Genomic DNA, 57,252 nt, shown 5'->3' on the forward strand with positions numbered 1-57,252 from the left:
GCAGGCGACGGCCACCACGGCGGTGAGCAGGTAGGCCGGGGTCAGATTGTGGTCCCCGGTGAGCTGAGCGCCGACCACGGAGATCAGGATCGCGACCGAGTAACCGACCCAGAGCTCGGCGAATGCGCCGATTCGGGTGAGCGCGAACCAGACTCCACCGAGCACGAACAAGCCGACCCCGATCCACGGCTCGTCGACGTCGAACGTCACGTCGAGCACGGTGGGGACCATGACAGCACTGAAAACGGCGCAGGTGAGCAAGCCGGTCAAAGAGGGCAACGCGAGGTAGCCGAGGACCGCCGCCACTGTGCCCGCGACGGTCGCATAAGCCCACGCGGCATGGCTGCCGCCGTTGTCTACCGCGATGCCCAATGTCACGGTCATGGCCGCCGCGGCAAGGGCGAACAGCACTGTCGCGAGCCGAAGGCGAGCAGTGTGCCCGTCGACCGCGCGATGGAACAGCGCGGAAAATCCACCGGCCAAAGCGATCCCACCGCCCGCGAGCCCGATCGTCACCACCGCGAAGGTGACGACCCGCGCGACCTGCGCCATGTTCTCCCACGATCCGGCGAGCACGAGTCCGCTGCCGCCGAAGAGCAACCCCGCACCGACATACGCGGCGATCTCGGCGAGCAGCTTGCCCGGCGGCGGCCGATTCTTGGATTCCTCGGCAGCCAGCGCCGCCGCGACCGCTTCGAACTGGGCCGCAGTCAACACCCCCTCGGCGACCAGCCGCTCCAAGACCACGGACGTCACCGTTTCGCTTTGCACCTGGTCATTATCAACCTGTGCCGCGCACGATCTGCGCGATATCACGCCACGCCACACAATCCCCGCAATCCCACCCCGGCGCACCGGGCAATCCCGCAATATCACTCCGCGCCGCAGGCATCCCCACAGCACGACCCCGCCGTGCGCAATCCGGCAATATTGCCCGCACCGCATGTACTCCGCGCAATCGCTCAGTGCGGCTGATTCCCGCCCGGGCCCTGAGGCAACATGTGACAATCGCCGGAGCGGACGGTCGACGTTGACGGGACGGCACCATGGACCTCACGGACATTCGCATCATCGATGCGCACATCCACCAGTGGGATCCGCTGGCGACGCCGCGCGACTTCAGCGCGCTGGCTCGCCTGTTCAAGTACCTGCCGCTGCCGATCGAGATCGCAATCCGGCTCGCGCCGCGGCGCGACCGCGAATTCGTTGGCGATCCATCATTTTTCGCACATCCATACCTTCCATCGGACTACCGCACAGATGCGGCGGCGACGCCGATCGAGGCGATCGTGCACATCGAGGTCGGCTGGTCCGGCGAGGGGCCGCTGGCCGCGGCCGACGAAACCCGTTGGGTCGCCGGACTACCGTTCGGCGGCGAGAATCCCGCACTCGGCGCGATCCTCGGCCACGCGAATCCCGCGGCACCGGATTTCGCCGATCTGCTCGACGCCCACCGCGCCGCCTCGCCCCGGCTGCGCGGTATTCGCGCCATGGTCGCCCACCACCCCGACCGGGATATCCGGTCGTTCACCAAGACCGAAAGCGCGCTCACCACCAAGGCATTCCTGGACGGCTTCGCAGCACTGGCAGAGCGCGAACTCTCATTCGAAGCGTGGGTGTACTCGCACGCACTGCCGGATGTCGCCGCGCTTGCCGCGCGCTATCCGGAGGTGCCGATCGTCTTGAACCATCTCGGCACTCCCGCAGGAATTTTCGGCCCGGTCGGCAAGCACACCGGCACAAATCCGAGCCTGCGCCGACAACTGTTCATCCGCTGGCGCGACGACCTCACCGCACTGGCCGCGAACCCGAATGTCGTCGCCAAGGTCAGCGGGTTGACGATGCCCGTCCTCGGCCATCCGGTCCCCCGGCGCGGCTATCCGACACCAGTCCCCGTACTGCTGGACCGAATCGGCCCACTCGTCGAACACGCCCTCGATGTCTTCGGCGCGGACCGACTGCTGTGGGGCTCCAACTTCCCTGTGGACAAACCTATTACGAGTATCGGCAACAGTGTGGAGGTCATCACCGCCGCCATCACCGGACACGGCGGCGGCAGGCCCGAACTCGAAAAGATCTTCCGGAACACAGCGCTGCGGGTATATCGAATCCATTCGGCGTCCTGAGTTCCCGATGGCAGACCGGCCGCCTATTCCGCCTTCGGCCGCTGCGTAGCGAGCTGCCCCACTCGCTGACGAGTCACCCCGATGATTTCGGCAACGTCTTGCTCGGGAACGTCTTCGCGCCGAAGGTGCATCGTGCGCGTCTCCGAAGTCGTCTACGACCAATTCGGACTCGACTGTGGACAACGGAACGTCGAGCTTCGCGGCAATGATGGTGCGGCACTCACAGATACTCGGCGACGACCTCGTAGAGGGCAGGGTTTGCGCTCGCGACCTTCCTGGCCGCGTCCACGGACGAGACGACGGCCGGGTTGGCTCCAGCAGCCTCGCAGGCTTCGGCGCTGTCCCAGTGCGCCACGTTGACGAGTTGAAAGCGCGTGTCGGGCAGGATGGCCCGGTGCAGACGTACGTCTCGGAAACCAGGCGCTGCCCGCATGAGCCTCGCACGCTCATGCCAATTATCGACAAATTCTTCGATCTGGTCGGCGGGTATTTCGAAGACATTGATGAAAGTGATTCCGTTGTCGGTCATCTGCGTACCTGTCCGTTCGTGGTTTCAGCTATGACTCCGTCACGAGTTGTCCGGACGCCACCGACCCCAGTGTCTGCACGTGCACGTGAGTTATCAAGGACTTGCTACCCACAGATCCGGACGCATCCCCGAACAGCCGGACCGACAGAACCGGCCGTCACGGTGGACTTCGTGACGGCCGGTGGGTGGGGCGATTCAGGCGGGATGCGGTGTCCCCCAGCTGAAGTGCGCGGCGAACGCGGGCAGCTGTCGCAGTGCCAGCACCGACACCCAGCCCCAGCCGATGATCGAGGCCACCGCAAGCAACAGGCCACCCTGGTCCGCATTGACGAACGGCAGCACCAGGTACACGACCGCGACCACGATGCTGGCGATCGCCCAGCCACGCTGGCCGGCCGCGAAGAAGCGCCGGGCGAAAACTCCGAGCGCCGCCGTCATGGACAGTCCGGCGACAACTGCCGCGACACCGTGCAGGATGCCGTGCCACGTGGTGTGTTCGACCGCGCCGACCGGGTAGCCCTTGACCGGATCCACCACGAAGACACCGGCGGCGATCAGCCCCGCACCGAACACCGCGACCAGACGCGGGATCCAGACACGTCCGGGGCCTTCGGTGAATGCCTGCCGCAGCCCGATCGCGGCCAGGATGAACAGGATTCCAGTGACCACGAAGTTGGCGATCTGAATCCAGCCGTGGTCACCGGACGCCAACTGGCTGATCATGTGCGGGCCGAGATCGAAGCCCGCGCGGGTGGTCGTCTGCGCGAAGGCGACGACGAAAAACAGTGGAGTAGCGAGTACGCCGCAGGCCAGCAGCAACCCGGTTCGGTTGTCGGTCATCTCGTCCGGTCCTAACAGTTCAGTGTGGGTTTCGGTCAACGCCCTGCGGCGCTCTGGAACTAGACGGTACAGTACTACAAACGGAACTGGATCGTCTAGTACTATTGAGGAAACAGAAGGAGACCAGGGCGAATGCAGGAGATTTCACCGGCGCCGAACGAGGGAACAAGATCCGCGCAGCGGCGTGCGGCCATCGTCGATGCCGCGACAACCGTGTTCCTCCGGCAGGGCTACCCCGCCGCGAGCATGGACGAGGTCGCCAAGCTGGCCGCGGTCTCCAAGCAGACCGTCTACAAACACTTCCGTGACAAGGAGACGCTGTTCGTCCACATCATCCAGGGGATGATGACCAGCGCGGACGAGGCGATCCAGAGCGCGTCGGGCGCGCTCGGCGAGTCCGAAGATCTGCCGCGCGATCTGCGCACGCTGGCCCGTGTGCTGCTGGATTCGCTGCGCAAGCCGCGCGTGCTGCAATTGCGGCGGGTGGTGATCGGTGAAGCCGAGCGCTTCCCCGAACTCGGCCGCAGTTATTGGGATTTGGCCTTCAAACGCGGAATCGATTCCGTGGCCGAGGGTTTCACGCGGCTGACCGAGCGTGGACTGCTCGCCGCCCCAGAGCCGGAGATCGCGGCGCACCATTTCGCCGGACTCCTGCTGTGGATGCCGATCAACCAGGCGATGTTCTGCGGCACCGACGACCTGCCGGATCCCACCGAGGTCGACCACCTCGTAGAGGCGGGAGTTACCGCGTTCCTCACCGCCTACGGTCGGTGAGACGGCGGCTACCCGATCCCGCCCTCGCCCTGGGACATGATGTCCGGCACGAGATATCGGGTTCGCCGCGCGGGAGCTGGGGCTCGAAGGCATGACCGAGGCTGGACATACCGGGTGCTGACGGCCGAGGGGACGCTCGCTGGCCGATCTCGTCCTTACTCGGTGGAGGTGATGTTCGGCGCGAGGTATTGGGCGCCGAGCAACGTGGTGAGCGCGCCGACCTGGTCGGCGATTCGGGTGCCATCGATATCCATTGCACCGGTTCGCCAGGCCGTGAGTAGTTCGATGAAACCGCCGATGCCGAATAGCGCGCTCATGCGGAATTCGGTTTCATCGATGTCCGCGCGCAGGTAGGGCCGCGATGTGGCGACGAGTAGGTCGGTGGCGTCTATGAGCGCGACCTTGCGGCGTTCCTCCAGTACGGCGCTGCCCGCGTGATCGGCGAACAGAATGCGCGCGCGCCCGGTCGACTGCTGCTGGACCACCAGCGCGATTGCGGCGCGCACGATCTCCAATGGCGGATCCGCGATGCGCTCCGCGACGAGCGCGCCCAGATCGGCAAGAACTTCGGTGTTGACGTCGTCCCAGGCCGCGACAAGTAGTTCGTCGCGGTCGGCGAAGTGCTCGTAGAAGTAGCGATCGTTGAGCGCGGCGCGGGTGCATACCCCGCGCATGGTGACCGCCGCCCAACCGCTGTCGAGCCAGATCTCCAGCGCCGCGTCGATCAGCCGGGCCCGGCGTTCGGCCCTCCGCTCCTCGGTGGTGCGGCCGCCCCATGTCCGGGCCGGTGCGCGCAGGTTCATGGTTGACAAAATACCGCACCAGAGGCCTAATTGGTGGCAGGCGCGGACAATGGTGGCAGATGACACCAAACTGATCCCGTCCGACCGGAATGGGGAATTCCCTGCGGTTCACGCAGTGCGGTGTTCCCGGGAAGGGGCAACGCACCATGACGTTCACCTACCCCGACATGCGCTATGCGCCGCTGCTGTCTCGGATGGCCGCCAATATCGTCGCGCTCGGCCTCGACGAGGAGCGACTGTGGAACTCGGTGCGGCGCTTCGAAGCCGCCGGTGATCGCACTCCCAATATCCGGCGTGTCCCGCTGTATCACGTGATCAAGCACCACGGTCGGGCCACGATCAAACGTCGGCAGCCCTTTCAACTGCTCGCCGACACCCTGAACAAGGGGATCGACCGGTTCCCACTTCGCGTCCTGGGCCGGCCGCCGTCCTGGGCAGCGGATCTCACCTACGAGCCGGTGGCGAAATGATCGAGTTGCGCAATGCGGAGTCCTATACCGGCGAGCAGATCCACTGCGCGCGTTGGGATCGCTGCCGGGACCTGTCCGGGCAGCGCGTCGCCGTAATCGGCGAGGGGGCCGCGGTCGCGCGCGTGCTGCCCGGCGTGATCACCCGGGCAGAGCACGTCACGGTGTTCCTCGATGATCCGATCTGGGTGCTGCCGCGGCCGCCGATGCCTTACCCGAGGTGGGTGGACGGGCTGGCGCGGCGGGTGCCCGACTACGGGGTGCGCCTCGCAGCCAGAATGAACCTCCGGTTCCAGGTCCGTGATCCGTGGGTGCGCCGCCAGCTCACCCCCGAATCCTCCGCAGAGGTGCACCTGCACAACCACTTCTACGGCTCGTTGCAGCGGGATAATTGCAAGCTGATCACCTGGCCGATCGCCAGGTTGGCGCCCCTCGGTGTCCGTACCGTGGATGGCATCGAGCACCGCGTCGACTGCATCGTCTTCGCCGAGGATTCGGCCCGCGTGAGGCGAGGCGTGGCGTGAGCCCGCGCAGACCAAAGGAGGTCGCATGAAAGAGCGAAGCGAACGAATCATGTGCCAGTGCGCGGAGCGCATGCCGGAACCGAGCGTCAGCGAGGTGGAGGCGTGAGCAGCAACAGGATCGATCATGAGGTGATCATCGTCGGGGCCGGGTTCTCCGGGATCGGCGCGGCGATCAAGCTCCGGGAAGCGGGGTTCGACGACTTCCTGATCGTCGACGAGGCCGATGGGGTCGGCGGGACATGGCATTGGAACACCTATCCCGGTGTCGCCGTCGATATTCCGTCGTTCAGCTATCAGTTCTCGTTCGACCAGCGGGCGAGCTGGTCGCGGGTATACGCGCCGGGGCGGGAGTTGAAGGCGTACGCCGAATCGTGCGTGGACAAATACGATCTGCGGTCGCGAATCCGGTTCGGTACCACCATCGCCGATGCCGAGTTCGACGAGGAACGGCACTGCTGGCGGCTGCACACCGGGGACGACACCGAGCTCACCGCGCGCTTCCTCATCAGCGCGACCGGCGTGCTGACCAGGCCGAAGCTGCCGGAAATCCCCGGCGTCGGTGACTTCGAGGGCATCACCATGCACACCTCGCGCTGGGATCACCGGCAGGACCTGCGCGGCAAGCGCGTCGCGATCATCGGGACCGGCGCGTCCGCGGTCCAGGTGATTCCCGAGGTCGCACCGGAGGTCGAGCTGCTGACCGTCTTTCAGCGCACCCCGATCTGGTGCTTGCCCCGACCGGACCTGCCGCTACCCAAGCCGATCCGGTTGGCGCTGCGCGTACCGGGTGGACGGACGCTGACCCGGCTGGTCAGCCAGACCTACGTCGAGTTCACCTTCCCGATCTCGGCGCACTATTACGGCACACTGCCGATGGCCAAACTCGCCGAGCGGGCCGGGCTCGCGCACCTGCGTCGCCAGGTCACCGATCCGGTGATCCGTGAAAAGCTCACGCCACGTTACGGACTCGGCTGTAAGCGGCCCGGCTTCTCCAACGACTACCTGACCACCTTCAACCGCGACAACGTCGTGCTGGAAACCGACCCGATCCAGGAGATCACCAGGACCGGCGTCCGCACTGTGAGCGGAGTCGAGCACCCCGCGGACGTGCTCATTCTGGCGACCGGGTTCAAGGTGATGGAATCGGGCAATATGCCGACCTACGATCTGCGGGGCGTCGGCGGACTCGATCTCGAAAAGTGGTGGGACGAGAACAGATTGCAGGCCTACGAGGGCGTCAGCGTGCCCGGCTTCCCGAATTTCTTCTCGATCATCGGCCCCTACGGATACAACGGCTCGTCGTATTTCGCACTGATCGAGAATCAGGTTCGGCACATCCTGCGCTGCCTACGCCATGCCCGCGCGGGCAACGCCACCCTGGTCGAGGTCACCAAAGAGGCCAACGACCGTTTCTTCCAGGAAATGCTCGCCCGCCGCGACGGCCAGGTCTTCTGGCAAGACAGCTGCGCGCTCGCCAACAGCTACTACTTCGACGCACACGGCGACGTCCCACTGCGCCCATCGACGACCGTTGAAGCCGCCTGGCGCAGTGGCCATTTCGACCTCGCCGACTACCGATTCGCCACCCCCGCCTAACCCGACATCGCCCACCCCACCCGTCCACATCCTCACCCGAACACCCGTTCCCGCAACTTCACACCCCGTATACCGGGTGTAAGGATTTAACGCGGGGTGTTGGGTCTGTGGTCGTCGTCGACCCAACCCCGCAGCCCCGATCAGAGCGCCGAGCACGGGAATGGCGGTCTCGAGGAAGTAGCTCTCGAGAACGCCACCACAGCCAGATGACCACGCCGGAACTCGACACTGCGCACCTGACCGCGGGAGGTAAGTCGGGTACGGCACCCGACGTGCCCAGCACTGCCCGGTAATTCAGGAGTAGGCGGACCCCTGTGGAGCAGCATTGTGTCGGTACCGGTCATTACGATCTGCCGCATGAAAGCAACCGGCACCTTTTCCGTCCCCTCTTTCGTCCCGACCGATGTCGTGCCCGACCCAGCCATCACCACCGCGCTCCCGGTCGGCATCGCGCACATCGAGAAGAAATTCGACGGTGAGGTCACGGGACGGTCGGCGACCCTGTTCACCTCGGCCTTCGACCAGGCCACCGGGGTGGGCACCTATGTTGCGATGGAGTCCTTCGAAGGCGCACTCAACGGCGTCCAGGGTGCTTTCAACTTCGCTCACTCGGCGACCACGCTCGGCACCGATCGCGGGGCCGAGTTCTTCACCATCGTTCCCACCAGCGGCACGGGCGATCTTGCGGGAATCAAAGGCACCGGCGGCCTGACCGTGGACGAGGATGGCACTCACCGCATCTGGTTCGACTACGAGCTCGGCTGAACTCCTCGAGTGAGCGCGACAGGTTCGATGCCAGCTCCTGTCGACCGACTTAGTTCGCGCGGCGGATCTGATCGGTGAGAACAGGGCGCACTGTAGCCAGCGAGGGGCCATACCAGGTCAGGGCGCGGCCTTCGACCAAGGCGACGGGGATGCCGGGGAAGGCTTCGGGGCCATCGGTTTCGGTGAAGACGTACGGCTCGTCGGGCAGGACTGCCAGCTCGACACCCTCGGTCAGTTCGTCCTCGGTGAGCCTCGGATAGCGGTCGGGGCGGTCGGCGTGCACCAGGTTCAGGCCGAGGCGGCGGGCGAGGTCGCCGGTGAAGGTGTTGCGGCCGACCACCATCCACGGGTGGCGCCAGATGGGGATCACGGCATTCCTGGTGTGCGCGGGTGGCGGTGGCGCCCAGGCTGATTCGGCCTCGGTGAGCCAGCGCGGCACCGCTGTGCCAAGGGCCGAAGTGAACAGCCGGGTCAGCGAGGCGATGGCTTCGGGCACCGTCTCGATCCTGGTGACCCACACCGGAATTCCGGCGCTGCGCAGACGTTCGACGTCGATTCGGCGGTTCTCCTCCTGGTTGCACAGCACCAGGTCGGGGGCCAGTTCGACAATGCGGCGGACATTCGGGTTCTTGGTTCCGCGGACGCGCTCGACGTCCAGATCGGCCGGGTGGGTGCACCAATCGGTGGCCGCGACAAGGGTTTCCGGGCAGGTGGCGGCGACAGCCTCGGTCAGCGAGGGCACCAGGGACACCACTCGCCGCACCGGACTGACGAGCATCACATCGACGCCGAGATCGTCCGCTGTCGCGGTTCCCGAATTGCGGTCCACCGTCCCCGAACCGCGATCCACCCTCGCCGAATCCCGGCTGCCATCGCAGGATTCGGTGCCCGACGGCCGCTTATCGCTCATGCCAGAACCCGGCGGCAAAGGGCGCGCAGCTGCTCCGGCGGGATCGCGGGGAGCATATTGCCCGCACCGAGTACCAGCAGGTAGAGGATCTGCGCGATGTCGTGCGCATCGGCTTCCGTGTATCCGGACTCCGTCAGCAGGATCCACAGGAATCCGAGCCGGGCGTTGTCCACGCGCTCCTTGGCCGCGGCGGCGATCGGGTCGTTGAGCGCCCAGGCACGCACCGCGACTTCGATGCTGGCCGGCTCATCGTCTTCCAACACCAGATCAATCAGCAGCTCGAGCCGACTGCGCGGATCGAGCCGATCGGTGGCCGCTGCCACCTCGCGGATGTAGCGGGTGGTGTGCAGCTCCTCGAAGTGGGCGAGCAGCGCGGTCTTGTAGCCGGACATGCCCGAAAAGTGGTGATAGAAGGAGCCGGTGCTCAGCCCGGTCGCCGCGACCAACTTGTCGATCGTGAGACCTGTCGGCCCCGCAGTGCCGAGGATCACCATCCCCGATTCCAGCCATGAACTCTTGCCTGCCACATTCACCAGCCTATAACATAAGTTTTGTTCTGTTCCTGGGACAACTCGAATCCCCGCGTTTACGGAGGTCGCGATGACCGCGATAACGTCCACGTCCGCACCGAGCACCACCACTTCCGCCCGCTGGGCCGCGCCCGTTCATATCACCGGCGCCGCACTGCTCGGCACGATCGGACTCGCGCACCTGCTGGTCGTACATGCTTTCGGCGGCGCGGATACGCCCGACGAGGAGGTGATCAACGAGCTGTCCGCGAGCACGACCACGTCGTTGTTCGAAGGCGGGCGACAGATCAGCGTGTTCGATCTGAACACCGGCTACAGCGTCGGAATGGGTCTGCTCGGAATGCTTTTCGGGCTACTGGTGATCAGCGCGGCCCGAGCCGCCCCGCGGCTGATTGCCCGCTGGTCACTGTTCAACGGGATCTGCCTCGCGGCGGCGGCAGGCGTCTTCTGGATCGCCCTGCTGTACTTCCCCGAACCGGTCGCTGTGCTATCCGGCCTGGCCACATTGTGTTTCGCCACGGTGTTCGTCGCCGGGAGCCGGGGCAGCCAATTGCCGTGACGCAGGCAGCCGCCACCGGACCCGCACGACGGACTGCGCGTGTATCGCGGCCAGGCGGGTTGGGCATGGGACGGGTCAGCGACCGAGCTGTTCGTAGAGCGTCCGCAGGTCGCGTTGCCCGGCGGCGGCGGTCTGTTCGTCCTCGGCGATCATGCGCAATGCTCGCCGCAGTAGCACCGGATCCAAATCATCCATGGCCGAGTGGAATTCGACCTTCGGGAGCTTCGGCAGCTCTGTTCGGTCACCGAAAGGATCATCGGACGCCGACGGGTTCGGGTCACGTTCGATACCCGCGATGAGCGTGTCCAGATCGAGCCCACGCAGCGTCAGTATCTCGCGCGGGCGCTCGTCGAGCCGCTCGGCCAGCAGGTAGCAGGTCGCGGCGACGTGTTTGCACGGCCAGCCGGGATCCGGGCAGGTGCAGGCGAAATCCAGATCCGCGGCCGTGGTCGGCAACAGATGCGGGCCGAGACCCGTCGGCAAGGCGCCGGACGCGATCTCGGCGAGCATCCCCGGCGCGGTGCGGATGGTCTCGATGAGCAACGCCAGTTCCTCGTCCCGCAGCGGACGGACAGTGAAAACCGCGGTGAACGGACGAGGCTGGCTACCCTGCACTTCCGCGGTCACCGCGCCGGGCTCGATCCGATAGCTCACCACCTGCCCGGACCTGGCGTAGGTGCGGCCACGGGCCAGCCGACCCGGCTCCGACATCGCCTCCACCGCCTCGATCAGCGCCTTTCCCCACCAGGTGTGCCCGAATGCGCCGCGGCGGCTGCGCGCTTCGACCCCGCCCGACACCGGGCGGCGCTTACCGTACTTGCTGTAATCGGTGTAGGGACTCAATCGCCGACCGCCTCCGCGCCGAGGGTGAACAGCTCCCGCAGTTCGTCGGTGCTCAGCTCGGTGATCCAGTTCTCCCCCGCCTCGAGCGCGAGATCGGCGAGTTGCCGCTTGCCGCTGATCATTTCGTCGATCCGCTCCTCGATGGTGTCGACGCAGACGAGCTTGCGCACCTGCACATTGCGCTGCTGGCCGATGCGGAACGCACGGTCGGTGGCCTGGTTCTCCACCGCCGGATTCCACCAGCGGTCCAGGTGCACTACGTGATTGGCCGCGGTGAGATTCAGTCCGGTGCCACCCGCCTTGAGCGACAACAACATCAACGGCGGGCCGTCGGGCTCCTGAAACCGGGTGACCATGGTGTCGCGCCGCTTCTTCGGCACACCGCCGTGCAGGAACGGGATCTCGGTACCGAAACGCTCGATCAGATAGGGCGCGATGAGGTCACCGAATTCGCGAAACTGGGTGAACAGCAACGCCTTCTCACCATCGGCGAGCACGGCGTCGAGCACGTCCTCCACCAGTGCGAGCTTGCCGGAGCGATGACTGCCTCGATGCAGCACACCGGAACCGTCGCCGAGGAAATGCGCCGGATGGTTGCACACCTGCTTGAGCCGGGTCAGCGCCCCGAGCACAGCGCCCTTGCGCGCCATGCCCTTCGCGTCCTCGAGCTTGTTGATCATGTCGTCGACGACCGCTTGGTACAGCGCCGCCTGCTCCACGGTCAGGTTGGCCCGCACCGTCATTTCCAGCTTCTCCGGCAGATCGCTGATCACGGTGGGATCGGTCTTCACCCGGCGCAGCACGAACGGCTGCGTGATCATGCGCAGCCGGGTTACCGCGTTCTCGTCGCGCTCACGCTCGATGGGCACGGCGAAACGCGCGCGGAAGGACTGCGGGGAACCGAGCAGTTTCGGATTCGCGTAGTCCATGATCGACCGCAGCTCTTCCAGCCGGTTCTCCACCGGGGTTCCGGTGAGCGCCAGCCGATGTCGTGCCCGCAACGACCGTGCCGCCCGCGCCTGCCTGGTCGCCGCGTTCTTGATGTGCTGCGCTTCGTCGAGCACGATCCGATCCCACTGCTGCCGACCCAACTCCACGGCATCCCGAGCCAGCAGCGCATAGGTCGTGATCACCAGATCCGCGTCCACCACCGCCGCGTCCAACTCGTCCCCTGCCAGCCGCCCGACCCCGTGATGCACCCACACCCGCAGATCCGGCGCGAACCGTTCGGTCTCTCGCTGCCAGTTGCCCACCACCGACATCGGGCACACCAGCAGTGTCGGGCCGGGCAAGCCGTCACCCAACGGTCCACCGTCCCGGCCGTGCCCTACGTCCCCGCCGCGCGCTGCGCCCCCGCCTGCATTCTCAGCGGCTCGCCCTGTGTTCTCCGTACTCGCAGAGCTCGTTGGGTTCCCCACACCGACCGGTCCGCGAAGGTCCCGTCGAGACCCCGCCTCTTCACGCTCGTGCACCAGCAAGGCAAGGACCTGCACGGTCTTGCCGAGGCCCATATCGTCGGCAAGGATCGCGCCACAACCCAATCGGCTCATGGTGGCAAGCCACGACAGGCCGCGCTCCTGATACGGACGTAGCTGTGCCTTCAGCCCGATCGGCGGGGGCACCGGTTCGGGTTCGCGCGCCTGGTCGAGTAGTTCGGCGGCCCAGCCGGTCGCGGTGACCTCGGTGATCGGCACCTGCTGGACACGGCCGGCGCCGAGCTCACCGATCAGATCCGCGAGGGTGAGCTCGGTGTCGTCGGTGTGGGCGGCGACGTAGCGGGCGGCGGCGGCCAGCACCTTGTGGTCTGCCTGCACCCATTCGCCACGCAGCTGCACCAGGTCCGATTTGGACGTGATCAGCCGTTGCATCTCGGCCTTGGTCAGCACGGTGTCGCCGAGCGCAAGTTCCCAACGGTAGGAGACGAGTCCGCGCATGCCGACGGTGCTCTCGGCGGCGGGCACGGCGCTGTCCACTCGCATTCGCATGGTCGGGGCGGAGATGTTCCAGGCCCGCGGCAGCAGCAGTCGAATGCCCTCCGCCTGCAGCGCGTGCACACCATGGGCAACCAGGTCCGCCACCACCTCGGTCGGCAGCAGCAGGTCCAACGCGCGTGGATCGCTCGGCAGATCACGCAACCGCGGGTACGCGCGCTGCGCCAGTCCGAGCTTTTCCACCGCGGTCCGAACCAGACTCGGATCACCATGGAGCGGAACGGGATTCGGCGCCTCGCCCTCGGTCTGCAGGCACACCTCCAAGCGCCACAGTGCCATCGACTCGTCCTCGGTGCCGAGTTCGCCGTCCGGCTCGAGTAGCCGCAATACCAACCCCGGCTCGTCGCCGGTCAGGCTCGCTCGCCAACGCTCGAGCACTTCGGCCAGCTGGTGACTACCGCCGTCCAGTGCCACGTCCCAGATGAGCGCGGCCACCAGCGGATGCGTCGACTCCCCGAGGTCGAGTAGCTCCCTCGCGATGGGGTCGGTGAGTTCGGCGACCATGTCGTCGAGCAGCGCGCCTGCCCGACCCGCGACACGCAGCGCGGCGGGCATGGCTACGGCCAGTTCGGCAAGCCAGGCGCGCTGCCGCTCGCCGCCGACCAGCCGCCAACGCACCCACCACTGGCCATCGTCTCTGCGCAGCTCCGGCACGATCCGACCGGCCCGCGCCCAGCGTTCGATGCCGTGCGCTACATGGGCGAGGAAGCGCAGATCCCCCGAGACCGCCTCGACAGGCAACCGCTGCCGCAGCGCGCTGGCCGCGGCCGCGGGCGCCATCGCGTGCGCACGCACCTGCTGGGTCGCCATCGCATCCAACTCGGTCGCATCCGACCCGATGGCCAGTACCTCGGCCCGATGCCGGAATCGCGAGGCCCGCAGCACACTGCCCAACGGATCGGGTAGCACGACGACCGGTGGGTCCTGCCAGAGCAGCAACCCGGATCCCGGCGACCACAGACCGTGCAGCATCAATCCATCCAAGCAGGTGGGTCCGACACACCTCCGACGGCTGCCGCTCCGGTTTTCTGGATTTCTCGGCGAACTCGGAACATACTGGGATATCCCCTGGTCATAGTGGCTGAATCGCAGCTTGGTGGCAACGGGAAGCTTAGGTATCTACAGAAGAGTTTTAGGTATCTATGAAAGGCGGAGGGCAGCAGCATGACGATTCTGCTCCAGGTACTCGAGCAGAGCTTTACGCCGACAACGCCGTGGGAACGACGCAAATTCACCTTCATCAATACCGACAAGATCGTCGATATGCGACTGGACGGCCAGTGCGGCGTGTGGCTGGATCTGTCCCGTCCCGGTGAATCACAGCGCCTGGCTCGCACGCTGGATCCGCGTGACGCGATCACCTTCCTGCTCACCACCTTCGCCAAGATCGCCGAGTGCGAGGACCGCGGCGGAGCGTGGCTGATCGGGCACGACGGCGCACGCGTCGAATCCATCGCGGCAACCAGGTTCCCGCCGCGCACGAGCGAGGTAGCCGACGACGAGCTACTGGCTCGCGCCTGGTTGTGAGGTCGGCCCGCCGCTATTTCTGACGGGCGCACGATCTCTGAGTTCAACGAATGTCGGTCCATACGGGTACATCTGGCACCATGCGTGCCGACATTCGACGATGGATGCCGCTCTTCGCCGTGTTACTCGCGATGGTCGTCGCGTCTGCGTGCACGGAGTTCGGTGCCGCACCCGTCGCGCCTGCCCCGGGCAGTCCGACCAGAGCCCAGCTCGAGCAACTGCTGGCCACTGTGCGCGTCATCGCCGAGCGCCCACATCCTGGCGGCTATGACCGCGGTTGCAAGGTAGGTGCGGGCTGCGTCTTCGGGCAGCCGTGGACCGACGACTACGACGGCCCTGGCGGGCACGACGGCTGCGACACCCGCAACAATGTCCTCGCCGAGCAGCTCACCGGGGTGACCTTCCGTCCGGGCACCCGTCACTGCGTGGTCACCGGGGGCAGCTTGAACGACCCGTACACCGGAAAACCGATCCCCTTCCGCAAGGCCGACGCGGGCGACATCCAGATCGACCACGTGTATTCGCTGGCCGCCGCCTGGGACATGGGCGCAGTGCACTGGCCGCTCGAGCGGCGGGTGCGGTTCGCCAACGATATCGAGGTCAACCTGCTCGCCACCGAGGGGAGCACCAACCAGTCCAAGGGCGACAGCACCCCGAGCGAATGGCTCCCGCCCGCCCGCACCGGCCACTGCTACTACGCCGGCAAATACCTCACCGTCGCAGTCCGATATGACTTACCGGTGACCGCCGCCGACAACGCCGCACTGAACGACGTCGCGCGCGCCTGCCCGTGATCGGTGGAAAGCCTCAGCTACCGGTTGCGACCGGCCGCTTGGGATCGTTCGACCATTGCGACCACGAACCCGGGTAGAGGGCGGCCTGCACACCGGCGACCGCCAGCGCGGCAATCTGATGGGCCGCGGTGACGCCGGACCCGCAGTACACCGCGACCGGACCGGAGCCGAATTCGGCAAAGCGGCTGCGCAATTCGTCCGCGCCGCGGAACCGGCCAGCGGCGTCCAGGTTCTCCGCGGTCGGCGCGCTACGCGCACCGGGAATATGCCCGGCCTGCGGATCGATCGGCTCCAGCTCGCCGCGAAAGCGCTCGCCCGCGCGCGCGTCGAGCAGCACACCGTCCCACTTGGCCGCCGCGTCGGCGTCGATGGTCGGGAGGTGTCCCGGGCTGAGTTCCACATCGCCGGGTTCGGGATCCGGCTCGGTGCCGGAGACGATTTCGCCGCCCGCACTCTTCCATGCGGGCAGTCCGCCGTCCAGGATCCGCACATCCGCGATGCCCGCCCAGCGCAGCAGCCACCAGGCCCGCGCCGCCGCCATGCTGCCGGTCGCGTCATAGACGACGACAGGATCACCGGACCGCACACCCCAACTACGCGCGCACTTCTCCAGCTGCGCGACGTCGGGTAGTGGATGACGTCCGCGCGCCGGAGACGGCGGCGACGCCAGCTCGGTCTCCAAGTCGACGAAGACCGCACTGGGAATGTGACCGTCGAGATAGTGTTGCGGGCCGTCCGGGTCGCCCAATGCCCAGCGCACATCGAGCAGGCGAACCCTCTTGTCCGCCACAGCTTCCCGCAACTCCCCTGCCGAGATAAGTACCGCGCTCACCACAGCTCCTCGTTCAGAATCCGTACCCTCGAGCACCGACTTTCCCACCCTACGCATCTGAGGGCGGCGGTGTCCGCGCGGATCGAAAGTACTCGCCGGTAGTGCCGATCCACCGCGTGCCAGCGGTCTTGTCCACGTCTCAGTCGGAATTCAGACCAGTTCCGGACCACTGGCTGGTGACATGCGGTGCCGGTGACGGCAGTATCGCGGAAATGTCCCAGGTTTCCCCGGCGTCCGAAGCGACCGATGCACTGCCCGAGTCGATGGGGCACGAACCGACGGCTCTTCCCTGGTCGACCATGACGCCTGAGCCGACCGAGTCACACGAGCCGACAGTGCCGACCGAGTCCATGGTGCCGCACGAGTCGACCGAGTCGCACAAGCCGACGCTGCCGACCGTGCCGCACCGGCAGACGGTGCCGACCGAGTCGACCATGTCACCCGAGCCGAACGGGTTGCCCGAGGGGAAGTCGGCCGAAACCGTGCTCGCGCAGCCGCTCGGGGCCGGAGTTGTCACCGCTTTGGTGGGGTTCACCAGCTCGTTCGCGGTCGTGCTCAGTGGTTTGACCGCGGTCGGGGCGACCTCGGCGCAGGCCGCGTCGGGGCTGCTCGCGATCTGCGTCACCCAGGCCGTCGGCATGATGTTGCTGAGCTATCGGTATCGGATGCCGATCACGCTGGCGTGGTCGACGCCGGGGGCCGCGCTGCTCGCGAGCACCGGCGTGGTCGCAGGCGGTTGGGCCGCGGCGGTCGGCGCGTTCGCCCTCGCCGGTGTATTGATCGTGATCACGGGGTTGTGGCAGCGGCTCGGGAAACTGGTTGCCGCGATTCCGGTGGAGATCGCACAGGCCATGCTCGCGGGCGTGCTGTTGCCACTGTGCCTGGCACCGGTGAAGGCGGTGCAGACCAGTCCGGCGGTGGTAGTGCCGGTGATCGTCGTCTGGCTGGTGCTGCAACGAGTGGCCAAGCGCTGGGCGGTGATCGCGGCGTTCGCCACCGCGGCGATCGGCGCGGGCATCAGCATCACGGTGCAGCACAAGCAGCTCGATCTCGCCGCGATGGCACCCTCGATCGAACTGACGCTGCCGCACTGGAATTGGCAGGCGATGATCGGCGTCGCGATCCCGCTCTACATCGTCACCATGGCCTCACAGAACATTCCTGGCACCGCGGTGATGAGCTCCTTCGGGTACAAAGTGCCGTGGCGCGCGGCGATGAGCGTCACCGGCATCGGCACCATCCTCGGCGCGCCCGCGGGTGGACACGCGATCAACCTGGCCGCGATCAGTGCCGCCCTCTCGGCCGCACCCGCCGCACACCCGGACCCGAAGCGACGCTGGATCGCCGCCTTCACCGCGGGCGCCACCTACCTGATACTCGCGCTCGGCTCGGCAGCGCTGGTCACCCTGATCGCCACCGCACCGAAGGGCACCCTGGAAACCGTTGCGGGCCTTGCCCTCCTTGCCACGCTGGCCGCGGCATTGGCGGGCGCCCTGAAATCGGAGCAGCATCGTGAAGCAGGCGTCGTCACCTTCTTGATCGCCGCATCCGGCGTCGGCTTCCTCGGTATCGGGGCCGCCTTCTGGGCCCTGATCGCCGGATTGGTGGTCCGGCAGGTGCTCACGCACCACAAGGGCTGACGCGGGCCCGAACACTCACGACACCGGCTCGGCACCCACCAACGTGAGCGCCGAAGCGACTGCGTCCGACAAGGTTTCGACCACCGGCACCCCGTAGCGTCGCGCGGTCGACACCAGATAGCGATTGCGCTCCGGGTTCGGGCAATCCGGTGGACACCCGAGGACGACACGACCTGAACGGGCATACAGGCCGAACTCCACGTTGGTCGTGAATCCCGGCAGGCGCCGCACATCCCGAGGGATCCAGAACAGGATCGCGCTCGCGCTGTCGAGTCCGGCGACCTCCCACTCGATCTGATCGTCGTAGTCCGATTCCCGCAGTCCGCCTGCTGTTTCCGGCGCGAGGACCAGCAGCGGACCCGGACCTTGCCAGCACGCTTCGATGGCGGCTATGGCGGCAGGACGCCAGGACGGCGTGACGGCATCCCGTGGCGTCGGCCCCGCGAGGAACACGCTCGGCCCGGCGGGAATGGGCTCACGAGCCCAGATCACGGTGACTTGGTCGTTCATGCCCGGTCCGCCTCTACACCTTGCCGTCAGTGGTCGGTCCCATGAGATCACAGACCATATGTCGAGCAGGTAAGCCGTTGCGGCTCAGGCCATCCGCTGACTCCCGCGCGGCACTTCATCGGCGAATCCGTCCGCGGGAATCGGCGAATCCGCGACTACACGCGGCCGAGGAGAGTCAGCGGGTCCTCGAGCAGACCTGCGACGGTGGCGAGGAAACGGGACGCGAGTTCGCCGTCGATCATGCGGTGATCGAAGCTGATGCCGAGGGTGGTGACCCAGCGGACGGCCAGCTCGTCACGGAACACCCAGGGCCGCTTGCGAATCGAGCCGAGGCACAGGATCGCCGCCTCGCCAGGATTGACGAGCGGAACACCGATGTCGACACCGAACACCCCGACGTTGGTGATGGTGAAGGTGCCGCCCCGCAGATCGGTCGGCGTAGCGCTGCCGGACCGGGCGGTCTCGGCCAGCCACACGATCTCCTGGCACAGTTCGCGCAGACTCAGTGTCTGGGCTTCCTTCAGATTGGGCACCATCAGGCCGCGGTCGGTGGCGACCGCGATGCCGAGGTTCACGTAGTGCTTGGTGACGATCTCCTGCTTCGCCTCGTCCCAGAACGCGTTGATGTCCGGGAATTCCCCCAGGGCGGCGAGCACGGCCTTGGCGATCAGCGCGAGCGGGGTCAGCGTCAGACCATGGAACGACTTCGTGGTGCGCAGATGATCGAGCAGTTCCATCGACGCGGTGAAATCGAGGGTGACGAAGGTGCTTGCCTGCGGAATCGTGCGTGCGCTCACGACCATGGCCGCCGCGGTGCGCTTGCGGATGCCGCTGATCGGGGTGCGTTCCTCGCGGGAGGCGGGCCGGATGAGGCCACCGCGCTGATCGGTGCCCAAGCCTGGGTCCGCCGGAGCCGGGGCACGAGTCGCCATCGTGCGCGGCTGCGATACCGGAACGGCAGCGCGCACGTCCTCGACCGTCACCGCGCCGTCGGGTCCGGAGCCCGCAATATACCAGAGGTCGATCCCCAGTTCGCGAGCAAGCTTGCGGGCCGCCGGTGTCGCAGCGGCCCTGTTGGTTTGCGGCCCCGAATACCCCGTACCCACCCGCGGGGCGGCGGGCTCCACCGCAGCGGGAGCCGGCCTGCGGCGACGGGAAGCCGCTTCCCCTTCGGGGCCGTAGCCGACCAGTACAGCGGTCCGCCCGGTGCCGGTCGCGGGAGCGTCCGGCCCTGCGGTTGCGGTCGGGGCGGACATATCCAGATCGTTGCGCACCCGGATCAGCGGCGCCCCCACCGGCACCGTGTCCCCGGGTTGGGCGAGCAGTTCGACGACCGTCCCGGAGAACGGTGACGGCAGTGCCACCACCGCCTTGGCCGTCTCGACCTCCGCGATCGTCTGATTCAACTCCACCGTGTCGCCGATGCCCACCGACCACGACATCAGCTGGGCGTCGGTGAGCCCTTCCCCGAGGTCGGGGAGCCGGAATTCCAGGACATGACCCTGAGCTTCCTCGGGAGCACGATCTTCCACGGGGCACCTCTCACTGAGCGGGCGAACGTCAGGCGGCGAGCGAGCGATCGACCGCCGCCAGGATGCGGTCAGGGTCGGGCAGGTGGTGCTTTTCGAGCTTAGCCGGGGGGTAGGGGATGTCGAACCCGCCGACGCGCAACACCGGCGCCTCCAGGTGATAGAAGCAGCGCTCGGTGATGCGCGCGGCGATTTCCGCGCCGAGCCCCGCGAAAACCGGCGCCTCGTGCACCACGACCAGCCTGCCGGTCTTGGCGACCGACTCCTCGATGGTGTCGAAGTCGATCGGCGAGAGGCTGCGCAAATCGATCACCTCGAGCGAATGCCCTTCCTCTGCGGCGATTTTCGCCGAGGTCAGCGCGGTAGCCACGGTGCCTCCGTAGGCGACGACGGTCGCGTCGGTGCCGGGTACGCAGACGCGGGCCTTGATCAGCGGCAGCTCGTCGAGCGCCGCGAAGTCGACGTCTTCCTTGTCCCAGTAGCGCCGCTTGGGTTCGAAGAAGATCACCGGATCGTCCAGCGCAATCGCCTGGCGGATCATGAGATACGCGTCGGCCGGGTTACTCGGCGTGACAACCCGCAGCCCGGCGGTGTGCGCGAAATAGGCCTCCGGCGACTCCGAATGGTGTTCCACCGAACCGATCCCGCCACCGAACGGAATGCGAATCGTGATGGGCGCGATCACCTTTCCCTGTGTCCGATAGTGGATCTTGGCGACGTGCGAGACGATCTGGTCGAACGCCGGATACACGAAGCCGTCGAACTGGATCTCGCACACCGGCCGATAGCCACGCAGCGCCATGCCGAAAGCCGTTCCGATGATGCCGGATTCGGCGAGCGGGGTGTCGACGACGCGATTGTCGCCGAAGTCCTTCTGCAAGGTGTCGGTCACCCGGAACACGCCGCCGAGGTGGCCGATGTCCTCGCCCATCAGCACGACCTTCGGGTCGTCCTCCATTGCCCGTCGCAGCCCGGCGTTCAGTGCTGCGGCGAAGGTGGTGATCATGAGGGGACTCCTTCCTGGTGCACGGCAGCCGCGCCGGGATCTCCGGCCAGATACCGCGCGTACTCGCTCCGCTCCTGGGTGATCAGCGGATGCGGGGTGGCGTAAACGTGATCGAAAAGCGCCATCGGTGCCGGATCGGGCATGTCGATGGTTGCCGAACGCACCTGATGCGCGACCTCGTCGGCGTGTGCGCCGACACGTCGCTCGAATGCCTCGTCCCACAGTGCCTCTCGTTCCAGCAGCTTGCGCATCCGGTCGATCGGGTCGCGGCGCTTCCACTCTTCGGTCTCGGCCGCGGACCGGTAGCGGGTGGGATCGTCGGCGGTGGTGTGCGGGCCGATCCGGTAGGTGATGGCCTCGATGAACGACGGGCCACCGCCGGACCTGGCCCTCGCGATCGCCTGCCTGGTCACCGCGAGCACCGCGAGCACGTCGTTGCCGTCGACCTGGAGGCCGGGAATGCCATAGCCGTAGGCGCGGCGCGCGATCGGTGTCGCGCTCTGGATGCGCACCGGCGAGCTGATCGCCCAATGGTTGTTCTGGCAGAAGAACACCACCGGCGCGCTCCAGCTCGCGGCGAAGCCGAGCGCCTCGGCGATATCGCCCTGGCTGGTCGCGCCGTCGCCGAAGTAGGCGATGGTCGCGATTTCCGCGCCGTCGAGATGGGCTGCGTAGGCGTAACCGGTCGCATGCAGACCCTGCGAGCCGACGATGATGTTCGGGTTGGTCATATTCACCGTGCTGGGGTCCCAGCAGGAGTGCGCGACGCCGCGCCACAGCCGGGTCAGTTCGGTGGGATGGACACCACGGCAGTAGGCGACAGCGTGCTCGCGGTAGCTGCAGAACACATAGTCGTCGGAGTGCAGGGCTCGCGCCGAGCCGACCTGGGCGGCCTCCTGGCCGAGCATCGGGGCCCACAGTCCGAGTTGGCCCTGGCGTTGCAGCGCGGTTGCCTCGATATCGATCCTCCGGGTCACCACCAGGTCTTCGTAGAGTGCGCGCAGCTGCTCGGGCCCGACGTCGGCGACCAGGGCGGCATGCTCCCGATCGAACACGCGACGACCGTCGGGTTGGATCAGTTGAACGGGATACGCAGGCCTGTCTGGCATCGTGATCGCCTCCTCATCACGGGCACCGAACGCATGTGTCCTATATCACACAGCATCCACCATAAGTCGATCTGCGCAAGCGATCGACACGCGAGTGAGCAGAATGCCCAATTCTGAGCGGCCGACCAATGTCATACTGCGTTGTATGTCCAGTAGAGAACCCGTTGACGCCACCTTGGACGCCACCGACGCGCGGCTATTGCTGGAACTCGTCGCGAACCCGCGCGCGACCGGCGTGGAACTGGCCACGCGGCTCGGGCTTTCGCGCAATACCGTGCAGGCTCGGCTGTCGCGCTGGGAGGCAAGCGGGGTGCTCGGCAGCTTCGAGCGGCGGGTCCAACCGCGAGCCCTCGGCTACCCGCTGTCGGCGTTCGTCGCGGTCGTTGTCGATCAGCACCAGCTGGATTCGGTGGTCGACGAGCTCGCCGAGGTGCCGGAGGTGACCGAGGTATGCGGCATGACGGGACCGACCGACCTGACCGTCCGGGTGGTCGCGCAAGATGCGGACGACCTGTACCGGATCGCCGGGCAAATCCTGAAAATCCCCGGTGTGGAACGCACCAACATGGCGCTGGTGATGCGGGAGCTGGTCGGGCCGCGCACCGCTCCGCTGCTCGACCGGCTGGCCGGGTCGAGCGCCTATGCGCGGTCGGCGCTAGACCCCGGCGTCCGGCCGTAGTGCCGACGCGCCCGGGTCCGCGCGAATACCCTTGACCTCGAGTGCAGTCGAGGTTCGAGGATGGCGTCATGACCGACACCGAGTGCATCGTGATCGACACGATCGAACTGCCCGCCGATCGGATCGACGATTTCGTCGCGCAGTGGCGGCAGCGGGCCGAAATCGTGAGCAAGGCCGACGGATTCCGGGATGCGCGTCTGCATCGTGCGATCGAGCAGGACGGAGTGCTTCCGCTCGTCATGGTCGCGCATTGGGACAGCGCCGAAGACAAGGATGTCGCGCTGTCGGATCCGGCCTTCCGTAACTCGGCCGCGTCGTCGGGTGGCTTCGCCACGGTGCGGGGCGCGCTCTACACGGTCGCCGCCGAATATCGTTCGGTGGCAACGCCGCAGGGTGCGGGGATCACCTTCGTCAACGCCTTCGTGCTGCCCGCCGATCGCGTCGACGAATTCGCCACGCACTGGCATGGACGGGCCGCCCTGATGTCCCGCGCACCCGGCTTCCGTGATAATCGGCTACACCGGGCGATCACGCAGGATGCCCACTTCCAGCTGGTCAATATCGCGCATTGGGACAGTGCCGAGGCATGGCAGGCGGCCGGTACCGATCCGGCTTTTCAGCAGCGCCTCGCCGCCGCACCGACTTTTGCCACCGCCAATCCCGCGCTGTACGAGGTGGTCGCCGAGTTCTAGGGTGCGGGCATGGAGATTTCGGGCAAGGTAGCGATCGTCACCGGGGCAGGGGCGGGTATCGGGGCCGCGCTGGCCCGACGACTCGCCGCCAGCGGTGCGCGGGTAGTGCTCGCCGACCTGGACGCCGATGCCGCGGCGGGTGTCGCCGATTCGATCGGCCCGAACGCGGTCGCGGTCGGCGGCGATGTCGCCGACGAGAAGGTGATCCAGGGGCTGATCGATCGCGCAGCGACCGAATTCGGTCCGGTGGACCTATATTTCGCCAACGCGGGCATCGGCGGCGGGCCCGGTCTCGACAGCACCGACGCACAATGGTCGGCCGCTCTGGAAGTCAATGTGCTCGCCCACGTGCGTGCCGCCCGCCTGCTGATGCCCGGCTGGCTGGAGCGCGGCAGCGGCTACTTCATCACCACAGCGTCGGCGGCCGGACTGCTCACCCAGATCGGCTCGGCGCCCTATTCGGTGACCAAGCACGCGGCCGTCGGCTTCGCGGAATGGTTGTCGATCACCTATGGGGACAAGGGGATCCGCGTCAGCTGCGTATGCCCGATGGGCGTCGACACGCAAATGCTGCACGGTGGGCTGATACCGGAGGACGCCGCGGCGGGCGAACTCGCCATCAAGGCCGTCACCACCGCAGGCGCGGTCCTGACACCCGAGCAGGTCGCCGAAGTCGTGCTCGTAGGCGTGGAAGCCGAACACTTCCTGATCCTCCCGCACCCAGAGGTCCTGAAGATGTACCGCCACAAGGGCACCGACTACGACCGCTGGCTCGACGGCATGCGCCGCTTCCAGGCCGCCCTGCAGGGCTAGCCAGCAGCGAGCGTAGTGAAATGACCAGCCAGAAACCCCCTCCGCAGCCACCATTTCACCCCCGCTGCCGTCCGAACACCCCGCGCCACAGCCGCACACCCCCTATACGGGGTGTACAGCCACAACAAGGGGTGGGAGGACGCTGTACGAGGTGCGTGCAGCTACGACACGGGGTGTGTGGCCGAATTTCCTCGGTGTGGGCGTCTACTCGGTGACGAGGGTGGCGGCAGCGGTACGGATGATCTCGGGGATCTCTATGGGTTTGCGGGTCTCGGCGTCGACGTAGACGTGGACGAAAGTGCCGGTGGCGGCCAACGCGAGGGCGTCGCCGTCCTCTCGGAAAATGGCCAGGTCGTAGGTGATGCTGGAGCGGCCGAGGCGGGAGATGCGCAGGCCGACCTGGAGTTGGTCGGGGAAGCTCAGTGAGCCGAGATACTGGCAGGAGGTTTGGGCTACGACGCCGAGCGCGGGCAGCTCGCGGATGTCGGTGCCGGTGGCGTGGATCAGCCAGGCGTTGACTGCGGTGTCGAAGTACGAGTAGTACGTCACGTTGTTCACGTGCCCGTAGTGGTCGTTGTCGGCCCACCGCGTCGGGACCGGCCAGAGGACTGGATACTGCTGCGTCACCCGGCCGACGATAGCTCAGCGGGAGTCGCGCCTTGGCGATGGTCGCGCGGGCTGACGCCGAAGTGCCGTTTGAAGGCGGTGCTCAGTGCGAAGGCGCTGCCGTAACCCACCTGACGGGCGATCGATTCGATGGTGGCGTCGGACTCTTGTAGCAGGTCGGCGGCAAGGGCGAGGCGCCATTCGGTGAGGAACGCCATCGGTGGCTCGCCCACCAGGTCGGTGAAGCGGCGGGCCAGCGCGGCCCGGGATACGCCGACCGCCTCGGCCAGGCTCGCCACCGTCCAGCCGTGTGCCGGGTTGTGCTGCAACAGCCGCAGCGCCTTGCCGACCAGCGGGTCGCTGTAGGCGTGATACCAGGCCGGTGCGTCGTTGCGGGCGAACCAGGCGCGCAGCGCAGCGATCAGCACCAGATCGAGCAGCCGGTCCAGGACCACGTTCTGGGCAGGCTCGTCCTTGGTGGCCTCGTCGACGAGCACGTCGAGCAGCCGGGTGTCGAGGTCGCCGCGCGACAATATGACGACCGGCGGCAGGGCGCGCAGCAGTCGTTGGCTTGCCGCGCCTGCGGACTCGTAAGTACCTGTCACCATCACGGTGGCGCCCTCCGCGTCGGTGCCCCATTGTCGTATGCCGAGACTCAATGTCTCACAAAGGATTTCACCGTCAGGAGTCTTGGTGACATTGCCGGGATCGATATAGATCTGCGGTTCGGTGGCTGGGTCGTCGGCGATTGTGTAGTGGTCGGGCCCGCGAAAGATCGCGATGTCGCCCGCACTGATTTGCCGTGGCGCGGCAGGCTTTCCGCCCGGCTCGGTCATCACCCACGCAGAACCCCGGATCATCGACACGACCGTCAGCGGAGCCTGGTCCTGAATACGCAGCGACCACGGCGGCGCCAGCAGCGAACACATCACAAACGCACCTCTGGCGCGTGGACCTTCGAGCAGACTGGCGAGCGCATCCACACGACAACAGTAGACGATGGCGCATGATCATGAGCCGCTGAACCATGTATGCGCTCGGCCTGCGCCGATGTACTTGAACCATGACAAACAGCACCGCTTGCCGGCCCCTCATCCTCGTCACCGGCGGCACCGGCAAGACCGGCAGCCGCATCGTGACCCGACTGCGGCAATCATGGCATCCGGTCCGGATCGGCTCTCGCACCGCGACCATCCCGTTCGACTGGGACGATCGCGGCACGTGGGCTCCGGCGCTGAACGGCGTCTACGCGGTGTACATCGCGTACCAGCCCGACCTCGCCGTGCCGGGCGCTCCAGTGGCCATTCGCTCCTTCGCCGCCGCGGCCAAGGCCGCCGGCGTAAGAAAGCTCGTGCTGTTGTCCGGCCGCGGCGAGCGGGAGGCACTGGAATGCGAGCAGATCGTGCAGGATTCCGGCCTCGACTGGACCGTCGTGCGCTGCAGCTTCTTCGCCCAGAACTTCAGTGAGGGCGCGTTCACCGATTATGTGCTCGCCGGCGAGGTCGCACTGCCCAACGGTGACATCCCGGAGCCGTTCGTGCATGTCGACGATATCGCCGACGTGGCCGTCGCCGCGCTCACCGATGACGCACACAACGGCGAGGTCTACGAGCTGACCGGACCGCGGGCGCTGACCTTCGCCGAGGCGGTCGCCGAGATCGCGGCGGCAACCGAGCGCGAGGTCGCCTACATACCGCTCTCGCGGACGGATTTCATTGCGGCACTGACCGAATACCAGGTTCCCGCCGATGTGGTCAGCCTGCTCGACTACCTGTTCGGCACGGTGCTGGACGGCAGGAACTCCAAGACCACCGACGGTGTGCGTCGCGCCCTGGGTCGGCAGCCGAAGGATTTCGCCGAGTACGTCCGGGACACAGCGGTCACCGGAATCTGGAACACACCGGGCCAGTAGTACGTTGGATAAGACAGTCAGGCTCTACGCAGACCACCACCGCGCGGACGTGGATCGCAACGGCGCGATCAACGCACCCGGACGCAGCGGGACAACGATGTCCCGTCCGGTTCCGCGCGGTGGCACCCGCGACCCCGGTATCGCGCTGCGCGCGAACCGACCTCTCGCCTGCCGGGATGATCATCGGTACCGTCGAATCGGTGGCGACCTCGACGACCGACTCCGCGACCCGTATCGCTCGCGCCGCAGTATTCGTGGTGTTCGCACTGAACGGCTTCATGCTGGCGATGTGGGTGGTCCACATCCCGGCCATCACCGATCGCACCGGCGTCTCGAAGTCGACGCTCGGCATGTTCATTCTGCTGATGGCCGCAGCGGGCATCGTCGGCATGCGGATCGCCGGACCGCTGGCGGACCGCTTCGGCAGCCGGACGCTGGTCGGCGCGGCCGCGGCCATCGGGTCACTCGCGGTGCTCGGCCCCGGCCTTGCCACCGGCCCCAGCACCCTGGCCGTCGCGCTGGCCTGCTTCGGTTTCGGCAACGGGGCGCTGGACGTGTCGATGAATACCCAAGCGGTACACGTGGAACGCGCCTACCGGCGACCGATCATGGCGGCGTTCCACGCGCTGTTCTCCGGCGGCGGACTTCTCGGATCCCTGATCGGCGCGGCAACATTGCGGGCAGGCTGGGATGCGCGACTGACCTTGACACTAGCCGCGATAGCGGGCTTGGCCGTCACCGTCGCCGCAGTTCCGCGACTGCTGCCCGATACCCGATCTGAACCGCGAGTCCCCGAGCCGTCCACCGCGACGACGCCACACCCCGCTACGCCCGGTGAGTCCAGTCGGACGGAGTCCGTCGACGGTCCGGCACCCGGACAGGCGCAGGCGAGTCCATCGCCCAGCCGTTCGAATCAGAGCCGAAAGGTATTGGCACTGGCAGCCATAGCCTTCGGTGTGCTGCTCGCCGAAGGTGTGGCCAACGACTGGAGCACGCTGCAGATGCGTGACCATCTCGGCGTCGACGAGGCCACCGCGGCACTGGCATTCAGCGCCTTCTCGATCACCATGACCGCGGGCCGATTCACGGCGGATCGGATCAGTGGCGCGTTCGGCCGTGTCGCGCTGGTCCGCTACGGCAGCGCACTCGCCGCCCTCGGCTTCGGCCTCATCATGGCGTCCAACTGGGTCCCGCTGTCCCTACTCGGCTGGGCCATGGCCGGCCTCGGCCTGTCCGGCGTAGTCCCCCAGATCTTCACCGCGGCAGGCAACCTCGGCTCCGACACCGCCGCCACCGATATGGCCCGCGTCTTCAGCCTCGGCTACTTCGGCCTGCTCGCGGGGCCCGCGGTGATCGGCTGGCTCACCGCCCTCATCCCCCTCACCGCCGCGATGGCGGTACCTCTGATCGCGGTCCTGCTGTGCTGCCGCTACGCCGGTGTGGTTGCCCCGCAACGGAACTGAGCCACCAACTAGCGATGGCCCGCGCGGTCGCCGAAACCGCACCATCAGCACCGGGCCGCACGGCCACTCGAAACGCACCACTAGCGGCCACGCGAAACGGAAGTGCCAGCGCTGGGCTCGGTTGCGCGAAGCAGTACAGCCAGCTCCCGCCATTGCGGCAGCGGCAGGGCCGACTGATCGACCGAAATCACCTGCAAGCACACATGATCGGCGCCCGCGTCGAGATGGTCGCGCACCCGTACGGCGATGGCGCCCACATCGCCGTACGCGACGATCGCATCGACCAGCCGTGAACTCGGCCCGCCCGCGATATCCGCGTCGCCGAAACCGAGCCGCCGCATATTGGCCACCTGGTGTGGCGCCGAATCCAGATAGCCCGCGACGTGCGCCCTGGCGACTTCGCGGGCTCGCGCACGATCGGTGTCGAGGACCACGACCTGCTCGACGCCGAGGAATGCTTCCGGTCCCATGATCCGCCTCGCCTCGGCGGTGTGCTCGACGGGAGCATGGTAGGGATGCGCGCCCCACGTGCGCGCCGCGGCCAACTCCAACATCTTGGGCCCCGAGGCGTCGATCAACGACATCGCCCGCCGCGCCGGGGTCGGCCCCGGCACCCTCTACCGGCACTTCCCCAATCGCCAAGCCCTCCAGGCGGCCGTGCTGCGCGAACGGATCGACACGCTCTGCGGATACGCCGAGGAACTGGCGTCCGATGAGCCGACCGCGGCGTTCGCCAGCTGGCTGCGCGCTCTGCTCGGCCATGCCCGCACCGACCACGGCCTCGGCGGCGCTGTGCTGGCCGGACCGGTAGATCTGGGATTCGACTGCAGGCAAGCCATCCACCAGGCCGGTGCCGCACCGCTCGACAGGGCGAAGGGAGACGGTGGAATACGCGCGGATGCCGCAATCGACGATGTGATCCAACTGGTCGCGGGCATTGCGCTGGCGGCACGCCATGGCACCGACCCCGACCAGCCGGATCGCCTGCTCCGCCTCGTCCTCGACGCACTGCGGGTGCGGTGCACCACAGCATCTGTCCCCCACCCCACGGCGTAGCGCGCAGACCTCGATAATCTCGGTATGTTCGACACCAACAGACTCGAGCGCCGGATGGACCGCCTCGAACGCAAGCTCGATCTGATCATCAAACATCTCGGCATCCCCGACCCGAGAGCGTCCTTCGAATACTCCGAGATCGACGAACTCATCCAGCAGGGCAAGAAGATCCAGGCCATCAAGCGCTATCGGGAGCTCGACCCCGGCGCGGGGTTGAAGGAGGCCAAGGAGGCGGTCGAGGCTCGCGAACATCAGCTCCGGTACAGCTAGCACAATGAGAAAGCCCGTCTCCGTGAACGGAAACGGGCTTTCCCGGACCCGGTGCGGCCTGAGAGAGCTTGTGCACCGGGGGATTTGGAGCACTGCGCGTGCCCGCCTTACGTCTTACAGTGCCTTCAGCTCTTCCGTCACCGCGCCGACAGATTTCTTGGCGTCACCGAACAGCATGGAGGTGTGGTCGGCGTAGAACAGTGGGTTGTCGATACCGGCGAAGCCGCTGTTCATCGAACGCTTCAGCACGATGACGCTCTTGGCCTGGTCGACATTGAGGACCGGCATACCGTAGATCGGGCTGCTGGTGTCCTCGCGGGCGGCCGGGTTGGTGACGTCGTTGGCGCCGATCACCAATGCCACATCGGTACGGCTGAATTCGCCGTTGATGTCGTCCATTTCCTTGAGCGCGTCATAGGAGACCTCGGCCTCGGCCAGCAGCACGTTCATGTGGCCGGGCATGCGTCCCGCGACCGGGTGGATGGCGTACTTGACCTCGACGCCCTTGGCCTCGAGCAGCTCCGCCATCTCCTTGACCGCATGCTGCGCCTGGGCCACGGCCATGCCGTAGCCGGGCACCACGATGACCTGGTTGGCGTAGGCCATCTGGATCGCGGCGTCCGCGGCGGAGGTGGCCTTGGCCTGCTTCGCCTCACCGTCACCACTCGCGCCGGGAGCCGTACCGCCGCCACCGAACCCACCGGCCACGATCGCCGGGATGGACCGGTTCATCGCCTTGGCCATCAGGTTGGTGAGGATGGTGCCGGACGCGCCGACGATCATGCCCGCCACGATCATCGCGGTGTTGTTCAATGCCAGACCCGCTGCCGCGGCCGACAGACCGGTGAGGGCGTTGAGCAGCGAGATGACCACAGGCATGTCCGCGCCGCCGATCGGCAGCACGACCGCGAGGCCGAGCACACCGGCGAGCACGAGCACCGCGATCATCCACAGCTGCGAGACACCGTCGTCGGTGGCCCCGATGCCGATCACCACAGCCGCCGCGATGGCGCCGATGAGCAGCAGCAGGTTCAGCGGCTGCTGCAGCTTGCCGAGGCCGATCGGACGGCCTGGCAGGATCTCCTGCAGCTTGCCGAACGCGATCAGCGAGCCCCAGAACGAGATCGAGCCGATGATCGCCGCGAACAGCGAGCCGACAACGATATGCACGGTGGGCTCTTCGTCGAAGCTCGAAAAGCCTTGGCTATTGATGAATTCCGACCACGCGATCAGCGCGACCGTGCCACCACCGACGCCGTTGAACGCGGCGACCAGCTGCGGCATGGCGGTCATCTTGGTGAACTTGGCGGGCGGAACGCCCAGCGCGATACCGACCACGAGACCGGCGATGATCAGGATCCAGTTGCTGGTGTGGCGCACCGAAATCAATGTCGCGACAACGGCGATGAACATGCCGACCGCCGCGATCAGGTTGCCGCGCACCGCGGTCTTCGGGCCCGTCAGACCCATCAGACCGTAGATGAACATGCCGAAGGCCACGATGTATAGGCCGTTGACCAGATAGGTCACATTGTCGAAGGTATGCATCAGTTATCCGCCTTCACCGGCGCAGCGGCCTTCTTGCCCTTGAACATGCCGAGCATGCGGTCGGTGACCACAAAACCACCGATGACGTTCAGCGTTCCGAACACCACGGCGACGAACAGGATGATCTGCGTCAGGATCGAGGGATCCTCGACGTTGCCGAGGGTCACCAGCGCACCGAGCACGACGATGCCGTGAATGGCGTTGGTGCCCGACATGAGTGGGGTATGCAAGGTGTTGGGCACCTTGGAGATGACGGCGAAGCCGACGAACCCGGAAAGCACCAGGATCGCGATATTCGCGAGAAGTTCGGTGTACATCAGGCTTCCACGCTTTCGCTCGTCGGTTCGCTCGGCAAGCCTCGCTCACGAGTGACGCAGGAATCCGCGAGCACCTGATCACCGAAGTCGGGCGCGAGCTTCCCGTCGACCAACATCAGTTCCAGCAGCGCCGAAATGTTCTTCGAATACAGCTCGCTGGCATGCTCGGGCATGGTGGCGGGCAGGTTCAGCGGCGAGGCAATGGTGACCTCGTGCTTGACCACGACCTCACCCGGTTCGGTGAGCTCACAGTTACCGCCGGTCTCACCGGCCAGGTCGACGATCACGCTGCCGGGCTTCATACCCTCGACCGCCGCGGCGGTGACCAGGCGCGGGGCCGGGCGGCCCGGCACCAACGCGGTCGTGATCACCACGTCGAAGCCCTTGATCGCGTCTTCCAAAGCCTGCTGCTGCTTCGCCTTTTCCTCATCGGTGAGTTCGCGGGCGTACCCACCCTCACCGGCGGCGTCGATGCCGAGATCCAGCCACTGCGCACCGACCGAGCGCACCTGATCGGCGACCTCGGGACGCACGTCATAGCCGGTGGTGCGGCCACCGAGGCGCTTGGCCGTGGCCAGCGCCTGCAGTCCGGCGACACCGACGCCGAGCACCAGCACGGTCGCGGGCTTCACGGTGCCCGCCGCGGTGGTGAGCATCGGGAAGAAGCGGGTCGATTCCGACGCCGCAAGCAGCACGGCCTTATAACCGGCGACATTGGCCTGCGAGGACAGTGCGTCCATCACCTGGGCCCGCGAGATACGCGGGATGGCCTCGACCGCGAAGGCTTGCACCCCAGCGGACTTCAGCGCATCGATCTGGTTCTCGGCGTTGCGCGGGGCGAGGAAGCCGATGAGAGTCTGTCCGCTGGACAGCTTCGCCACCTCGGCATCGCTCGGCGGCGCCACCTTCACGACCACCTCGGCCGACCACGGGTCGCCGATCGTCGCGCCTGCCTCGATATATGCGGCGTCGGGAATGAGCGCACCGAGACCGGCGCCTGATTCGACCACCACTTCAACGCCGTGCTTCAGCAGGCTCGGGATGATCTTCGGCACCAATGCGACACGCCGTTCGCCCGCGTTAGACTCGCGAACGACTCCGACACGCGCTCCACGTGGCGACTGATCGCCTACGCTCTGCGTTGTCTCCACTTGTCAGACTTCCTTCTCGTGCTGAGCTTCAGGCAACTGGACGACGGCCGGACGATGTTACTTCTGAGTAAGTTCGTCCAAATCCTCGCAACTGTACCCGGCTCGCGGTGAGCGTAGCTGAGATGCCCGTCACAAGCTGATGCCGGATTCCGCCGGTATGCCGGTTTCGGGGCATTGGGGTGGACATGGTCGGTACCTCCGGCACGGTCGATCGATCGGGACTGTCTGTGTCCCGATGGTTGTCGCCGCAGGTGAGGGCGACAAGACCGAACAAAAAGGTCCTTTACTTACCCCCAGGTTCGAGAACTGGTCAGGGGCTCGAGACGCCGACGGACAGTGACGTGCATCATGCCGAATGCCGGATTCGGGGTATGCCGCGCTCCTCTTACGCCGTATGGTCGGCGATGTGAACGACTGCGTCTTCTGCCGCATCGCGGCGGGCGAAGCCCCGGCGACGAAGGTCTACGAGGACGACACGCTGTGCGCCTTCCTCGACATCCGCCCCATTGCCCGCGGCCACACCCTGGTGATCCCGAAGCGGCACGCCACCGAACTCGAGGATCTGGATGCCGACCTCGGCGCACATATCTTTCGAGCGGGCCACCGGCTCGCGCTGGCCATTCGCCGCAGCAGCCTGGCCGCCGACGGCGCCAATCTCGTACTCAACGACGGCACCGCGGCCTTCCAAACCGTGCCACACGTGCATCTGCACGTGATCCCGCGCAGGCACGGCGACAAGCTGAGCTTTGCGGCCGGACTGCTGCTGCGCCGCCCGCATGATCCGGCCTCCACCGCCGCTGCCATCACGGGTGGGATCGCGGCACTGGACAAAGAAGAAGAGTCGAGCACCAGCGAGGCGAAGCCAACGGGCCGCGCCGAGGAAGGAACGCAAGGATGACCGACCCGACCCTGGACCGGACCGAGCTGATCGGCAAGCTGTCCGAACAGTGGGACGCGATTGCGGCGCTGGTCTCGGATCTCGACGAGAACCGTTGGCGCACACCGTCTCCACTGCCGGGCTGGACCGCGTTCGATGTGGTCGCCCACGTCATCGGCACCGAATCGTGGCTGCTCGGCGAGCGCCCGCCCGCGCACGACCCGACCAGGGAGAAGACCGACGTGCGCACGCTCCCGCACGTGCGTAACGACACCGCCGTACTCAATGAGATCTGGGTGGATCGGCTGCGCCCGCTGTCGGGTCGCCGGTTGCTCGAGCTCTATGGCGACGTCATCGACCGCAGGCGCAAGGCGCTCGCGGCGCTCGGCGACACCGAATGGCAGGCCGAAACCCTGTCACCGATCGGCCAGATCAGCTACGGCCGGTTCATGCGGGTGCGGCTGTTCGACTGCTGGATGCACGAATTCGATATCGCCGACGCGCTCGGCACGTCCGTCGACGAGGGCGGCAGGCGCGGTGAGCTGGCGTTCACCGAGTTCGCCGGTTCGATCCCGCGCGTGGTCGTCAAGCGTGGCAAGGCGCAGGACGGCGCGCGGATCACCTTCGAGCTCACCGGCCCGCTGGCCAGGACGTTGCATATCGAGGTGCACGGCCGCGCGGCGTACGTGGACGCGTTCGATGCGCCTGCCGACGTCGAGATCCGTTTGGATTCCGGGCTTTTCGTACGCCTCGGCGGCGGCCGGACAACCGCCGACGAGCACCTCGACGCGATCGCCATCAGCGGCGACGAACAGCTGGGCCTGCGACTGGTGCGCAATCTGGCCTTCACAATCTGAACCGCCGTGCGACTGTTCCTGTCCAGCTACCGATTCGGGGCGCATTACCACCGGCTCGCCGCGCTCGTCGGCGAGCCGGGCCGAGTTGCGGTGATTCCCAACGCGTGTGACGCCTGGCCCGAGGTATGGGCGGGCGCGGTCACCAGCGATACGGTGCCGCTGCGCAAGCTGGGCTATACGCCCGAGACGCTCGACCTGCGCGACTACATCGGATGTGCTACGGAACTGGAGCAGACGCTGGCCGACTACCCGCTGGTGTGGGTACGCGGCGGCAATACCTTCGTGCTGCGCGCCCAATTCGCCCGCAGCGGAGCGGATCTGGTGCTGCGCAAGCTACTGGCCGCCGACACGCTGGTGTACGCGGGCTACAGTGCGGGAGCCTGCATCATGGGCCCTGACCTGCACGGCCTCGACGACATGGACGATCCAGCCGAAGTCGCACCCACCTGCGGCGTCGAACCGCAGTGGGACGGAATGGGATTGGTAGAGCGCCGGATCGTGCCGCACATCGACTCCGCGACGGATCCGGATGGCTACGGCAATCGGCTGGCCGCTCGCTATCGCGCCGCGGGCACACCGCATTGGGCGCTCACTGATGACGATGTCGTGGTGGTCGATGGCGACCGAATCGAGCTGCTGCGCTAGCGGACTGTCGGCGAAGCTTCGACGTCCTTACGGCGGAACACCACCCAGCGCATCGCGCTGTACATGTAGACCGCTTCGCAGCCGCCCGCCAGCAGCCTGGACAGGTGGTATTCGAGGCCGAGGGCGGTCAGTCCACTGCCGACACCGAGGATGAACGCGATGTAGTTGATCGCGACCACCACCGCGTACACCACCGCCTGCTTGCCGACCGGCGCATGCGAATGGAAATTGAAGGTGCGGTTGAGCACGAAGCTCAATCCGAAGGCGCACACATAGGCCACGGTGACCGACAGCCAGACCGGTAGTCCCCACCAGCCGTGGAGCACCGTGAGCAACACCAGATCGACGCCGAAGGTGAAGCTGTTGATCAGCGCGAAACCGAGAATGGTCGGGGCGACAAGACGATCGAGGCCCAAGGGCAGGCGCGCGACGACAGCCTCGCACCACCGGGTGAACCTGTCCGCCACGGTGTCGGTGGTCGTCGCGAGGCCTGGCACGCCGCCAGCATGGCAGCGGCAAGTGTCCACAAAGTGATCGCCCGGCAAACCGGCCGGTCGACCGGCCGGATTCAGCCGATTTGGGTGAGCGGAGGACGAAGATCGAGGGCCGACCAGGTGGCCAGGCAGCGCCTGCGCGTCACGTCGTCGGCCTCGTCCAGCAATGCGTCGAGCAGGACGAGCGGGTCGCGCCGCCACTGCTCGGCAACGGTCGCCAGCGCCGCCTTGTCGAATACCCCCGAACGATCCAGCGCGGTGATCCATTCGTCGAACCGGCCCGCATGGATTCGGCGTAGCACGCTCTCGTCGATGCCACCGTCGACGAACTCGTGCGAGAACATCGCCGCGACCAGCTCGCGGTAGTCCGGTGAATCGACCTGCATCACGTCTCCCTCCGACGCCGAGCGCCTCGCCTGGAATTCTTACCACCAAACGGCCGCGGCACCACCCCCCAACAGCGAGGGCACCATCCCGGAGTCAGCCGAGCTCGGCGACGCGCAGGTCAGTGAGTCGTCGCGGCAAGCGGGGCAATCCTGGCGGCGAGATCCGGCACCGACACCTCCCGCTCCGGTTCACGCCGCGCGGGATCCAGCAGCGGATACCGTGAACTGTGTGGAACTCAATGACCTGATCGCGCGGCTGCCCGACGGTGCGGTGCTGACCGACTCCGATCTGCTGGAGGGCTACCGGCAGGACTGGGCGCGCGACCCCGACGCGGGCAGACCGCTCGCCGTCGTGCGCGCCACCGGCACCGATGACGTCGCCGCGACGCTGCGCTTCGCGCATGAGCACAAGATCGCGGTGGTGCCGCGCGGCGCCGGGTCAGGACTATCCGGCGGCGCGACCGCCGTCGACGGCGGCATCGTGCTGAGTACCGAGCGCATGCGCACCATCACCGTCGACCCGGTCACCCGCACTGCGGTAGTGCAGCCGGGGCTGCTCAATGCCGAGGTCAAGCGCGCGGTCGCCGAAGAAGGACTGTGGTATCCGCCGGACCCCTCGTCATTCGAGATCTGTTCGATCGGCGGCAACGCCGCCACCAATGCGGGTGGCCTGTGCTGCGTGAAGTACGGCGTGACAACCGATTATGTGCTCGGCATGGAAGTGGTGCTCGCCGACGGCACCGTGGTGCGGCTCGGTGGTCCCCGGCTCAAGGACACGGCCGGACTGTCGCTGACCAAGCTGTTCGTCGGCAGCGAGGGCACGCTCGGGGTGATCACCGAGCTGACGTTGCGGCTGCTGCCCGCGCAACCGCCGCAGAGCACGGTCGTCGCCTCGTTCGCGACGCTGACCGCCGCGACCGAGGCCATTCTCGGCATCACCGGGACACTGCGGCCGTCGATGCTGGAGTTCATGGACGCGGTGGCGATCAACGCGGTCGAGGACGAGATGCGGATGGGGTTGGACCGCGAGGCGGCGGGCCTGCTGGTCGCACGTTCGGACGCACCGGGCGAATTCGCCCGCCACGAGGCCGAAATCATGGTGGCCGTGTGTGAGAAGGCGGGCGCCACCGAGGTCTTTCACACCGAGGATCCCGAGGAAGGCGAAGCCTTCACCGCCGCACGACGGTTCGCCATTCCCGCGGTAGAGAAACTCGGCCCGCTGCTGCTGGAGGACGTCGGGGTGCCGCTACCGCGCCTGGGCGACCTGATCAACGGCGTCGCCGCGATCGCCGAACGCAACAAGGTGATCGTCTCGGTGATCGCACACGCGGGCGACGGCAACACCCACCCACTGATCGTGCACGACCCGACCGACGCCGCCATGACCGAACGCGCGCACCGCGCCTTCGGCGAGATCATGGATCTCGCGATCGCACTCGGCGGCACCATCACCGGCGAGCACGGCGTCGGCAGATTGAAGAAAGCCTGGCTGCCCGATCAGCTCGGCCCCGACGTAATGGCGCTGACCCGGCGTATCAAGGACGCGCTCGACCCGCATGGCATTCTCAACCCCGGCTCGATTCTGTAGACCAGGCACGACCACACCGCAGCCGCAGGAACATTTCCGGCCGAGAAGGAGTTTCACCAGATCATGACCACCAGGCTCGAGCACAACGTCGCCGATACCCGTTTCGAGATCTATATCGACGACACCCTCGCCGGGTACGCCGATTACGCCGAAGCCGAGGACACCAAGGTGCGCGACTTCCATCACTCCATGACCTTCCCCGAGTTCCGCGGCCGCGGCGTGGCCGCCGAGGTGGTCGGGTACGCGTTGAACGAGTCGCGCGCCGAAGGCTTCACCGTCATCCCCACCTGCTGGTACGTCGAGAAGTACATCGCCGAGCATCGCGAATACGCCGACCTGGTCGCCTAGTTCCCGGCTCGTTGCCGATGCCTACCTGCCGCGCAGATACCGAGCGAGGATCGGACCGATTACCTCGACGGCTTGCGGGCTGGTCAGCTTGTTGTGTTCGTAGCCGACCTGATGGTTGGTGATGGTTCCGGTGATATAGGGACGCCAGGTTTCGTCGTTGGGGAGGTAGCCGGGGCGGTTGCCGGTGCTGCTGAAGAACAGCAGGTCGCCGTCGAAGACCTCGGGGCGGTAGTCGGCCGTCTGCTGGACGAGGTCCAGGTAGTCGGCGTAGAGGCGTTCCAGGTCGGCGGCGGTGAGTGCGGCGAAGGTGCCGCCCGCACTGTGCAGCAGTTCCGCGGCGCGGTCGGGCAGCAGGTCGGCGCCATCGGCGAGCTGCGCCGGGTCTATGCCGCCGAATTCCGCGAGCAGCGCCTCGGGTGGCGGCATGTCGACGGTGCTTTCCGGTTCGATATCGGCGCGGCCGTCGAGGATGACCAGGACCGACACGGTGGCGCCACGCGCCTGTAGTTCGACGGCGACGGCGTGCGCGATCGGACCGCCCGCGGAGTAGCCGAGCAAGCGGTACGGGCCGGTGGGCTGGGTCAGCAGGATCTGATCGGCGTACTCGACCGCGCGCTCGGTCAGCGGACCCGCAGCCGGGTTGCCGTCGGCGATGCCCGGTGATTGCAGGCCGTAGATCGGATAGCCATTCTCGAGGTGCGGCACCAAACCGGCGTAGCACCACGCCAATCCGATGGCCGGATGGATGCAGAACAGGCCGGGTCCCGTTCCTGTCGCGCGCAGCGGCAGCACCGTCCGCAGCGCCGGATCGACGCCGGGTTGAACACCCTCGGCGATGCGTTGCGCCAGTACGGCGGGCGTCGGTTCACCGAACATCCATTGCACCGGAACGGCGAAGCCGATGCGCTCACGAATGTCGGTGACCAGCCGGATCGCGACCATGGAGGTGCCGCCGAGCTCGAAGAAGTTGTCGTCGAGCCCGACCCGGTCCGCGCCGAGCACGGATTCGAATGCCGCGACGACGGCGCGCTCGGTGGGCGTGACCGGCGGCCGATACGGCAGCTCGGTACGACGCGTCGATGGCGCGGGCGAGGGCTCATGCACGATCGCGCCGGGCGGCGCGCTGACGTCGAGTTCGCCGATCTCGGCGCCGGGATTCGCGGTCACCGCCGCGAGCACCTGAACGAACCCGTGCGCCAGGGTTTCCGCGGTCTCCTGCTCGAACAGGTCGCGGGCGAAGGTCAGCGTGCCCGCCATCCCCGCAGGAGCGCCGTCGGCGTCGAATTCCTCGGCGAGCATCCATTCCAGGTCGTATTTCGCGCCGACCGCGGCCATCTCCACCGGCTCGATCGCCAGGTCCGGCAGCTGTACCGGCTCGCGATCGAAGTTCTGGAACACCAGAAGCACTTGGAACAGCGGCGAATGCGCGGTCGACCTGGTCGGCGCGAGCACCTCGACGAGCCGCTCGAACGGCAGGTCGGCATTGCCGAAGGCATTCAGGTCGACCTCTTTCGTTGCGGCGAGCAATGTTTCGAAGGAGGCCGCGGGGTCCACCCGGCTGCGCAGCACCAGGGTGTTGACGAACATGCCGACCAGATCGTCGAGTTCACCGTCGCCGCGTCCCGCGGTCACCGAACCGACCGCCACATCCGAAACACCGGACAGCCGTGCCAGCAGCACGGCCAACGCCGCGTGCGCCACCATGAACACGCTGACCCCGTGCCAGCGGGCCAGCTCGCGAACCCGCTGCTGCACTGCGGTAGCGATCCGGAACTCCGCCGTGCCCGCACGGTGCGACAGCACCGCGGGCCGGGGATGATCGGTAGGCAACTCGGATACCTCCGGCAGTCCAGCAAGCGCGCCGCGCCAGTACTCCAATTGACCGTGCGCCACGCTGTTCGGGTCGTCATCGTCGCCGAGTAGTTCGTGCTGCCACAGCGCATAGTCGGCGTATTGCAGTGGCAGCGGCGACCATTGCGGCGCCGTGCCCGCGCGCCGCGCCGCGAAAGCGAGCATCATGTCGCGGGTCAGCGGTGCCATCGACCAGCCGTCCGAGGTGATGTGGTGCATGACGACGATGAGCAGCGAACGCTGAGTGTCCATGCGCAGCAGCCATACTCGCAACGGCAGCTCACGGGTCAGGTCGAAGCCCTTGGCGGTCGCGCGCATGACCCGGTCGGCGGCCGTCTGCGCGCCGATATCCGATACCCATACCGGCGCAGTGGCTTCGGCAACCGACAGCACGTGCTGATACGGCTCGCCGGTGGCATCCATCGGGTAGACGGTGCGCAGCGATTCGTGCCTGGCCAGCAGATCCGCGACGGCGGCCCGCAGCACGGCCGGATCGAACTCGCCGTGTAATTCCACGGCGACCGGCACATTGTGCGCGGGTGAGGACGGGTCGTAGCGGTTGAGGAACCACATCCGTCGCTGTGCGGCCGACAATGGAATGTGCTCGGGGCGCGTGCGCGGACCGGGTCGTGGTCCTGGCGCGGCGGCGGCTGTGCGCACGAGCTCGGCGAGCTCGGCGACGGTGGGTGCGTCGAAGACCGCGCGCACCGGGACCCTCGTGTTCAGCGCGACACCGAGCCGAGCCACGATCCGCGTGGCGATGAGCGAGTTGCCGCCGAGTGCGAAGAAATTGTCGTCGAGCCCGACCTTTGCGACACCGAGCAGTTCACCGAAGATATTCGCGATGGCTCGCTCGGCGGGCGTGTTCGGCGCGCGGTACCGGCCGGCGCGAATATCGGGTGCGGGTAACGCCTTGCGGTCGAGTTTGCCGTTGCCGGTACGTGGCAGCGCGGCGAGCGGGATGATCGCCGATGGCACCATGTACGACGGAAGCCGCTGTGCCACCACACTCTTCAGCCGCTCCGGAGTGAATTCGGTGAACTCCGTCGGCACCACGTACGCGACGAGCAACTCGCCGACGACCCGATCGGCATGCACGGTGACGACCGCCTGATCGACGGCCGGGTCGGTCAGCAATGCCGATTCGATCTCGCCGAGCTCGATGCGCAACCCGCGCACCTTCACCTGAAGATCCGATCGGCCGAGATATTCGAGATCGCCGTGCCGCCAGCGCACCAGATCACCTGTCCGGTACATCCGTTCGCCCCGCGCACCGTACGGGTCGGCGACAAACCGCGACGCCGTCTGCCCGCCACGTCCGTGATAGCCCCGGGCCAGCGGTAGACCGGCCAGATACAGCTCGCCCGCAACGCCTTCGGGCACCGGGTGCAGACGGTCGTCCAGCACGAGCACCGTCATACCCGCGACGGGGCCGCCGATGGTGACCTCGTCACCGTCGGCCAACGGGCGACTTCCGGTGGCACAGACGGTGGCTTCCGTTGGACCGTAGTCGTTGAAGTGCAGCCTGCCCGGCGCCTGCCAGCGCGCGACCAATTCGGGTGGCAACGGTTCGCCGCCGTTGATGATCACACGCACCCGATCGCACCCGGCCGGATCGACCGAGGCCAGGGCCGACGGCGTCAATATGATGTGCGAAACCCGCTCGCGGATCACCAGTTCGGCCAGCTCGGCGCCGCCGAAGGCGGTAGGCCCCGCGACCACCAAGGTCGCCGCCGCTCCGAAGGCGATCAGTAGTTCCAGTACTGCCACGTCGAAACTCGGTGAGGCCACGTGCAGGACCCGGGATTCGCTGGTCGTCGTGATCAGTCGTCGTTGCGAAACCTCCAGATTGGCCAGACCGGCATGGGTCACCACAACGCCCTTCGGGCGACCGGTTGAACCGGAGGTAAAGGTCACGTACGCCGGGTTGGCAGGCAGCACCGAGCGCACCAGCTCGGCTGGGTCGATCGGCAAACACGCAGTAGCGCCGAGTAGACCGTCGATGGTCTCGCCGTCCAGCACGAACCATCGCACCGCGTCCGGTAGCGTCCGGCGCACGTCACGCACGGTCACGCCGAGACGTGCGGCGGAGTCGGTGAGGATCTGCTCGATCCGCTCGGCCGGATAACCTGGATCGATCGGCACGAACGCCGCGCCGGTCTTGGCGACCGCCCAGACCGCGAGCACCGATTCGAGCGACCGCCGCAACGCGACGGCGACCAGCTGCTCGGGCCCGGCGCCCGCACGGATGAGCAAGCGGGCCAACTGATTCGAGCGCTTGTCGAGCTCGGCGTAGGTCACCGTGGTTGCACCGTCGACCACCGCGACACCGTCGGGGTTCGCGGCCACCGCGTCGGCGAGCAGATCCGCGAGTACGCGTGGCTCGGCGGCGACCGGCGCGGACCGCGCTACCAGATCGGCCCGTTCGGCATCCTCGAGAAGGTCGACATCGCCGACGGGCATTGCCGGATCGGTCGTTATGGCCCGCAGCAACCGCAACCAGCGTTCGGCAAGGACATCGGCAGTTTCCCGATCGAACAGGTCATCGGCGTAGGTGATCCGAACCGATAGTCCGGACGAAACATTTTCCGCCACAGTCACACTCAGATCAAAACGGATGCTCTGCTGATCGAGGTCGAGCGCTTCGGCGCGCAGCTGCGGCAGCGCCAGCTCGACGGGTGCGAGATTCTGGAACACCAGCATCGCCTGGATCAGCGGATGCCGGGAGGCAGAGCGCGCCGGTTCGAGGAGGTCCACCAGTCGTTCGAAGGGCACGTCCGCGTTGGCGAGCGCGTCCAGGTCGATGCGCCGTACCCGATCGAGCAGCACGGAGAAGGGCTCCGCGACGTCGATCTCGGTGCGCAGGATCAGCGTGTTGACGAACATTCCGACCACGTCGTCGAGTTCGGCGGCACCGCGGCCCGCGACCGGGGTGCCGATGGCGACATCTGCGCTGCCGCTCAGGCGTGCGAACAACACGGCGAGGGCGCTGTGCAACACCATGAACAGCGAGGAGTGGTGGGCGCGGGCCAGCGCATCGAGACCCGCGACCAGTTCGGCGTCGATCTCGCGCAGCACTGTGCCCGCTCGCATCGATGCGGTGGGTGGACGCGGCCGGTCGGCCGGGAGCGGCAATTGGTCGGGTAGGCCGTCGAGGGTGTCGGTCCAGTAGTGGATCTGCTGTGCCAGTATCGATTCCGGATCGTCTTCGGCACCAAGCCGGTCGTGCTGCCACAGCGTGTAGTCGGCATACTGCACCGGCAGCGGCGTCCACTCGGGCGGGACGCCGTGCAGCCGGGCTGCGTAGGCAACCATGATGTCGCGGGCGAGTGGGCCCATCGAGAAGCCGTCGGTGCTGATGTGATGGGCAACGACGACGAGGACATGCGTATCCGAGGACAGCCGGAACAGTCGCAGCCGCAACGGCACCTCGGCGGTCACGTCGAATCCCGCACTCACACAGGACAACACCGCGCCCGGCAGCTCGGACTCGGCGAGCGAGATCGGATCCAACTCCAGCGCAACGGCATCGGCGGGGACAATCACCTGGTGGCCGATGCCGTCGCGACCCGGGTACACCGTCCGCAATGCCTCGTGCCGAGTCAGCACGTCACGCACCGCGGCGCGCACGGCGTCCACATCCAACTGGCCGGTGAGTCGCAGCGCGACAGGGATGTTGTAGCTGCCGGAAGTGGGGTCGTACTGGTTGACGAACCACATGCGCTGCTGCGCGGGGGAAAGTGGAATCACCTCCGGCCGTTGGCCCTGGCGCAATCCGGGCTTATCCGCGATGGTGGATTCGGAGCCGAGCCGCTCGGCCAGGCCGCGCACGGTCGGCGCTTCGAAGATCATCCGCACCGGGACGGGAGCGTTCAGTGCGGCGCTGATCCTGGCGGCGACCCTCGTCGCCGAGAGGGAATCGCCGCCGAGGGCGAAGAAGTCGTCGTCGGCGCCGACTCGGTCGCGGCCGAGTACCGCACCGAACACCTCGGCGACTATCCGCTCGTTGCCTACGGGTTCGACGTAATCGGCGACCACGCGTTCGGGTTCGGGTAACGCACGCAGGTCGACCTTGCCGTTCGTGGTCAGCGGCAGCGCCTCCAGCACGGTCACCGTCGAGGGCACCAGATGCCTCGGCAGTCGCCCGGACAAATATTTCAGCAGCCGTGCGGCCGTCAGTGCGGTCTCGCCCGACGGCACCGCATAGGTGGCGAGCTCCCGATCGCCGGTGGGTCCCGGCCTCGGTACGGTAATGGTCGTCGAGACGCCAGGGCAGGTTCGTAACACCGCGTCGACTTCGCCGGGCTCGACCCGAATCCCGTGCAGCTTCACCTGGGAATCGTTGCGCCCCACGTATTCCAGCCGGTTGCGCGAGAGCCTGCGAACCAGATCTCCGGTGCGGTACATCCGCGCACCGGCCGTGCCGAAGGGGTTCGCGACGAACCGCTGCGCCGAGAGGCCCGCCTGCCCGCCGTAGCCGCGGGCCAGCCCGGCGCCCATCAGATGCAGCTCGCCCACCGCTCCGAGCGGGACCGGGCGTAACCACGGATCCAGTACGGCAAGACCGGTTCCCGGCAGCGGCGCGCCCAGCTCCGCCGGCTCCCCGTCACGCAGCGCCGAGGTGAAGGTCGCCGCAACGGTCGTCTCCGCGGGGCCATAGGAATTCAACAGCGCTCGTCCGCGGCCCAGCCGGGCGGTCAGTTCGGGCGGACACGCCTCACCTCCGGTGACCAGCACCCGTACCGCGGTGAGCGCCGTCCCGGGCACCGTGGCGAGTACCGCCGGAGTGGAGAACACATGCGTCGCCGCGGATTCGGTGATCACCGCACACAGCTCGGCACCGGCATTCGCGTCCGGCGGGGCGATGACCAAGGTCGCACCCGAATGGAATGTCGACATCCACACCATGATCGCGGCATCGAAGTTCGGGTTCATGCAATGCAATACGCGATCACCGGGAGCCGCGCCGACCCGTGCCGCCACCCCCGCCACGAGTCCGCTGAGACCCGCGTGGGTGACCACAACACCTTTCGGTGCCCCGGTCGAGCCGGAGGTGTACACCACATACGCCGGGTGCCCGGCCCGCAACGGCCGTCGCCGCTCGGCCGACGACACCGCCCCCACCGCGACCGCAGCGGTCCGCGCGGACGTTTCCGGATCGTCGAGCACCAGCCACGACACAGAGTCGGGCAGCTCCGCCCTTGATGCCGTCGCGGTCACTCCGATTCGGGCCCGGCAGTCGGTGGTGATGGCGGCGATCCGCTCCGCCGGGTATGCCACGTCGACCGGCACGAAGGCCGCGCCCGATTTGGCGATCGCCCAGACCGCGATGATCCAGTCGACCGAGCGCGGCGTCGCGAGCAGGACAGCGTCTTCCGGCCCCGCGCCAGCCTCGATCAGTACTCTGGCCAGCCGGTTCGAGCGTTCTTCGAGCTCGCGGTAGGTCAGTTCCGCGCGACCGCCCTGCTGGGTCGCGCCGTCTCGCACGGCGACCCGATTCGCTCGTGCGTTAGCCGCCAGGATGTCGGGCAGTAGCAACAGCGGCCGTCGGCGGGTCCACAGGATGTCGCCGGGATCGGACCCGTGCACAGCCACCACGCGCCGGGTTGGATCGGCGGCAAGGCCGGCAAAGATGCCGGCAAGTCTACCGGCGAGCGCCGTCGCCTCGGTGGCGTCGAAGTACTGCGTCGACGCGGTCAGTATCAGTCGCAGGCCCTCTCGGGCATGTGCGGCGAGCGAGAGCGGATAGTGCGTGCCGTCGCGGCCGTGGAATCCGCTGACCCGCAGCTCGGCCCGCTGCACCGCGGCCAGCAGCGCCGCCGCGTCCACTGGGTAGGACTCGAAGACGATGGTGGTGTCGAACAGCTGCCCCGATCCCGCCGCGGCCTGAATATCGTTGAGGCCCAGCATGTGATGCTCGAGCAGGGCCGCCTGCTCGTGGTGCACCCTGGCAAGCAACTCGGCCACCGGCTCAGCAGGTGACAGGGCGATCCGGACCGGGATGGTATTGACCAGCATGCCGACCATGCGTTCGGCGTCCGCCAGCTCGGGCGGGCGCCCGGACACGGTGGCACCGAAGACAATGTCGTGATCGCCGGTCAGCTCGGCTAGCAGCAATGCCCAGCCGATCTGCACCACCGTGTTGAGGGTGACACCGGAGTCGGCCGCGATCCGTTGCAGCGCAGCGGCATTCGCCGGGGACAACGGCACGTCGATATCGCGGGCGGGTTGCTCCGTCATGGACCGCGTTGCGTCGACCGACCGGCCCGCGGTTACCAGTGTGGGCCAAGGCAACCCGGAAAGGGCGGCGCTCCAGGCGGCGCGTGCGGCATCGTCGTCGCGCGTCGCGAGCCATTCGAGGTAGTGCCGATACGGCACCGTCGGCGCGAATCCGCCACTGTCCCCGGCAGTTTCGTACAGCGCCAGCAGCTCCCCGAACAGCAGCGGCATCGACCAGCCGTCCAGGATCAGGTGATGGTTGGTGATCACCAGCCGGACATCGCGCGGGCCGCAGCGCACGCACAGGAAGCGGATCAGCGGTGGCTTGTCCGGAACGAACGGCGTCGCCAATTCGGCGTCGGCGAGCAGATCGCATTCGGCCGGGCCCGCCTCGACACTGCTCCATGGCACCGTGACGGTCTTCAGCACCAGCTGAACCGGCGCTTCGGCACCGGGCAGGAACGCCGTCCGCAATGCCTGGTGTCGCCGCACGAGTTCCGTGGCGGCCACACCCAGCCGGTCGGTGTCGAGATCGCCCTCGAACCGAATCACCGCCTGCACCGAGTAACCGTCGGTCCGACCGGCGGCCAGCTGCGAATGGAACAGCAATCCACGCTGCAGCGGCGCGAGCGGCCACACGTCCTCGAACGGCGGGTATTTCGATGCCCATTCGTCGATCTGTTCCTGGGTGCTGGCCACCAACGGCAGATCCGACGGCGTGAGTCCGCCCGCATCCGCATCACCGAGCAGTCGGCCGATTTCCGCCAGATCCGACATCCACAGCTGCGCAAGGCTTTCCACCCTCGACCTGTCGATGACGGCGGGCAGGAACTGCCATACCGCATGCAGCACCGGGCCTTCCGCAGTCTCGACTGTGACGGCGTCGATCGAGACCACCGCGGTGGCAGGCATCTCCGGATCACCGATACCGCCGAGCTCTCCGACGATCGAGTCCGGCAGCCACGGTCCGCCCACCCCGGCGTCGGACACCTGACCGAGATAGTTGAACCCGATCTCCGGTTCCGCCACTGGGCCTTTGCTCGGAATCAGCGCGCGACCCGAGCTCGAGTTCGACACCGCAGCCGCACGCTCGAGCGACACACTGTCGCTCGGTTCGAGCGCCGCACTCGTGTTCGGGTTCAGGTATCGCAGCAGGCCGTAGCCGATCCCGCCACGGGGCACGGCGCGCAGTTGCTCCTTCACCGACTTCAGCGCGGCCGCAAGGTCGTCAGGGTCGCTGACCTCGAGCCGCAAGGGGAATTGACTGGTGAACCAGCCCACTGTTCGCGAGAGGTCCGCGCCGGGCACGAGGGTCTCGTCACGGCCATGTCGTTCCAGGGTCAACAACGTGGGTCCGTTGTCGCCGCGCCACCGGCGCAGCGCCGTGGCGAGGGCGGTGAGCAGTGTTTCCTCCACCCCACACCGGAAGGTCGCTGGTGCCCGTTCGATCAGTGCGGCGGTCGTTTCGACCGGAATCCGCAGTTCGATTCGGTCGAGGTCACGACGCAGGTCGACCGTCGGGTCCAGGGTGCGGCGGCCGAGTGGCGCGGCGGGGGTCGCCAGCGCCGTCGACCAGTAGTGCAGCTCGGCGGTCGCAGAGTCGTCGACCGCGGCGGCGTGTAGCGCGTGCGCCCAGGTCCGCATCGATGTGCCGACCTCGGGCAGTGCCGGTTCCTCACCCGCCGCCACCTGCCACCAGGCGGAGATCAGGTCGGCGAGCACGATTCGCCAGGACACGGCGTCGATGACCAGGTGGTGCGCAACCACGGCGAGCCGTCCCGCACGATCCGGACCTGGGTCGAGCCAGGTCAGCGCGAGCATGACGCCGCTCGACGGCTCGAGGCGATCGGTGGCGGCCGCGGTGGCCTGCGCGAGCGCCGATGCGTCATCGCAGTCCTGGCAGGGGATGCGAACCAGCAGGGTGTCGGCGTCGACCGCACCGACCGGTCGCACCACGAGTCCGCCGTCGATCACGGTGGCGCGCAACATGTCGTGCCGGTCGAGCACAGCTTTGACGGTGCGCACCAGTTGATCTCGGTCGATTCCGACCGGCATCGTGAGCATCATCGACTGAGCGAAGCGCCGCCCGGCATGCTGCGCGAGCAGCCAGGAGACGATCGGGGTGTGTGGCACCGGACCGATGCCCGCGCCGGGCAGTTCCCGCAGCATCGCCCGCTGTTCGGGGGCCGCGACGACCCTGGCGAGTGCCGCGGGCGTCGGGTGCTCGAAAACGTCGCGGGCCGCGAACATCAGCCCGGCGGCCCTGGCCCGCGAGACCAACTGGATCGACATGATCGAATCGCCGCCGAGGGTGAAGAACGACGATTCCGCGCCGACGTTCGGCACCCCGAGCACCTCGGCGAACAGTGCGCACAGCGCGTGTTCGGTGTCGGTGCCCGCGGCGCGAACTGGTGCGGTGTCGACCGGCGCCGGCTCCGGCAGCGCGCGGCGGTCGATCTTGCCGTTGCCGGTCAGGGGCAAGGTGTCCAGCACCGTGATCGTGCCGGGTATCAGGTGGCCGGGCAGCCGCCGCGCACAGAACTCGCGCAGCGCGACCACATCGACGTCCGCCGCGCCGCGCCGCGGGTCCCCGTTGCCGCGTTCGACCGGGACTACGTAGGAGGCCAGCGTCGATCCGCCCGCGGCAGTGTGCCGAAGCACCGTCACGGCGATCTCCACCGCGGGGTGCGCGTGGAGCACCGCGTCGACCTCACCCGGTTCTACACGCATCCCGCGCAGCTTCACCTGAAAGTCCGTGCGGCCCAGGTACTCCAGAACCGGATGTACCGCATCGTGCCCCCCGCCCGCGGTAGACGATGCGGATGCCGATACGCCGTCAGTCGATGCGGCTGCTCCCACTGCGAGTTCGGCTGAGCGAATTGTCTTCTCGGATGCGGCTACCGATACGCTGTCAGTCGGTGCGTCGGCTCCCACCGCGAGTTCGGCTGGGCGACCTGCCTTCCATCGGACCAGGTCGCCGGTTCGGTACATGCGGGATCCCGCGGCACCGAACGGACTGGCCACGAACCGTTCCGCGGTCATGCCCGCTCTCCCGGCATAGCCTCTCGCCAGTCCGGCGCCCACGATGTACAGCTCCCCCGCCACCCCGATCGGCACCGGTCGCAGCCATCGGTCCAATACCAGCAGGCCGACCCCTGGCACCGGGTTGCCGATCCCCGCGGGCTGATCCGGCATCAATCGCTCGGTGAAGGTGGCCGCGATCGTCGTCTCTGTCGGGCCGTAGGAATTCAGCAGCGTCCGCCCGGGTCCGAATCGCGCGACCAGTTCCGGCGGACACGCCTCGCCGCCGGAGGACACCGCGCGCACGCCGTTCAACGCTCCCGCGGGCAATGTCGCGAGAACCGCAGGTGTCGAACACAACTGGGTGATTCCGAAGTCCTGGATCAGCGCCGCCAAGTCCGCACCGGCAACCCGGTCCCCGTCGGCGATCACCAATGTCGCGCCGGACGAGAACGCCAGCAGTAGCTCGAGGATCGAGGCGTCGAAGCTTGGGTTCAGGCAGTGCAACACCCGTGATCCCGGCTCCGCCGCATAGGACTCCCCTACCGCCGCAACAAGTCCCGCCAGTCCGGCATGGGTAACTACGACACCCTTGGGTACACCGGTCGACCCGGACGTGAACACGATGTATGCCGGATGCTCCGTTGACACCCGTCGGCCTACTCGCTCGAAGCCGAACGCCGCACGGCTTTCCGAAGGTCCGGTACTCGGCTCGTCCGCAGCGGGACTCGTGCCCGCCATCGGCCTGTCGTTCGAAGCATCGGTGAGACCGGAGACATCCGGATCATCGAGCACTATCCAGGACAGATCAGTTGGCAACGCCGAGACCGAGGAAGACGTCGTGATGCCGAGCCGGGCACCGCATTCGCCCGCCATCCTGGCAATGCGGTCGGCCGGATTCCCGGTACCCACCGGCACATACGCGGCACCGGAGCGCGCTATACCCCAGAGCGCGAGCACCGATTCCACCGACCGCGGCAGTGCCACCAAGACGGCGGTCTCCGGGCCTGCGCCCGCGTCGATCAGTCTGTGCGCCAATTGATTCGACAGTCGGTCCAGCTCCCCGTAGGTCAGCGTGCGATCGCCGCACACGACCGCCGAGGTCGCTGGACCGGCCGCGCGCCGCCCGGCGTCGAGCACGTCGGGCAGCAATCGCGGTGCAGGAACCTCCGGCCCGTACACGCCATCGTGCAGCCGCCGCTCATCGTCGAGGAAATATTCGAGGTCAAGCACCGCCGTTTCCGAGTCGGCGGTGAGCATCGACTCGAATAGCGTCATGAAGCGGAGATGGTGGCGTGCAAGGGAATCCGCGTCGTACAGGTCAGGGTTGGCGGTGAAGTCGAGGTGGATCGGGCTCTGCGCGCCGTGCTGATACAGGTTGACGAACAAGTCCTCGATCGGCCCCGAGGTCAGCACATGCAGGCTCGTCCGAACGCCGGTGAAATCGACCTCGGCCGGAAACAACATGATGTTGACGACCGGACCGACAAATCCGCGCCCCGCGACGGCCGCGCCGGAATCGCCCGCGCTGCCCCGGATTTCCTCGTGCCGAAAGCGCTGATGCCGCAGCGCACCGGATACCTCCAGCCGCACCGCGTCCACGATGTCACCGACCGTGCTGGAGTCGGTGACACCGATCCGCAGCGGCACCACATTGGCGAGCATCCCGCCCGAGCGCCGCAGCATCGCGGTGGTGCGTCCGGATACCGGCAAGCTCAGCACCACATCACGCTGACCGGTCACCCGCGCGTAGTACACCGCGAGCGCCGCCATCGCGAGCGCGGGCGAGCCGACCCCGAACCGCCGCGCGGCGGCGTCGAGCCGGTCGGTCTGGTCCTGCGACAACGTGATCCGGTGCTGTCGCCCGAGCGCATGCGCGGGCGCGGCGGCATCGACCAGGCTGCAGCGCTGCGGCATCCCCGCCATCCGCTCGGTCCAGTAGGCCGCGTCGACGGCGAACCGCGTCGATTCGCGGTAGCTCATCTCGGCGTCGTGCACCTCGCGCAGGCTCGCCGCCGAGCTGGGTTTCGGCTCGTCCCCGGCCAGCGCCGCGTTATACAGCTCGGCGATGCGATACAGCCCGGTCACCGAGCCGAACCCGTCGACGACAAGGTGATGCGCCCGGGAGTACCAGAGCACTCGATCCGGACCGACCCGGATCAGCGCGGAGATGCCGAGCCGGTCGCCGAGCAGATCGATCGGCGTCGCGACATCGGCACGCATCCAGCGCATCGCCTCGGCATCAGGGTCCGCGGCGGCGCTGAAATCCAGATATGCCACCGACGTCTCGAGCCCATCGTCGATGACCTGGTAGGGCTGCGAATCCTTTTCGATCAGGCGCAGCAGGCCGGAGCCGAGCTCACGAGCCGCTCGACACGAGGCACTGATCAGCACCTCGATATCGAGCGGTCCGCACATCTCGATGTACTGCGCCTCATAGAGCGGCACACCGGGATCCAGGTGCTGGGCGTACCACATGCCCAACTGCGCAGGTGAAAGCGGAAACATCGTGGCATCGCCGGACCGCGAAGCCCACGCGGTCGAATATCCGAGTGTCATAGCAGGTCACCCGGATCAGGAGGCGCGTCGCGGCGCAGCGGACACCGGCTTGCCGTTGGTCCTGCCGAGCGACCTACTATCCGCTACCGCGGCAGGCGTCTGCTCGGACTCGTACGCCGGCACATAGGTGTTCGAATCGGCGGTCAGCCGGCTCACCACCAGGTGCCGCACATGGGCGGGCAGCGCGGGTGCGAACTTCTTGACATAGGCCGACATCCATTCCGGCCGCTCGAGCAGGAACGGGAAATCGGTGGCCATCATGTTGCGCACGACCAGCATCGGAACCGGCGCGTCGAGCGGACGGAAGTCTTTGTTCCACAAGCCCGGCTGGTCACATCCCGGATAGAACTGCCCGAGCATTATGCCGCGTTCGACGAACGCCGACTTGAGCTCCTGATGCAGTTCGTCGATCAGGGAGTAGTCCCGCAGGTCCGGCAGCACCGTCACGAGCGTGCGCAGTACCGCCGCGCCGCCTTCGGTCGGCGGCAGGGCCGGGAACAGCTCCATCGCATCCGACAGCACCAGTCGTACGAACGACGGCCACGGTCGGGCGCCGGATACTCGGCCGATCCACATCAGGTCGCGACGGATCGATGGCGCCACATAGGGGCACACCGGTCCATCGCGACCGAGCTCAGGATGCGTCACAGTCAAATGATCTTGTGCCCAAGTCTTGACGACGTCCACGGTGGACTTCGTAGACGGGCATGCAATTTCGTCTATGGACAGCGGGATCCAATTCATCCCCGACCGCGGTCCGATAACGATCTTGGTCATATGTCACCTCGTCACGTTACGAGGTCTAGTCTCCACCCATCGGAGACGTATTTACATAGGCAATGGGTACCCGAATTCCTGGGGCAGAGGAAACAAAAAACGAGTGGAAGAAAGTTGTAACACCGACTGGACCTGCGGCGACATACCAAAAGGCGCTCTACACCCCCGGACGGTATCGATCGGCGATGAGCGGGTTTCACAACGCAATCCGCGTGACCAGTTCGAATTCTCTTTCGGGAAATCCATTGTCCAAATATGTTTCGAATAGCTGCTGCTAAGGATACAAATCAACAACTGATCGGCTTCGAAATTATTTCGATGCGGGGTCATGCCCCAAAAAACAGGGTGGCCCGAGGCGAATGCCCCGGGCCACCCCCAACGATTGCGACTACTCAGCCACGCAGCAGCGCGCGCGACATCACGACGCGCTGAATCTGGTTGGTGCCCTCGTAGATCTGGGTGATCTTGGCGTCGCGCATCATGCGCTCGACCGGGAAATCAGTGGTGTAGCCCGCGCCGCCGAAGAGCTGGACGGCGTTGGTGGTGACCTCCATGGCAACGTCGGAGGCGAAGCACTTGGCGGCGGCGGAGATGAAGCCGAGGTTCTTCTCACCGCGCTCGGCGCGCGCGGCCGAGGTGTAGACCATGAGGCGGGCGGCCTCGATCTTCATCGCCATGTCGGCGAGCATGAACTGGGTGTTCTGGAAGTCGGCGATCGCGGTGCCGAACTGCTTGCGATCCTTGGTGTAGGCGATCGCCGCATCCAGCGCACCCTGCGCGAGGCCGACGGCCTGCGCGCCGATGGTGGGACGGGTGTGGTCGAGGGTCTGCAGGGCGGTCTTGAAACCGGTGCCCGGCTCGCCGACGATGCGGTCACCCGGCACTCGGCAGTTCTCGAAGTACAGCTCCGCGGTGGGCGAACCCTTGATACCGAGTTTGTGCTCCAGCGGACCGACCACGAAGCCCTCGTCGTCCTTGTGCACCAGGAACGCCGAGATGCCGTTGGCACCCTTGTCCGCATCGGTCACCGCCATAACGGTGTACCAGGAAGACTTGCCGCCGTTGGTGATCCAGCACTTGGAGCCGTTGAGCACCCAGTCGTCGCCGTCCTTCTTGGCACGCGTGCGCATGGCCCCGGCGTCGGAGCCCGCCTCGCGCTCGGACAGCGCATAGGAGGCCATCTCGCCGTTGACGATGTCCGGCAGCACCTTCTGCTTGAGCTCTTCGGAGCCGTTGAGGATCAGGCCCATGGTGCCGAGTTTGTTGACGGCTGGGATCAGCGACGACGAACCACAGACGCGCGCGACCTCTTCGATCACGATGCAGGTGGCGACCGAGTCCGCGCCCTGCCCGCCGTAGGCCTCCGGCACGTGCACGGCGTTGAAGCCCGCGGCGTTCAGCGCGGTCAGCGCCTCCTCGGGGAAGCGGGAGTTGCCATCGACGTCCTTGGCGTGCGGCGCGATTTCCTTCTCCGCCAGTCCGCGGATGGCCGCACGCAGTTCGTCGTGGAAGTCCTCGAGCTGGAACAGGTTGAAATCGGGGTTTCCCGCCATGGGGCACACTCCTGGTCGTCGGTCGTGATCGCCGTGTCCCGAAGGCAGCCCGGAACGTCCAGCATGTCGGCACTCAGTGCCATATTTAGACACAGTGTACGCCTAAAGACTAGCGTCAAGTGCGGCAATCTGTGGCACTGAGTGTCAGCTTCTGCACAGTATGACTTCCGTCATAGACTATCCAGTCGACGTGTCACGAGATCGGCGACCAACCGCGGCGGCATGTCTCGCGGAAACACCGCGACCACCATTTCCTCCGCGACTGCGCGCCCCGTACCCCGCGGGATCCCCGCAAGCTCCATTCGCAGATCCGCCGCGCCCGCGTCGGACTCGCCCCGCACCATCCGGCGCAGCAGATAGTTGTGCGTCGCCGTGACCGCGGCCGTGAACTGCACCCGCGTCAGATCCGGCACCTCGGGTAGCCGCTCCCGCAGAAAGTCCGTGAACAGCCGCTCGTACCGGAACACGGTCACGATCTCTCGCTCGCGCAGCGCAGGCACCTGCCGCACCACCCGATACCGCCGCTCCGCGATCTCGCGCCACTGCGTGAACCGCTCGAACACTTGGACCACCGCGGCGCACACCGCCTCCCAAGGATCCCCCTGCGCCGCGGCGAGAAACTCCGACGCCTGCGCCAACTGCGACTCGTGATCAGCGAAGATCACATCTTCCTTCGACCGGAACTGCCGAAAGAACGTCCGCCGCGAAATCCCCGCAGCCTCGGCGATCTCGTCCACCGACGTCGCCTCATACCCCTGCTCGGCGAACAGCCGCAGAGCCTGATCAACCACCGTCAGCCGAAACCTGGCCGTATCGTCGTCCGTTGCCACCGGACCACCGTAGGCCAGACCGGCGGACCAGCTAGCCGAGCAGCTTGGTACGCAGGGCTTCGTCCTTCTGCAGGACCATCTGCTCCAGACCGGCCTGGAACTGTTCCATCCGGGCGCGCAGGGCCGGGTCGGCGGCGGCCAGGATGCGGACGGCGAGTAGGCCCGCGTTGCGGGCGCCACCGATGGAGACGGTGGCCACCGGGACGCCCGCGGGCATTTGGACGATGGACAGTAGGGAGTCCATGCCGTCGAGGTACTTCAGGGGGACGGGGACGCCGATCACCGGGAGGGGAGTGGCCGAGGCGACCATGCCGGGGAGGTGGGCGGCGCCGCCGGCACCCGCGATGATGACCCGCAGGCCACGGCCCGCGGCGTCACGGGCGTAGTCGAGCATGCGCTGCGGGGTACGGTGCGCGGAAACGACGCCGACCTCGAAGCGAATGCCGAACTCCGCCAAGGCTTCCGCGGCCGATTCCATGGTCGGCCAATCGGAGTCGCTGCCCATGATCAGGCCTACCTGCGGTTCATTCATGGGGATCCCATCCGTCGGTCCAAATCGCGTGCGACATCCAATGTGCCGCGCGCTCAGCCTTTTCCCGCACCACGGCCACATCGTCGCCGAGCACGTTGATGTGCCCGATCTTGCGATCCCGGCGCTCGCCCTTGCCGTACATGTGCACTTTCGCGTCGGGCATCCTGGCGAACAAGTGGTGCAGTCGCTCGTCCATCGACATGGCGGGCGCCTCGGGTGCGCCGAGAATGTTCGCCATTACGGTGACCGGAGCCAGCAGGCTGGTGTCGCCGAGCGGGTAGTCGAGCACGGCGCGCAAGTGCTGTTCGAACTGGCCGGTGCGCGCACCGTCCATGCCCCAGTGCCCGGAGTTGTGCGGGCGCATGGCGAGTTCGTTCACCAGCAGGGTGCCGTCATGGGTCTCGAACAGTTCGACGGCCATGGCGCCGACGACCCCGAGTCCCTTCGCCAGGTTCAGCGCCAGCGTCTCCGCCTCGGCCCCGAGATCCTCGGACAGCTCGGGCGCCGGCGCGATCACCACCGCGCACTGCCCATTGCGCTGCACTGTCTCCACCACCGGCCAGGTCGCCGCCTGACCGTAGGGCGAGCGAGCCACCATTGCCGACAGTTCCCGCTTCAGGTCGACCCGCGCCTCGGCGAGCAGATGCACACCGTGCACGAGTTGGTCGTCCACGATCGCCTCGGCCTCGGCCGCGGTCTCCGGCATCCAGACGCCGCGCCCGTCGTAACCGCCGCGCACCGCCTTGAGCACCATCGGCCAGCCGTGCTCGTCGCCGAAGCGCACCGCGTCGGCCGCCGCGGTCACCGGCGTGAACGCGGGCACCGGCAGCCCGAGCTCGGACAGCTTGGTTCGCATGGCCAGCTTGTCCTGCGCGTAGATCAATGCCTGCGGCGGCGGCTGCACGTTAACGCCCTCGGCGACCAGCGCCTCGAGGTGTTCGGTCGGCACATGCTCATGGTCGAAGGTCAGCGCGTGCGAGCCGACGGCGGCCTTACGCAGCGCGGCCAGGTCGGTGTGGCTGCCGAGCACGACCTCCGGGCTCACCTGCGCGGCCGGATCGTCCTGGTGTTCGGCGAGCACCCGCAAGCGCTGCCCGAGGGCGATGGCCGCCTGATGGGTCATGCGCGCAAGCTGGCCGCCACCGACCATGGTGACGGTGGGCATGACGGACGGATCGAAGGAACGTGGGCTCACGTCTTGTAATCTTGTCATGTCGAGCCCGAATGACCCCTACCGGTACACTCGGGCCTTGTGTCATTCGTCGACGACGTGGTCAACGTCCTCCCCCACCCGCTGCGGGAGATCGCGTACCGCCACCATGAGCTGATCAAATTCGCCATCGTCGGCGCTACCACCTTCGTCATCGACAGCGGCATTTTCTACGCATTGAAGTGGACGGTTCTCGACACGAAGCCGGTCACCGCCAAGATCATTTCCGGTGTCATCGCGGTGATCGCGTCCTACATCCTCAACCGCGAATGGTCGTTCAAGAATCGCGGCGGGCGCGAGCGTCATCACGAGGCGCTGTTGTTCTTCGGTGTCAGCGGTGTCGGCGTTGTGCTCGCCTTCCTGCCGCTGTGGGTGTCGAGCTACGTCTTCGATCTGCGTCAACCCGACGTGAGTTTCACCGTCGAGAACATCGCGGACTTCATCAGTGCCTTCATCATCGGCAACCTGCTGCAGATGGCCTTCCGCTTCTGGGCGATGCGCCGCTGGGTGTTCCCCGACGAAATGAAGGAGATCGTCGAGGAATTCGAGGAACTGCTCGAGGAAGAGCAGCTCGGCCACAGCTGATTCAGCGCGGTTCCGGCGCACCGTTCGCCGACCGGACGGGCGTGATCGCGCCCAGGAACACCGCGAACAACGCGGGCCTGCGCCGCTGCAGTTCCAAGCGCCCGCCATCGGCCTCGATCAGCGCCCGTGCCAACGCCAACCCGACACCGGTCGAACCACCTGCCGAGAACCCCCGATCGAAGATGTGCGGCGCGAGTTCGTCACGCACC

At 67.0% G+C, this 57,252-nt stretch carries 51 protein-coding genes (2 of these 51 running past the window's edge); 23 read left to right on the forward strand and 28 right to left on the reverse strand.

The window, feature by feature from the left end; all coding sequences use genetic code 11:
* Positions 1-771: the 5' portion of a hypothetical protein gene (locus ACFQZZ_RS29825; RefSeq protein WP_378687383.1), read on the reverse strand. The gene continues 198 nt to the left of window position 1, outside the view; only the first 771 of its 969 coding nucleotides appear in the window; its start codon is at positions 769-771; its stop codon lies beyond the left edge, outside the window.
* 275 nt (positions 772-1,046) lie between these two features.
* Here ACFQZZ_RS29825 and ACFQZZ_RS29830 point away from each other — a divergent pair, with 275 nt between their 5' ends.
* Positions 1,047-2,126, forward strand: a complete 1,080-nt coding sequence (locus ACFQZZ_RS29830) for an amidohydrolase family protein (protein WP_378687385.1) — start codon at positions 1,047-1,049, stop codon at positions 2,124-2,126.
* A 220-nt stretch (positions 2,127-2,346) separates the two neighbouring features.
* Here ACFQZZ_RS29830 and ACFQZZ_RS29835 read toward each other — a convergent pair whose 3' ends face one another.
* Together ACFQZZ_RS29835 and ACFQZZ_RS29840 are read right to left on the reverse strand one after the other, a co-directional pair.
* Positions 2,347-2,655 (reverse strand): antibiotic biosynthesis monooxygenase family protein, encoded by a 309-nt coding sequence (locus ACFQZZ_RS29835; RefSeq protein ID WP_378687387.1) that lies wholly within the window; start codon positions 2,653-2,655, stop codon positions 2,347-2,349.
* Between the two features lie 195 nt (positions 2,656-2,850).
* Entirely contained in the window at positions 2,851-3,495 is a 645-nt protein-coding gene (locus tag ACFQZZ_RS29840) for a DUF998 domain-containing protein (protein WP_378687389.1), read from the reverse strand.
* Between the two features lie 132 nt (positions 3,496-3,627).
* Here ACFQZZ_RS29840 and ACFQZZ_RS29845 point away from each other — a divergent pair, with 132 nt between their 5' ends.
* Positions 3,628-4,269, forward strand: a complete 642-nt coding sequence (locus tag ACFQZZ_RS29845; protein ID WP_378687390.1) for a TetR/AcrR family transcriptional regulator — start codon at positions 3,628-3,630, stop codon at positions 4,267-4,269.
* Between the two features lie 155 nt (positions 4,270-4,424).
* On the opposite strand, the gene ACFQZZ_RS29850 is transcribed toward ACFQZZ_RS29845, so the two are convergent.
* On the reverse strand, positions 4,425-5,072 hold the full coding sequence (locus ACFQZZ_RS29850) for a TetR/AcrR family transcriptional regulator (RefSeq protein ID WP_378687392.1): 648 nt from the start codon (positions 5,070-5,072) through the stop codon (positions 4,425-4,427).
* Between the two features lie 146 nt (positions 5,073-5,218).
* Between ACFQZZ_RS29850 and ACFQZZ_RS29855 the strand changes: the two genes are divergently transcribed.
* From ACFQZZ_RS29855 to ACFQZZ_RS29870, 4 genes are all read left to right on the forward strand, one after another.
* Positions 5,219-5,542: a hypothetical protein gene (locus ACFQZZ_RS29855; protein ID WP_378687394.1), complete on the forward strand. Its 324-nt coding sequence runs from the start codon at positions 5,219-5,221 to the stop codon at positions 5,540-5,542.
* Positions 5,539-6,063: a hypothetical protein gene (locus tag ACFQZZ_RS29860; RefSeq protein WP_378687396.1), complete on the forward strand. Its 525-nt coding sequence runs from the start codon at positions 5,539-5,541 to the stop codon at positions 6,061-6,063. The genes ACFQZZ_RS29855 and ACFQZZ_RS29860 overlap by 4 nt, the downstream gene beginning before the upstream one ends.
* A 102-nt stretch (positions 6,064-6,165) precedes the next feature.
* Positions 6,166-7,659, forward strand: coding sequence for a flavin-containing monooxygenase (locus ACFQZZ_RS29865; RefSeq protein ID WP_378687398.1), 1,494 nt, complete (start codon positions 6,166-6,168; stop codon positions 7,657-7,659).
* A gap of 357 nt (positions 7,660-8,016) precedes the next feature.
* Entirely contained in the window at positions 8,017-8,424 is a 408-nt protein-coding gene (locus ACFQZZ_RS29870) for a DUF3224 domain-containing protein (RefSeq protein ID WP_378687400.1), read from the forward strand.
* Between the two features lie 49 nt (positions 8,425-8,473).
* On the opposite strand, the gene ACFQZZ_RS29875 is transcribed toward ACFQZZ_RS29870, so the two are convergent.
* Positions 8,474-9,334: a helical backbone metal receptor gene (locus ACFQZZ_RS29875; protein WP_378687402.1), complete on the reverse strand. Its 861-nt coding sequence runs from the start codon at positions 9,332-9,334 to the stop codon at positions 8,474-8,476.
* Positions 9,331-9,861: a TetR/AcrR family transcriptional regulator gene (locus ACFQZZ_RS29880; RefSeq protein WP_378687404.1), complete on the reverse strand. Its 531-nt coding sequence runs from the start codon at positions 9,859-9,861 to the stop codon at positions 9,331-9,333. Before ACFQZZ_RS29880 ends, ACFQZZ_RS29875 begins: the two co-directional genes overlap by 4 nt.
* Positions 9,862-9,934: 73 nt before the next feature.
* On the opposite strand from ACFQZZ_RS29880, the gene ACFQZZ_RS29885 reads away from it, so the two are divergent.
* Positions 9,935-10,423 carry a hypothetical protein gene (locus ACFQZZ_RS29885; protein WP_378687406.1) on the forward strand — a complete coding sequence of 163 codons (489 nt, stop codon included), beginning with the start codon at positions 9,935-9,937 and terminating at the stop codon, positions 10,421-10,423.
* Positions 10,424-10,498: 75 nt separating this feature from the next.
* On the opposite strand, the gene ACFQZZ_RS29890 is transcribed toward ACFQZZ_RS29885, so the two are convergent.
* Together ACFQZZ_RS29890 and ACFQZZ_RS29895 are read right to left on the reverse strand one after the other, a co-directional pair.
* The gene (locus ACFQZZ_RS29890) at positions 10,499-11,266 is read right to left on the reverse strand and encodes a hypothetical protein (protein WP_378687408.1); all 768 of its coding nucleotides are present in this window, start codon (positions 11,264-11,266) and stop codon (positions 10,499-10,501) included.
* Complete coding sequence (locus ACFQZZ_RS29895; RefSeq protein ID WP_378687409.1) at positions 11,263-14,229, reverse strand: DEAD/DEAH box helicase; 2,967 nt, start codon at positions 14,227-14,229, stop codon at positions 11,263-11,265. The genes ACFQZZ_RS29890 and ACFQZZ_RS29895 overlap by 4 nt, the downstream gene beginning before the upstream one ends.
* A 192-nt stretch (positions 14,230-14,421) precedes the next feature.
* Between ACFQZZ_RS29895 and ACFQZZ_RS29900 the strand changes: the two genes are divergently transcribed.
* Both ACFQZZ_RS29900 and ACFQZZ_RS29905 read left to right on the forward strand, forming a co-directional pair.
* Positions 14,422-14,784: a hypothetical protein gene (locus ACFQZZ_RS29900; protein ID WP_378687410.1), complete on the forward strand. Its 363-nt coding sequence runs from the start codon at positions 14,422-14,424 to the stop codon at positions 14,782-14,784.
* Between the two features lie 80 nt (positions 14,785-14,864).
* Complete coding sequence (locus ACFQZZ_RS29905; RefSeq protein ID WP_378687412.1) at positions 14,865-15,578, forward strand: HNH endonuclease family protein; 714 nt, start codon at positions 14,865-14,867, stop codon at positions 15,576-15,578.
* A 13-nt stretch (positions 15,579-15,591) separates the two neighbouring features.
* On the opposite strand, the gene ACFQZZ_RS29910 is transcribed toward ACFQZZ_RS29905, so the two are convergent.
* The gene (locus ACFQZZ_RS29910) at positions 15,592-16,467 is read right to left on the reverse strand and encodes a sulfurtransferase (RefSeq protein WP_378687413.1); all 876 of its coding nucleotides are present in this window, start codon (positions 16,465-16,467) and stop codon (positions 15,592-15,594) included.
* Between the two features lie 377 nt (positions 16,468-16,844).
* On the opposite strand from ACFQZZ_RS29910, the gene ACFQZZ_RS29915 reads away from it, so the two are divergent.
* Positions 16,845-18,050 (forward strand): benzoate/H(+) symporter BenE family transporter, encoded by a 1,206-nt coding sequence (locus ACFQZZ_RS29915; RefSeq protein ID WP_378688010.1) that lies wholly within the window; start codon positions 16,845-16,847, stop codon positions 18,048-18,050.
* A 15-nt stretch (positions 18,051-18,065) separates the two neighbouring features.
* On the opposite strand, the gene ACFQZZ_RS29920 is transcribed toward ACFQZZ_RS29915, so the two are convergent.
* From ACFQZZ_RS29920 to pdhA, 4 genes are all read right to left on the reverse strand, one after another.
* Positions 18,066-18,560 carry a nucleoside 2-deoxyribosyltransferase domain-containing protein gene (locus ACFQZZ_RS29920; protein ID WP_378687415.1) on the reverse strand — a complete coding sequence of 165 codons (495 nt, stop codon included), beginning with the start codon at positions 18,558-18,560 and terminating at the stop codon, positions 18,066-18,068.
* A gap of 155 nt (positions 18,561-18,715) precedes the next feature.
* The gene (locus ACFQZZ_RS29925) at positions 18,716-20,092 is read right to left on the reverse strand and encodes a dihydrolipoamide acetyltransferase family protein (RefSeq protein WP_378687417.1); all 1,377 of its coding nucleotides are present in this window, start codon (positions 20,090-20,092) and stop codon (positions 18,716-18,718) included.
* 28 nt (positions 20,093-20,120) lie between these two features.
* Positions 20,121-21,095, reverse strand: coding sequence for an alpha-ketoacid dehydrogenase subunit beta (locus ACFQZZ_RS29930; protein WP_378687419.1), 975 nt, complete (start codon positions 21,093-21,095; stop codon positions 20,121-20,123).
* Positions 21,092-22,204 (reverse strand): pyruvate dehydrogenase (acetyl-transferring) E1 component subunit alpha, encoded by a 1,113-nt coding sequence (gene pdhA / locus ACFQZZ_RS29935; RefSeq protein ID WP_378687421.1) that lies wholly within the window; start codon positions 22,202-22,204, stop codon positions 21,092-21,094. The genes ACFQZZ_RS29930 and pdhA overlap by 4 nt, the downstream gene beginning before the upstream one ends.
* Before the next feature lie 145 nt (positions 22,205-22,349).
* On the opposite strand from pdhA, the gene ACFQZZ_RS29940 reads away from it, so the two are divergent.
* The 3 genes from ACFQZZ_RS29940 to ACFQZZ_RS29950 all read left to right on the forward strand — a co-directional run bounded on the left by ACFQZZ_RS29940 (position 22,350) and on the right by ACFQZZ_RS29950 (position 24,388).
* On the forward strand, positions 22,350-22,883 hold the full coding sequence (locus ACFQZZ_RS29940; RefSeq protein WP_378687422.1) for an Lrp/AsnC family transcriptional regulator: 534 nt from the start codon (positions 22,350-22,352) through the stop codon (positions 22,881-22,883).
* 68 nt (positions 22,884-22,951) lie between these two features.
* Positions 22,952-23,575 carry an antibiotic biosynthesis monooxygenase family protein gene (locus ACFQZZ_RS29945; protein ID WP_378687424.1) on the forward strand — a complete coding sequence of 208 codons (624 nt, stop codon included), beginning with the start codon at positions 22,952-22,954 and terminating at the stop codon, positions 23,573-23,575.
* Between the two features lie 9 nt (positions 23,576-23,584).
* Positions 23,585-24,388 (forward strand): SDR family oxidoreductase, encoded by an 804-nt coding sequence (locus ACFQZZ_RS29950; protein ID WP_378687426.1) that lies wholly within the window; start codon positions 23,585-23,587, stop codon positions 24,386-24,388.
* 204 nt (positions 24,389-24,592) lie between these two features.
* Here ACFQZZ_RS29950 and ACFQZZ_RS29955 read toward each other — a convergent pair whose 3' ends face one another.
* Positions 24,593-25,015 carry an acyl-CoA thioesterase gene (locus tag ACFQZZ_RS29955; protein ID WP_378687428.1) on the reverse strand — a complete coding sequence of 141 codons (423 nt, stop codon included), beginning with the start codon at positions 25,013-25,015 and terminating at the stop codon, positions 24,593-24,595.
* Entirely contained in the window at positions 25,012-25,977 is a 966-nt protein-coding gene (locus ACFQZZ_RS29960) for an AraC family transcriptional regulator (protein WP_378687430.1), read from the reverse strand. Before ACFQZZ_RS29960 ends, ACFQZZ_RS29955 begins: the two co-directional genes overlap by 4 nt.
* An 80-nt stretch (positions 25,978-26,057) precedes the next feature.
* Between ACFQZZ_RS29960 and ACFQZZ_RS29965 the strand changes: the two genes are divergently transcribed.
* Positions 26,058-26,906, forward strand: a complete 849-nt coding sequence (locus ACFQZZ_RS29965; protein WP_378687432.1) for an SDR family oxidoreductase — start codon at positions 26,058-26,060, stop codon at positions 26,904-26,906.
* 176 nt (positions 26,907-27,082) lie between these two features.
* Positions 27,083-28,369 (forward strand): MFS transporter, encoded by a 1,287-nt coding sequence (locus ACFQZZ_RS29970; RefSeq protein ID WP_378687433.1) that lies wholly within the window; start codon positions 27,083-27,085, stop codon positions 28,367-28,369.
* Between the two features lie 80 nt (positions 28,370-28,449).
* Here the strand turns inward: ACFQZZ_RS29970 and ACFQZZ_RS29975 are convergent, their stop codons facing one another.
* Positions 28,450-28,839 carry a hypothetical protein gene (locus tag ACFQZZ_RS29975; RefSeq protein WP_378687435.1) on the reverse strand — a complete coding sequence of 130 codons (390 nt, stop codon included), beginning with the start codon at positions 28,837-28,839 and terminating at the stop codon, positions 28,450-28,452.
* 58 nt (positions 28,840-28,897) lie between these two features.
* Here ACFQZZ_RS29975 and ACFQZZ_RS29980 point away from each other — a divergent pair, with 58 nt between their 5' ends.
* Both ACFQZZ_RS29980 and ACFQZZ_RS29985 read left to right on the forward strand, forming a co-directional pair.
* Positions 28,898-29,425: a TetR/AcrR family transcriptional regulator gene (locus ACFQZZ_RS29980; protein WP_378687436.1), complete on the forward strand. Its 528-nt coding sequence runs from the start codon at positions 28,898-28,900 to the stop codon at positions 29,423-29,425.
* 24 nt (positions 29,426-29,449) lie between these two features.
* Complete coding sequence (locus tag ACFQZZ_RS29985) at positions 29,450-29,695, forward strand: hypothetical protein (protein WP_378687438.1); 246 nt, start codon at positions 29,450-29,452, stop codon at positions 29,693-29,695.
* A gap of 114 nt (positions 29,696-29,809) precedes the next feature.
* On the opposite strand, the gene ACFQZZ_RS29990 is transcribed toward ACFQZZ_RS29985, so the two are convergent.
* The 3 genes from ACFQZZ_RS29990 to ACFQZZ_RS30000 are packed head-to-tail and all read right to left on the reverse strand — an operon-like array spanning position 29,810 to position 32,711.
* Positions 29,810-31,225 carry an NAD(P)(+) transhydrogenase (Re/Si-specific) subunit beta gene (locus tag ACFQZZ_RS29990; RefSeq protein WP_378688012.1) on the reverse strand — a complete coding sequence of 472 codons (1,416 nt, stop codon included), beginning with the start codon at positions 31,223-31,225 and terminating at the stop codon, positions 29,810-29,812.
* Between the two features lie 17 nt (positions 31,226-31,242).
* On the reverse strand, positions 31,243-31,560 hold the full coding sequence (locus ACFQZZ_RS29995) for an NAD(P) transhydrogenase subunit alpha (protein ID WP_378687439.1): 318 nt from the start codon (positions 31,558-31,560) through the stop codon (positions 31,243-31,245).
* Positions 31,560-32,711, reverse strand: coding sequence for a Re/Si-specific NAD(P)(+) transhydrogenase subunit alpha (locus tag ACFQZZ_RS30000; RefSeq protein WP_378687440.1), 1,152 nt, complete (start codon positions 32,709-32,711; stop codon positions 31,560-31,562). The genes ACFQZZ_RS29995 and ACFQZZ_RS30000 overlap by 1 nt, the downstream gene beginning before the upstream one ends.
* 406 nt (positions 32,712-33,117) lie before the next feature.
* Between ACFQZZ_RS30000 and ACFQZZ_RS30005 the strand changes: the two genes are divergently transcribed.
* From ACFQZZ_RS30005 to ACFQZZ_RS30015, 3 genes are read left to right on the forward strand one after another with little or no spacing between them, the layout of a single operon-like run.
* A complete protein-coding gene (locus ACFQZZ_RS30005) occupies positions 33,118-33,609 on the forward strand; it encodes an HIT family protein (protein ID WP_378687442.1) in 492 nt (163 codons plus the stop codon).
* Positions 33,606-34,445 (forward strand): maleylpyruvate isomerase family mycothiol-dependent enzyme, encoded by an 840-nt coding sequence (locus ACFQZZ_RS30010; RefSeq protein ID WP_378687444.1) that lies wholly within the window; start codon positions 33,606-33,608, stop codon positions 34,443-34,445. Before ACFQZZ_RS30005 ends, ACFQZZ_RS30010 begins: the two co-directional genes overlap by 4 nt.
* 6 nt (positions 34,446-34,451) lie before the next feature.
* Positions 34,452-35,090 carry a Type 1 glutamine amidotransferase-like domain-containing protein gene (locus ACFQZZ_RS30015; protein ID WP_378687446.1) on the forward strand — a complete coding sequence of 213 codons (639 nt, stop codon included), beginning with the start codon at positions 34,452-34,454 and terminating at the stop codon, positions 35,088-35,090.
* Here the strand turns inward: ACFQZZ_RS30015 and ACFQZZ_RS30020 are convergent.
* Positions 35,087-35,587 (reverse strand): GtrA family protein, encoded by a 501-nt coding sequence (locus tag ACFQZZ_RS30020; protein ID WP_378687447.1) that lies wholly within the window; start codon positions 35,585-35,587, stop codon positions 35,087-35,089. The two genes, ACFQZZ_RS30015 and ACFQZZ_RS30020, sit on opposite strands and share 4 nt — an antisense overlap.
* A 71-nt stretch (positions 35,588-35,658) precedes the next feature.
* Positions 35,659-35,970: a hypothetical protein gene (locus tag ACFQZZ_RS30025; RefSeq protein ID WP_378687449.1), complete on the reverse strand. Its 312-nt coding sequence runs from the start codon at positions 35,968-35,970 to the stop codon at positions 35,659-35,661.
* 229 nt (positions 35,971-36,199) lie between these two features.
* On the opposite strand from ACFQZZ_RS30025, the gene ACFQZZ_RS30030 reads away from it, so the two are divergent.
* A complete protein-coding gene (locus ACFQZZ_RS30030; RefSeq protein WP_378687450.1) occupies positions 36,200-37,558 on the forward strand; it encodes an FAD-binding oxidoreductase in 1,359 nt (452 codons plus the stop codon).
* A 63-nt stretch (positions 37,559-37,621) separates the two neighbouring features.
* Positions 37,622-37,906, forward strand: a complete 285-nt coding sequence (locus ACFQZZ_RS30035) for a GNAT family N-acetyltransferase (RefSeq protein ID WP_378687451.1) — start codon at positions 37,622-37,624, stop codon at positions 37,904-37,906.
* A gap of 21 nt (positions 37,907-37,927) precedes the next feature.
* Here ACFQZZ_RS30035 and ACFQZZ_RS30040 read toward each other — a convergent pair whose 3' ends face one another.
* From ACFQZZ_RS30040 to ACFQZZ_RS30065, 6 genes are all read right to left on the reverse strand, one after another.
* Positions 37,928-51,556, reverse strand: coding sequence for an amino acid adenylation domain-containing protein (locus ACFQZZ_RS30040; protein ID WP_378687453.1), 13,629 nt, complete (start codon positions 51,554-51,556; stop codon positions 37,928-37,930).
* 15 nt (positions 51,557-51,571) lie between these two features.
* Complete coding sequence (locus ACFQZZ_RS30045; RefSeq protein WP_378687454.1) at positions 51,572-52,333, reverse strand: DUF6875 domain-containing protein; 762 nt, start codon at positions 52,331-52,333, stop codon at positions 51,572-51,574.
* Positions 52,334-52,725: 392 nt separating this feature from the next.
* A complete protein-coding gene (locus tag ACFQZZ_RS30050) occupies positions 52,726-53,886 on the reverse strand; it encodes an acyl-CoA dehydrogenase (RefSeq protein ID WP_378687455.1) in 1,161 nt (386 codons plus the stop codon).
* Positions 53,887-54,056: 170 nt separating this feature from the next.
* Positions 54,057-54,716: a TetR family transcriptional regulator gene (locus ACFQZZ_RS30055; protein WP_378687456.1), complete on the reverse strand. Its 660-nt coding sequence runs from the start codon at positions 54,714-54,716 to the stop codon at positions 54,057-54,059.
* Positions 54,717-54,747: 31 nt separating this feature from the next.
* A complete protein-coding gene (purE, locus tag ACFQZZ_RS30060) occupies positions 54,748-55,248 on the reverse strand; it encodes a 5-(carboxyamino)imidazole ribonucleotide mutase (RefSeq protein ID WP_378687457.1) in 501 nt (166 codons plus the stop codon).
* On the reverse strand, positions 55,241-56,413 hold the full coding sequence (locus ACFQZZ_RS30065; protein WP_378688015.1) for a 5-(carboxyamino)imidazole ribonucleotide synthase: 1,173 nt from the start codon (positions 56,411-56,413) through the stop codon (positions 55,241-55,243). Before ACFQZZ_RS30065 ends, purE begins: the two co-directional genes overlap by 8 nt.
* An 87-nt stretch (positions 56,414-56,500) precedes the next feature.
* Here ACFQZZ_RS30065 and ACFQZZ_RS30070 point away from each other — a divergent pair, with 87 nt between their 5' ends.
* A complete protein-coding gene (locus tag ACFQZZ_RS30070) occupies positions 56,501-57,043 on the forward strand; it encodes a GtrA family protein (RefSeq protein ID WP_378687458.1) in 543 nt (180 codons plus the stop codon).
* A 1-nt stretch (position 57,044) separates the two neighbouring features.
* On the opposite strand, the gene ACFQZZ_RS30075 is transcribed toward ACFQZZ_RS30070, so the two are convergent.
* A protein-coding gene (locus ACFQZZ_RS30075) for an ATP-binding protein (protein ID WP_378687459.1) crosses the window boundary here: on the reverse strand, positions 57,045-57,252 show its 3' portion. 1,100 nt of this gene lie beyond the right edge of the window; the window shows 208 of its 1,308 coding nt (coding positions 1,101-1,308); its start codon lies beyond the right edge, outside the window — the gene reads right to left on this strand; it ends in the stop codon at positions 57,045-57,047.

This window comes from Nocardia sp. GCM10030253 (assembly GCF_042675075.1).
Classification (GTDB): domain Bacteria; phylum Actinomycetota; class Actinomycetes; order Mycobacteriales; family Mycobacteriaceae; genus Nocardia.

Excerpts from the sequence above, each read along its gene's own strand:
- ACFQZZ_RS29845 (WP_378687390.1), top strand. The coding sequence starts at position 3,628 with ATGCAGGAGATTTCACCGGCGCCGAACGAGGGAACAAGATCCGCGCAG.
- ACFQZZ_RS29860 (WP_378687396.1), top strand. The coding sequence starts at position 5,539 with ATGATCGAGTTGCGCAATGCGGAGTCCTATACCGGCGAGCAGATCCAC.
- ACFQZZ_RS30065 (WP_378688015.1), bottom strand. The coding sequence starts at position 56,413 with ATGCCCACCGTCACCATGGTCGGTGGCGGCCAGCTTGCGCGCATGACC.
- ACFQZZ_RS29920 (WP_378687415.1), bottom strand. The coding sequence starts at position 18,560 with ATGAACGACCAAGTCACCGTGATCTGGGCTCGTGAGCCCATTCCCGCC.
- ACFQZZ_RS29905 (WP_378687412.1), top strand. The coding sequence starts at position 14,865 with ATGCGTGCCGACATTCGACGATGGATGCCGCTCTTCGCCGTGTTACTC.
- ACFQZZ_RS29940 (WP_378687422.1), top strand. The coding sequence starts at position 22,350 with ATGTCCAGTAGAGAACCCGTTGACGCCACCTTGGACGCCACCGACGCG.
- ACFQZZ_RS29840 (WP_378687389.1), bottom strand. The coding sequence starts at position 3,495 with ATGACCGACAACCGAACCGGGTTGCTGCTGGCCTGCGGCGTACTCGCT.
- ACFQZZ_RS29895 (WP_378687409.1), bottom strand. The coding sequence starts at position 14,229 with ATGCTGCACGGTCTGTGGTCGCCGGGATCCGGGTTGCTGCTCTGGCAG.
- ACFQZZ_RS29850 (WP_378687392.1), bottom strand. The coding sequence starts at position 5,072 with ATGAACCTGCGCGCACCGGCCCGGACATGGGGCGGCCGCACCACCGAG.
- ACFQZZ_RS29855 (WP_378687394.1), top strand. The coding sequence starts at position 5,219 with ATGACGTTCACCTACCCCGACATGCGCTATGCGCCGCTGCTGTCTCGG.
- ACFQZZ_RS29930 (WP_378687419.1), bottom strand. The coding sequence starts at position 21,095 with ATGATCACCACCTTCGCCGCAGCACTGAACGCCGGGCTGCGACGGGCA.
- ACFQZZ_RS29885 (WP_378687406.1), top strand. The coding sequence starts at position 9,935 with ATGACCGCGATAACGTCCACGTCCGCACCGAGCACCACCACTTCCGCC.
- pdhA (WP_378687421.1), bottom strand. The coding sequence starts at position 22,204 with ATGCCAGACAGGCCTGCGTATCCCGTTCAACTGATCCAACCCGACGGT.
- ACFQZZ_RS29985 (WP_378687438.1), top strand. The coding sequence starts at position 29,450 with ATGTTCGACACCAACAGACTCGAGCGCCGGATGGACCGCCTCGAACGC.
- ACFQZZ_RS29995 (WP_378687439.1), bottom strand. The coding sequence starts at position 31,560 with ATGTACACCGAACTTCTCGCGAATATCGCGATCCTGGTGCTTTCCGGG.
- ACFQZZ_RS30045 (WP_378687454.1), bottom strand. The coding sequence starts at position 52,333 with ATGACCAAGATCGTTATCGGACCGCGGTCGGGGATGAATTGGATCCCG.
- ACFQZZ_RS29965 (WP_378687432.1), top strand. The coding sequence starts at position 26,058 with ATGACAAACAGCACCGCTTGCCGGCCCCTCATCCTCGTCACCGGCGGC.
- ACFQZZ_RS30040 (WP_378687453.1), bottom strand. The coding sequence starts at position 51,556 with ATGACACTCGGATATTCGACCGCGTGGGCTTCGCGGTCCGGCGATGCC.
- ACFQZZ_RS29945 (WP_378687424.1), top strand. The coding sequence starts at position 22,952 with ATGACCGACACCGAGTGCATCGTGATCGACACGATCGAACTGCCCGCC.
- ACFQZZ_RS30025 (WP_378687449.1), bottom strand. The coding sequence starts at position 35,970 with ATGCAGGTCGATTCACCGGACTACCGCGAGCTGGTCGCGGCGATGTTC.
- ACFQZZ_RS29910 (WP_378687413.1), bottom strand. The coding sequence starts at position 16,467 with ATGCGTAGGGTGGGAAAGTCGGTGCTCGAGGGTACGGATTCTGAACGA.
- ACFQZZ_RS30010 (WP_378687444.1), top strand. The coding sequence starts at position 33,606 with ATGACCGACCCGACCCTGGACCGGACCGAGCTGATCGGCAAGCTGTCC.
- ACFQZZ_RS29915 (WP_378688010.1), top strand. The coding sequence starts at position 16,845 with ATGTCACCCGAGCCGAACGGGTTGCCCGAGGGGAAGTCGGCCGAAACC.
- ACFQZZ_RS29950 (WP_378687426.1), top strand. The coding sequence starts at position 23,585 with ATGGAGATTTCGGGCAAGGTAGCGATCGTCACCGGGGCAGGGGCGGGT.
- ACFQZZ_RS30035 (WP_378687451.1), top strand. The coding sequence starts at position 37,622 with ATGACCACCAGGCTCGAGCACAACGTCGCCGATACCCGTTTCGAGATC.
- ACFQZZ_RS29970 (WP_378687433.1), top strand. The coding sequence starts at position 27,083 with ATGATCATCGGTACCGTCGAATCGGTGGCGACCTCGACGACCGACTCC.
- ACFQZZ_RS29835 (WP_378687387.1), bottom strand. The coding sequence starts at position 2,655 with ATGACCGACAACGGAATCACTTTCATCAATGTCTTCGAAATACCCGCC.
- ACFQZZ_RS30050 (WP_378687455.1), bottom strand. The coding sequence starts at position 53,886 with ATGGCGGGAAACCCCGATTTCAACCTGTTCCAGCTCGAGGACTTCCAC.
- ACFQZZ_RS29830 (WP_378687385.1), top strand. The coding sequence starts at position 1,047 with ATGGACCTCACGGACATTCGCATCATCGATGCGCACATCCACCAGTGG.
- ACFQZZ_RS29870 (WP_378687400.1), top strand. The coding sequence starts at position 8,017 with ATGAAAGCAACCGGCACCTTTTCCGTCCCCTCTTTCGTCCCGACCGAT.
- ACFQZZ_RS29900 (WP_378687410.1), top strand. The coding sequence starts at position 14,422 with ATGACGATTCTGCTCCAGGTACTCGAGCAGAGCTTTACGCCGACAACG.
- ACFQZZ_RS29875 (WP_378687402.1), bottom strand. The coding sequence starts at position 9,334 with ATGAGCGATAAGCGGCCGTCGGGCACCGAATCCTGCGATGGCAGCCGG.
- ACFQZZ_RS29975 (WP_378687435.1), bottom strand. The coding sequence starts at position 28,839 with ATGGGACCGGAAGCATTCCTCGGCGTCGAGCAGGTCGTGGTCCTCGAC.
- purE (WP_378687457.1), bottom strand. The coding sequence starts at position 55,248 with ATGAATGAACCGCAGGTAGGCCTGATCATGGGCAGCGACTCCGATTGG.